The sequence below is a fragment of the Streptomyces sp. NPDC002793 genome (genome assembly GCF_040295485.1).
In the GTDB taxonomy this organism is placed as follows: domain Bacteria; phylum Actinomycetota; class Actinomycetes; order Streptomycetales; family Streptomycetaceae; genus Streptomyces.
Map to the genome: position 1 here is coordinate 57,672 of NZ_JBEOVL010000013.1, position 57,671 is coordinate 115,342.

At 69.9% G+C, this 57,671-nt stretch carries 47 protein-coding genes, 2 tRNA genes and 1 pseudogene (2 of these 50 cut by a window edge); 37 read left to right on the forward strand and 13 right to left on the reverse strand.

Features of this window, described 5'->3' with window-relative positions:
• Both ABT001_RS15160 and ABT001_RS15165 read left to right on the forward strand, forming a co-directional pair.
• On the forward strand, positions 1 to 712 hold the 3' end of the coding sequence (locus ABT001_RS15160; RefSeq protein WP_351276904.1) for a glycosyltransferase family 2 protein. It extends 920 nt beyond the left edge of the window; the window shows 712 of its 1,632 coding nt (coding positions 921–1,632); its start codon lies beyond the left edge, outside the window; it ends in the stop codon at positions 710 to 712.
• A complete protein-coding gene (locus ABT001_RS15165) occupies positions 709 to 1,992 on the forward strand; it encodes a nucleotide sugar dehydrogenase (protein WP_351276906.1) in 1,284 nt (427 codons plus the stop codon). The genes ABT001_RS15160 and ABT001_RS15165 overlap by 4 nt, the downstream gene beginning before the upstream one ends.
• 81 nt (positions 1,993 to 2,073) lie before the next feature.
• Here ABT001_RS15165 and ABT001_RS15170 read toward each other — a convergent pair whose 3' ends face one another.
• The 4 genes from ABT001_RS15170 to ABT001_RS15185 all read right to left on the reverse strand — a co-directional run bounded on the left by ABT001_RS15170 (position 2,074) and on the right by ABT001_RS15185 (position 6,589).
• Positions 2,074 to 3,156, reverse strand: a complete 1,083-nt coding sequence (locus ABT001_RS15170; protein WP_351276909.1) for an acyltransferase family protein — start codon at positions 3,154 to 3,156, stop codon at positions 2,074 to 2,076.
• Between the two features lie 211 nt (positions 3,157 to 3,367).
• Positions 3,368 to 4,573, reverse strand: a complete 1,206-nt coding sequence (locus tag ABT001_RS15175) for an acyltransferase family protein (RefSeq protein ID WP_351276911.1) — start codon at positions 4,571 to 4,573, stop codon at positions 3,368 to 3,370.
• 81 nt (positions 4,574 to 4,654) lie between these two features.
• Positions 4,655 to 5,257 (reverse strand): acyltransferase, encoded by a 603-nt coding sequence (locus ABT001_RS15180; protein ID WP_351276914.1) that lies wholly within the window; start codon positions 5,255 to 5,257, stop codon positions 4,655 to 4,657.
• Positions 5,258 to 5,698: 441 nt separating this feature from the next.
• Complete coding sequence (locus ABT001_RS15185) at positions 5,699 to 6,589, reverse strand: hypothetical protein (protein ID WP_351276915.1); 891 nt, start codon at positions 6,587 to 6,589, stop codon at positions 5,699 to 5,701.
• Between the two features lie 383 nt (positions 6,590 to 6,972).
• On the opposite strand from ABT001_RS15185, the pseudogene ABT001_RS36075 reads away from it, so the two are divergent.
• Positions 6,973 to 7,168: pseudogene (locus tag ABT001_RS36075) on the forward strand (IS1380 family transposase); the annotation flags it as partial.
• 856 nt (positions 7,169 to 8,024) lie between these two features.
• On the opposite strand, the gene ABT001_RS15190 reads toward ABT001_RS36075, so the two are convergent.
• A complete protein-coding gene (locus tag ABT001_RS15190) occupies positions 8,025 to 8,411 on the reverse strand; it encodes a peptidase inhibitor family I36 protein (protein ID WP_351276917.1) in 387 nt (128 codons plus the stop codon).
• Positions 8,412 to 9,032: 621 nt separating this feature from the next.
• Here ABT001_RS15190 and rplU point away from each other — a divergent pair.
• From rplU to ABT001_RS15220, 6 genes are all read left to right on the forward strand, one after another.
• Positions 9,033 to 9,353: a 50S ribosomal protein L21 gene (gene rplU, locus ABT001_RS15195; protein ID WP_018551604.1), complete on the forward strand. Its 321-nt coding sequence runs from the start codon at positions 9,033 to 9,035 to the stop codon at positions 9,351 to 9,353.
• Between the two features lie 14 nt (positions 9,354 to 9,367).
• Positions 9,368 to 9,625, forward strand: a complete 258-nt coding sequence (gene rpmA / locus ABT001_RS15200; RefSeq protein ID WP_014045902.1) for a 50S ribosomal protein L27 — start codon at positions 9,368 to 9,370, stop codon at positions 9,623 to 9,625.
• Between the two features lie 152 nt (positions 9,626 to 9,777).
• On the forward strand, positions 9,778 to 11,214 hold the full coding sequence (obgE, locus tag ABT001_RS15205; protein WP_351276922.1) for a GTPase ObgE: 1,437 nt from the start codon (positions 9,778 to 9,780) through the stop codon (positions 11,212 to 11,214).
• Between the two features lie 298 nt (positions 11,215 to 11,512).
• Positions 11,513 to 13,012 carry an SDR family NAD(P)-dependent oxidoreductase gene (locus ABT001_RS15210; protein ID WP_351276925.1) on the forward strand — a complete coding sequence of 500 codons (1,500 nt, stop codon included), beginning with the start codon at positions 11,513 to 11,515 and terminating at the stop codon, positions 13,010 to 13,012.
• Between the two features lie 137 nt (positions 13,013 to 13,149).
• The gene (locus ABT001_RS15215; protein WP_351276927.1) at positions 13,150 to 15,339 is read left to right on the forward strand and encodes a hypothetical protein; all 2,190 of its coding nucleotides are present in this window, start codon (positions 13,150 to 13,152) and stop codon (positions 15,337 to 15,339) included.
• 265 nt (positions 15,340 to 15,604) lie between these two features.
• A complete protein-coding gene (locus tag ABT001_RS15220; protein ID WP_351276930.1) occupies positions 15,605 to 16,834 on the forward strand; it encodes a glycosyltransferase family 2 protein in 1,230 nt (409 codons plus the stop codon).
• A 35-nt stretch (positions 16,835 to 16,869) separates the two neighbouring features.
• Here ABT001_RS15220 and ABT001_RS15225 read toward each other — a convergent pair whose 3' ends face one another.
• Complete coding sequence (locus ABT001_RS15225) at positions 16,870 to 18,294, reverse strand: polysaccharide pyruvyl transferase family protein (protein WP_351276933.1); 1,425 nt, start codon at positions 18,292 to 18,294, stop codon at positions 16,870 to 16,872.
• Between the two features lie 307 nt (positions 18,295 to 18,601).
• Here ABT001_RS15225 and proB point away from each other — a divergent pair, with 307 nt between their 5' ends.
• The 5 genes from proB (at position 18,602) to ABT001_RS15250 (ending at position 23,910) form a co-directional block, all read left to right on the forward strand.
• A complete protein-coding gene (proB, locus tag ABT001_RS15230; protein ID WP_351277211.1) occupies positions 18,602 to 19,720 on the forward strand; it encodes a glutamate 5-kinase in 1,119 nt (372 codons plus the stop codon).
• Between the two features lie 129 nt (positions 19,721 to 19,849).
• A complete protein-coding gene (locus ABT001_RS15235; protein ID WP_351276936.1) occupies positions 19,850 to 20,335 on the forward strand; it encodes a DUF8830 family protein in 486 nt (161 codons plus the stop codon).
• A gap of 149 nt (positions 20,336 to 20,484) precedes the next feature.
• Positions 20,485 to 21,768, forward strand: coding sequence for a glutamate-5-semialdehyde dehydrogenase (locus ABT001_RS15240; RefSeq protein WP_351276938.1), 1,284 nt, complete (start codon positions 20,485 to 20,487; stop codon positions 21,766 to 21,768).
• Between the two features lie 130 nt (positions 21,769 to 21,898).
• Positions 21,899 to 22,510 carry an SCO2584 family spore wall biosynthesis protein gene (locus ABT001_RS15245; RefSeq protein ID WP_351276940.1) on the forward strand — a complete coding sequence of 204 codons (612 nt, stop codon included), beginning with the start codon at positions 21,899 to 21,901 and terminating at the stop codon, positions 22,508 to 22,510.
• A 275-nt stretch (positions 22,511 to 22,785) separates the two neighbouring features.
• Positions 22,786 to 23,910 carry an SCO2583 family membrane protein gene (locus ABT001_RS15250; RefSeq protein WP_351276943.1) on the forward strand — a complete coding sequence of 375 codons (1,125 nt, stop codon included), beginning with the start codon at positions 22,786 to 22,788 and terminating at the stop codon, positions 23,908 to 23,910.
• Here ABT001_RS15250 and ABT001_RS15255 read toward each other — a convergent pair.
• On the reverse strand, positions 23,840 to 25,006 hold the full coding sequence (locus ABT001_RS15255; RefSeq protein WP_351276945.1) for a M48 family metallopeptidase: 1,167 nt from the start codon (positions 25,004 to 25,006) through the stop codon (positions 23,840 to 23,842). The genes ABT001_RS15250 and ABT001_RS15255 overlap by 71 nt on opposite strands.
• Before the next feature lie 111 nt (positions 25,007 to 25,117).
• Here ABT001_RS15255 and ABT001_RS15260 point away from each other — a divergent pair, with 111 nt between their 5' ends.
• The 14 genes from ABT001_RS15260 to ABT001_RS15325 all read left to right on the forward strand — a co-directional run bounded on the left by ABT001_RS15260 (position 25,118) and on the right by ABT001_RS15325 (position 39,248).
• Positions 25,118 to 25,270, forward strand: a complete 153-nt coding sequence (locus ABT001_RS15260; RefSeq protein WP_351276948.1) for a hypothetical protein — start codon at positions 25,118 to 25,120, stop codon at positions 25,268 to 25,270.
• An 84-nt stretch (positions 25,271 to 25,354) separates the two neighbouring features.
• The gene (locus ABT001_RS15265; RefSeq protein ID WP_351276951.1) at positions 25,355 to 25,516 is read left to right on the forward strand and encodes a hypothetical protein; all 162 of its coding nucleotides are present in this window, start codon (positions 25,355 to 25,357) and stop codon (positions 25,514 to 25,516) included.
• Positions 25,517 to 25,554: 38 nt separating this feature from the next.
• Positions 25,555 to 26,172 (forward strand): nicotinate-nucleotide adenylyltransferase, encoded by a 618-nt coding sequence (nadD, locus tag ABT001_RS15270; protein WP_351276953.1) that lies wholly within the window; start codon positions 25,555 to 25,557, stop codon positions 26,170 to 26,172.
• Positions 26,173 to 26,191: 19 nt separating this feature from the next.
• Entirely contained in the window at positions 26,192 to 27,946 is a 1,755-nt protein-coding gene (locus ABT001_RS15275) for an LCP family protein (RefSeq protein ID WP_351276956.1), read from the forward strand.
• Between the two features lie 71 nt (positions 27,947 to 28,017).
• Entirely contained in the window at positions 28,018 to 28,449 is a 432-nt protein-coding gene (gene rsfS / locus ABT001_RS15280; protein ID WP_351276959.1) for a ribosome silencing factor, read from the forward strand.
• Positions 28,446 to 29,099 carry a histidine phosphatase family protein gene (locus tag ABT001_RS15285; RefSeq protein ID WP_351277214.1) on the forward strand — a complete coding sequence of 218 codons (654 nt, stop codon included), beginning with the start codon at positions 28,446 to 28,448 and terminating at the stop codon, positions 29,097 to 29,099. Before rsfS ends, ABT001_RS15285 begins: the two co-directional genes overlap by 4 nt.
• A 116-nt stretch (positions 29,100 to 29,215) precedes the next feature.
• Positions 29,216 to 29,288 (forward strand) — tRNA-Ala (locus ABT001_RS15290).
• A 403-nt stretch (positions 29,289 to 29,691) separates the two neighbouring features.
• Complete coding sequence (locus ABT001_RS15295; protein ID WP_033305681.1) at positions 29,692 to 29,925, forward strand: hypothetical protein; 234 nt, start codon at positions 29,692 to 29,694, stop codon at positions 29,923 to 29,925.
• Positions 29,926 to 30,081: 156 nt separating this feature from the next.
• Positions 30,082 to 30,154, forward strand: a tRNA-Ala gene (locus ABT001_RS15300).
• Between the two features lie 405 nt (positions 30,155 to 30,559).
• Positions 30,560 to 33,433: a leucine--tRNA ligase gene (gene leuS / locus ABT001_RS15305; RefSeq protein ID WP_351276963.1), complete on the forward strand. Its 2,874-nt coding sequence runs from the start codon at positions 30,560 to 30,562 to the stop codon at positions 33,431 to 33,433.
• Positions 33,434 to 33,580: 147 nt separating this feature from the next.
• Entirely contained in the window at positions 33,581 to 34,297 is a 717-nt protein-coding gene (locus tag ABT001_RS15310) for a hypothetical protein (RefSeq protein ID WP_351276965.1), read from the forward strand.
• A gap of 88 nt (positions 34,298 to 34,385) precedes the next feature.
• Positions 34,386 to 35,231 carry a DegV family protein gene (locus tag ABT001_RS15315; protein ID WP_351276968.1) on the forward strand — a complete coding sequence of 282 codons (846 nt, stop codon included), beginning with the start codon at positions 34,386 to 34,388 and terminating at the stop codon, positions 35,229 to 35,231.
• Between the two features lie 793 nt (positions 35,232 to 36,024).
• Positions 36,025 to 36,708 (forward strand): ComEA family DNA-binding protein, encoded by a 684-nt coding sequence (locus tag ABT001_RS15320; RefSeq protein ID WP_351276970.1) that lies wholly within the window; start codon positions 36,025 to 36,027, stop codon positions 36,706 to 36,708.
• Entirely contained in the window at positions 36,705 to 39,248 is a 2,544-nt protein-coding gene (locus ABT001_RS15325) for a ComEC/Rec2 family competence protein (protein WP_351276973.1), read from the forward strand. Before ABT001_RS15320 ends, ABT001_RS15325 begins: the two co-directional genes overlap by 4 nt.
• 62 nt (positions 39,249 to 39,310) lie before the next feature.
• Here the strand turns inward: ABT001_RS15325 and ABT001_RS15330 are convergent, their stop codons facing one another.
• Positions 39,311 to 39,769 (reverse strand): pyridoxamine 5'-phosphate oxidase family protein, encoded by a 459-nt coding sequence (locus ABT001_RS15330; protein ID WP_351276976.1) that lies wholly within the window; start codon positions 39,767 to 39,769, stop codon positions 39,311 to 39,313.
• A 100-nt stretch (positions 39,770 to 39,869) separates the two neighbouring features.
• Between ABT001_RS15330 and ABT001_RS15335 the strand changes: the two genes are divergently transcribed.
• Positions 39,870 to 40,694: an arylamine N-acetyltransferase family protein gene (locus tag ABT001_RS15335; RefSeq protein ID WP_351276978.1), complete on the forward strand. Its 825-nt coding sequence runs from the start codon at positions 39,870 to 39,872 to the stop codon at positions 40,692 to 40,694.
• Positions 40,695 to 40,930: 236 nt separating this feature from the next.
• Positions 40,931 to 41,815: a YceI family protein gene (locus ABT001_RS15340; RefSeq protein WP_351276981.1), complete on the forward strand. Its 885-nt coding sequence runs from the start codon at positions 40,931 to 40,933 to the stop codon at positions 41,813 to 41,815.
• 115 nt (positions 41,816 to 41,930) lie between these two features.
• Here ABT001_RS15340 and ABT001_RS15345 read toward each other — a convergent pair whose 3' ends face one another.
• Positions 41,931 to 42,176: a hypothetical protein gene (locus ABT001_RS15345; protein ID WP_351276983.1), complete on the reverse strand. Its 246-nt coding sequence runs from the start codon at positions 42,174 to 42,176 to the stop codon at positions 41,931 to 41,933.
• Positions 42,177 to 42,265: 89 nt separating this feature from the next.
• Between ABT001_RS15345 and holA the strand changes: the two genes are divergently transcribed.
• Positions 42,266 to 43,255 (forward strand): DNA polymerase III subunit delta, encoded by a 990-nt coding sequence (gene holA / locus ABT001_RS15350; protein ID WP_351276986.1) that lies wholly within the window; start codon positions 42,266 to 42,268, stop codon positions 43,253 to 43,255.
• 324 nt (positions 43,256 to 43,579) lie between these two features.
• On the opposite strand, the gene rpsT is transcribed toward holA, so the two are convergent.
• Entirely contained in the window at positions 43,580 to 43,846 is a 267-nt protein-coding gene (gene rpsT / locus ABT001_RS15355) for a 30S ribosomal protein S20 (RefSeq protein WP_351276988.1), read from the reverse strand.
• A 215-nt stretch (positions 43,847 to 44,061) separates the two neighbouring features.
• Between rpsT and lepA the strand changes: the two genes are divergently transcribed.
• The 4 genes from lepA (at position 44,062) to hemW (ending at position 51,490) form a co-directional block, all read left to right on the forward strand.
• Positions 44,062 to 45,936: a translation elongation factor 4 gene (lepA, locus tag ABT001_RS15360; protein WP_351276991.1), complete on the forward strand. Its 1,875-nt coding sequence runs from the start codon at positions 44,062 to 44,064 to the stop codon at positions 45,934 to 45,936.
• A 285-nt stretch (positions 45,937 to 46,221) separates the two neighbouring features.
• Positions 46,222 to 48,111, forward strand: a complete 1,890-nt coding sequence (locus ABT001_RS15365) for an AMP-dependent synthetase/ligase (RefSeq protein WP_351276993.1) — start codon at positions 46,222 to 46,224, stop codon at positions 48,109 to 48,111.
• 174 nt (positions 48,112 to 48,285) lie between these two features.
• Complete coding sequence (locus ABT001_RS15370) at positions 48,286 to 50,205, forward strand: SpoIIE family protein phosphatase (protein ID WP_351276995.1); 1,920 nt, start codon at positions 48,286 to 48,288, stop codon at positions 50,203 to 50,205.
• Between the two features lie 52 nt (positions 50,206 to 50,257).
• Positions 50,258 to 51,490, forward strand: a complete 1,233-nt coding sequence (hemW, locus tag ABT001_RS15375) for a radical SAM family heme chaperone HemW (protein WP_351276997.1) — start codon at positions 50,258 to 50,260, stop codon at positions 51,488 to 51,490.
• 17 nt (positions 51,491 to 51,507) lie between these two features.
• Here the strand turns inward: hemW and ABT001_RS15380 are convergent, their stop codons facing one another.
• From ABT001_RS15380 to ABT001_RS15390, 3 genes are all read right to left on the reverse strand, one after another.
• A complete protein-coding gene (locus tag ABT001_RS15380) occupies positions 51,508 to 54,393 on the reverse strand; it encodes an ABC transporter substrate-binding protein (protein WP_351276999.1) in 2,886 nt (961 codons plus the stop codon).
• Between the two features lie 118 nt (positions 54,394 to 54,511).
• Positions 54,512 to 55,330 carry a DUF3097 domain-containing protein gene (locus tag ABT001_RS15385; protein WP_351277001.1) on the reverse strand — a complete coding sequence of 273 codons (819 nt, stop codon included), beginning with the start codon at positions 55,328 to 55,330 and terminating at the stop codon, positions 54,512 to 54,514.
• A gap of 25 nt (positions 55,331 to 55,355) precedes the next feature.
• Positions 55,356 to 56,078 (reverse strand): MBL fold metallo-hydrolase, encoded by a 723-nt coding sequence (locus ABT001_RS15390; protein ID WP_351277003.1) that lies wholly within the window; start codon positions 56,076 to 56,078, stop codon positions 55,356 to 55,358.
• Positions 56,079 to 56,241: 163 nt separating this feature from the next.
• On the opposite strand from ABT001_RS15390, the gene hrcA reads away from it, so the two are divergent.
• Together hrcA and dnaJ are read left to right on the forward strand one after the other, a co-directional pair.
• Positions 56,242 to 57,258: a heat-inducible transcriptional repressor HrcA gene (hrcA, locus tag ABT001_RS15395; protein WP_351277006.1), complete on the forward strand. Its 1,017-nt coding sequence runs from the start codon at positions 56,242 to 56,244 to the stop codon at positions 57,256 to 57,258.
• A protein-coding gene (dnaJ, locus tag ABT001_RS15400) for a molecular chaperone DnaJ (RefSeq protein ID WP_351277008.1) crosses the window boundary here: on the forward strand, positions 57,259 to 57,671 show its start. Its footprint extends 727 nt past the window's final position; the window shows 413 of its 1,140 coding nt (coding positions 1–413); the start codon lies at positions 57,259 to 57,261; the stop codon falls past the right edge of the window.

Genomic DNA, 57,671 nt, shown 5'->3' on the forward strand with positions numbered 1-57,671 from the left:
CCTCGCGCAGGCGGGTGCGGTGGACGAGCTGGTCCGCGCACTCACCGAAGAGGCGGAGCACGGGGCGCCGCCCTTCCACCTCGAGGACGGCCGGGCCTTCGCGATGTACCCCGGCTTCCGTGACGGTGCCGTCGGGCTTCCCGACCGGGTGTACGAACTGGTCGGCGAAGCGGTCCCCGGGCGACTGGCCCAAGGAACGGAGCTCGTCGCCGCCGAATGGGACCAGGCCGGCGACGAACTGTTTCTCGTGCTGACGGCCCGGACCGGCGTCCTCGGCGACACCGGCTCCCTGACCGTGCGCCTGGCCAAGGGGGCCATGCCCAAGAGCGCGGACAAGCCCGGCGCGCGCCGGCTTCCGGCCGACCAGGAAATGGGCTCCCCTGAAGGAGAGTTCAGTCGCGAGGTCACCGATGACGGCCGGGCGACGACCGTACGCGCCCGGATTCCCGTACGCGCGGTGAAGTCGAAGCTGGGTCTGCGTGTGTACGTGGACGTGGCCGGCTCGACGTACGAGATCCCGGTGAGGACCGACGGCAAGCCGCTGCCCCTGGCGCGCCGCTGGCGACAGGCCGTCCCGTACAGGGTGTCGGCGAACCAGAACCCCAAGGGCCGTCTCGTGATCACGACGGCGCCCCTGTGGGAGATCAAACCCGGTGCGGGCAAGCGGCTGCGCCACATGCTGTCCAGGCTGAAGAGGAAAGTAACCCGATGAACATCTGTGTAGTCGCGCTCGGCAAGATCGGCCTTCCGCTCGCCGTGCAGTTCGCCGCCAAGGGCCACACGGTCGTGGGCGCGGACGTCAACGAGAAGGTCGTCGAACTGGTCAACGCGGCCACCGAGCCGTTCCCCGGCGAGCACGACCTGGACGTCAAGCTCAAGGAGACCGTGGGCGCGGGGCTGCTCTCCGCGACGACGGACACCACGGCCGCAGTCGCCGCGTCCGACGCCGTCGTGGTCGTCGTCCCGCTGTTCGTGGACGCCGAGGGCACCCCGGACTTCGGCTGGATGGACTCCGCGACGAAGGCGATCGCCGCGGGCCTCAAGCCGGGCACCCTCGTCAGCTACGAGACCACACTGCCCGTCGGCACCACCCGCACCCGCTGGGCGCCCATGCTCGCCGAGGGCTCCGGCCTGACCCCCGGTGTGGACTTCCACCTCGTCTTCTCCCCGGAGCGCGTGCTGACCGGCCGTGTCTTCGCCGACCTGCGCCGCTACCCCAAGCTCGTGGGCGGCATCGACGAGGCGTCCTCGCAGCGCGGTGTGGAGTTCTACGAGGCCGTGCTCGACTTCGACGACCGTGAGGACCTGCCGCGCCCGAACGGCGTCTGGGACCTCGGCACGGCGGAGGCCTCCGAGCTCGCCAAGCTCGCCGAGACCACCTACCGCGACGTCAACATCGGTCTGGCCAACCAGTTCGCCCGGTTCGCCGACAAGAACGACATCGACGTCAAGAAGGTCATCGAGGCCTGCAACAGCCAGCCCTACAGCCACATCCACCAGCCGGGCATCGCCGTGGGCGGCCACTGCATCCCGATCTACCCGCGGATGTACCTGTGGAACGACCCGGAGGCCACCGTCGTGCGCTCGGCCCGCGAGGCCAACGCCGCGATGCCCGAGTACGCCGTCGACCTGCTGGCCGCCGCCTACGGCGACTTGGACGGCGTCGGGGTCCTCGTGCTGGGCGCCGCCTACCGCGGTGGCGTCAAGGAGACCGCGTTCTCCGGTGTCTTCGGCGTCGTCGAGGCGCTGAAGGCGCGCGGCGCGGTGCCGTTCGTCTCGGACCCCATGTACACCCCCGAAGAGCTGACCGCGCACGGCCTCGTGCCGCACGAGGCCCAGACGGTCACCGCCGCGATCCTCCAGGCCGACCACGCGGAGTACCGCGAGCTGGCCGCCGCCGACCTGCCGGACGTCCGCGTCCTGGTCGACGGCCGTCGTACGACGGACCCGGCCAACTGGGCCGGTGTCCGCCGTGTCGTCATCGGCGGCTGAGCAGTCCGTACCAAGGAGTGAGGCCCCGACCCGGCGTGCTGGGTCGGGGCCTCACCCGTGTGCTGGGTCGGGTCGGGGCCGTCAGGCTGTTGAACGCTCCACGCGGTCCCTGTCCCCTGCCTGGCGGGCTTCCTGTTGCAGCCGGGTGCGGAGCCAGCGCTGCGACGGGCGCTCCACCAACCTGTGCAACAGCCAGGCCGCAAGCAGAATGGCCGCTGTGGCCACGAGGAGAGTGGGCCAGACGCCGAGAGGGCCGTGCAAGTTCCTGATCAATGCCCAGCCGAGCTCTTCGTGCAGCAGATAGAGGGGGTAGACGAGCGCTCCCAGCGTGGCGAATCCGGTCCAGCGGATCCGGTCCAGCTTGCGCAGCGCGACGGCCAGAACGAGTAGGTAGAAGGCGGTCACCAGCGCCAGAGCGACGTAGGGGTGCCGGTCCATTCCCCGGTCGTGGCGCAGACCGTCGGCATGCTGGACCAGGTCGCTCTGCATGACCAGCCAGCTCGCCGCCAGCAGGCCCCAGAGCTTGAGATCCGCGCCGAATCGGTACATCAGGTACATCGCGATGCCACCGACGAACAGTGCCGTGTTGAGCGGCTGAGCGAAGATGCCGAGGATCGGGACCTGATTGTCCTTCTGCTGGATCAGAACGCTTGCCAGCAGCCACAGCCAACAGAACACGCTGACCCGGCGGTAGTCGAGGCCCTTCCAGATCACCAGGAGAAAGATCAGGTAGAAGGTGAGTTCTGCCCACAGCGTCCAGTACGCACCGACCAGGTGCTGAGCGGAGAGGGGTACCTGAAGCATGGTGAGGTTCGTGAGCGATTCACTGATGCTGGGACCGGTACGCGAACCGTCCGGCAGCACACGCCACACCACGAACGCGACGCCCGCCGAAAACCAGTAGGCGGGGAACAGCCGCAGGAACCGGGCCCGGACGAACTGCCCCGGAGTGCGGTCCCAGGCGGACAGACAGATCACGAAGCCGCTGATCAGGAAGAAGAGCTGGACGCCGTAGGATCCGTAGGAGGTCACCGGAAAGAGCCACGGGAACAACTCCTTCGGGTTCACGCCCCAGTTGGCGTCGGTCGCCGCATCCACGCCGGTGAAGTGGAAGGCGAGAACGGCGAACGCGGCGACGACCCGCAGCGCGTCCAAGGCGTGCAACCGCGAAGAGATGGTCCTGGCCGAGCTCGACTCCGGCGCAGGTGTGGCGTCGGCAGAGGGGCTGGCTACTCGGGCCTCGGGCTGGGACATTTTCGCCTCGTCGGGCTCGGCCAGGCTCTGGTAGTGGTGCTGTGCCCGGTCATACTAAGGGCTTGAGAGGCGTTTATGACCAGGTCGGGCAGCTGACACCGATCGGCGGGGTCGACTGCCACTACTGGGTGTTCTTCCTCTCGGGCCCAGGGCGAGCATGGCTCGGCATGTTCGGTACGGCAGCCGCGACCGGGCCCGTCTCCGGAGGAAGAGTCCGCGAGGCGCGGCGGGCGCCGCCAGGCCCCGCGCGGCGCAGCAGGCGTTCCAGCGGGTGTTCCACCCAGTGGTAGGCGGCAGCTGCCAGGACAAGGCTGATGGCCAGGGTCAACAGCCAGATCCTCACGGTCTCGACCTGTGTGGTGGGCCGGCCCAGCCAGGCGACCAGCGCTCTGATCACGATCTCGTGGAAGAGATACCACGCGAAGGACCAGTGCCCGAGGCGGATCGACCAGGCGCCCGAGAACCCGGTCCGGCGCCCTTCCAGGTCGGCCGTGGCGGCTGCCGCGACCAGCAGCACGAAGAGTGGGGCCGAGAGAAGCTGCGAGGCGCTGTACGGGCTGTACCAGAGGTTGTCGGGGACTGCCCGTGACCAGGGCACCAGCGCGAGATGTCCGGCCACGACCAGACCGATCGCGACGGGAAGACCGACAGGAGGCCGCCACCCGCGCTTCACCGCCAGGCCGGCCACGACGCCCAGGACGAACTGCAGGGTGCGGGACGGCGGGAAGTAGTCGAGGGCCCAGTAACGCACGGCCGGTTCCGTGAACAGCGATCCCGAGACCCAGATGCCCACGGGGACGGCGCACAGGGCGATCGCGCACCATGTCCGCCCTCGGGACGAGCGCAGCAGGGGCAGCGTCAGCAGGAGCGGGAAGAGCAGGTAGAACCAGGCTTCGTCGCTGAGTGACCAGGCGGCGGGATTCCCGCCCGCGCGGTACTCACGCCCCGGGATCCACGAGTTGACGAGCCCCAGGGTCGCGACCACTCCCTTGAGGGAGATGTCCGTGCCCAGCACACGCCACACCGCCACGGAGGCGATGACGGAAGCGGCCATCAGCGGCCAGATCCGTGCGAAGCGCCGCCAGAGGAAGACCGTCGCGGGCACGGTCTTCCCGTCGTACGTCCAGGCCAGCACGAAGCCGGAGAGCACGAAGAAGAAGGTCACCCCGGTGCGCCCGTACCAGGTGGCGTCGCTGATCCAGGGGAGTTGCCCCGTCTGCCGTGACAGGTGGTACAGGACGACGACAAGAGCAGCCCAGAAGCGCAGACCTGTGAGTGAGGCAAGCCGGTCGCGCGTGTCCGGACCGGCTATCCGGGTGGCCGGCATGAAGGTCACCAATCTCTGGACGGGAGGAGCGGCCCTTCCCGGGCGCTGTTCCTCGGGGGAAGGACCGGACGTCGTACGGCCTCAGACCACGCGCTCGGTGAGGGCGCCGTCCTTCTCGTCGTGCAGTACACCCGTCTGCGGGCACTCCCAGACACCCGGCTCGTCCGTCCGCTCCACGAGCTTGACGCCGCTGCGGCCCACCCAGCCGACCCGGCGGGCCGGTACGCCCACGACCAGCCCGAAGTCGGGGACGTCCTTGGTCACGACCGCGCCTGCGGCGACCATGGCCCAGCGCCCGATGCGCACGGGAGCGACACATACGGACCGCGCGCCGAGGGAGGCGCCCTCGGCGACCTTCACGCCCACGGCCTCCCAGTCCCCACCCCGCTTCTGCTTGCCCTCGGGGTCGACGGACCGCGGGTTGTGGTCGTTGGTGAGGACCACGGCGGGGCCCACGAACACACCGTCGCCGAGCTCGGCCGGCTCGTAGACCAGCGCGTAGTTCTGGATCTTGACGTTGTCGCCGATCTGTACTCCGGTGCCCACGTAGGCACCGCGGCCCACCACGCAGCCCTCGCCGAGCTTGGCGCCCTCACGGATCTGGGCGAGCTCCCAGACGCTGCTGCCGTCACCGATCTGGGCACTTTCGTCGACCTGGGCGGTGGGCTGGACTCTGTAGTTCACGGGGCTGCGCCTTTCGGGGTGTGGATGTGTGGGAGAGCTCAGAGCTTACGATCTCAGCGGAGGAGACCTTGCTGGCGGCCCATCACCCCAGCGACGGCAGCCCGATACGGCTGTTCCGCTCGTGTACGCGGAGGGACGACGTGAGAAGCGTGCAGGACCAGGCAGAGGCGCAGTCATGTCCCCGGAGCGTCCGTGCGGGCACCGAGTGCGTGCGTGCCTCCGGTGGCAACACGGCAGCGGGTTCGTTCGCACACCCGTCCCCGCCAAGTGGCGAGCGCGCGGGTCGCCAAGCTCCAGGAGAGTACCGGCAGTGCCGCAGAAAGTGTCCCCCGTCGCGAGGACCAGTACACACTCTCGCATCATCGGCCGAAAACCCGAGCTCGCCAGGTGCGAGGGCTTCCGGCCGGCACACCGAGCTGACACCGCGATGGTGGGACGCCCTCAGCGGAAGGTGTTGAAGGCTATGCCGTTGGTCAGGGAAGTGATGCCGCTCTGGACTCCGTCGATCTTGACGGTCTGGCCGGATACGTGTTTCACGTATATGCGCAGGATGAACGTGCGCGTACCGCAGGCGGAGTCGATCGGGAGACCGGCCAGGGAGGAGTAGCCGACGGCGTGGTGGGCGTCGTCGGTGATCGTCCGGCGGGCGGTGGTGCTGTGGGTGCGGCAGGTATGGCCGGTCGCGTCGAGTTGGATGAACTCGAAGCGGGTGTCCACGACCGCGTTCTTCCCGCGCGGGTAGAGCTGCATGGCTTCGGCGCAGGAAGCCGTCGCCTGGTAGCACGTGGTGAGTTCCAAGTTGGCCTGGGCCGAGACACCGACCGCGTCCGGGTGCGCCTGCCACTTGTGGACCGGGGTCCCGCCGTCGTAGAACACCCATGCGTCACGGCGAGCGGCGCCGTCACCGACGTAGGTGCAGGCACCAGCACTGTCGGCGCTTTCGCAGGCGGGGTTCTGCCACCAGCGTGCACCGGTCTGGTCGGTGTTGTCCGTCTCCAGCCACGTTCTGTCGGCGACCGCCGTCAGGTGGTAACTGCCCGGCAAGGACGAGTAGGCCGTTCCCTGGAGCACGCAGGTGTAGGTGCCAGCGGTGGGAGCGGTGAACAGCAGGTCCGCATAGAGCGGAAGGTGGCCCGGAGTCGCGTAGGTGGTGGTGTCGCTGCCTTCATGGTTACGGGCCGAAGCTGCGACCACGGACACGGTGGACCCTGACGCGCTCAGGCAGCGGATGCGCTGGGTGAGACCGACGATGCCGGTCGTGGTGCTCGTGGCCTCCAGCCGCCCACGCACATGCCTCTTCTCCCCGGCGCCCAGGGTCATTGTCCGTCGCACCAGATCAACCGTCACTCCCCGGGGAATCGTGGTGTCCACTGCCAACACCTGGCGGGTGACACCTCCAGCACCGGCCGCAACCATGTCAGCCGCTTGGGCTGGAGCGGACCATAGTGCTGCCAGCGCCATCCCCAGCCCTGCTACGAACGACCTGCGGAAAGCCCTGACTGTCATGGTGCGCATGAAGTGGTCCCCAATCCATTCTGTTCACTGACCTGCGGCAGGTGGCCACCCGTTTGACCTCGCGCTTGCGTGAGGCTGGCCCGACAGGTGGTCAGGTAAGCAACAAGCGCCTCTGGCCAGCAAGAATGAGGATTGTCGAGGTCCTTGTTCCTGCCGTCGGCGGAGGCACTTCCCAGGTGAAGAAGCGTGTCGGGCCATAGCCGGTCGGCATGACGATCACCGAGCAGATCCACCAGGCCGTCATCGAGGCTCCGCCCGCCGCTCGGACGGCGGCCCTCGATCGAACCGAAGGGTGAGATCCGGGACCGCGCCTGGGTCGCCGAACTCGACGGCGACGTTCTCAGAGGCTGGCCGAAGGGAATGCGGCTGATCGTCCGCAAGGAACGGCCGCACCCGAACCCGAAGCACCCCACCGGAGCCGTGGAACCCGGCGACCACCCGACGCGACAGCCGGTCCATCAACATCCCCACCATCAGTACGAATAACCGAAACGACCTGCCGAAAAAGCTGCTGGACCGCCACGGAAGATCGAGGTCAACGCTGTTCGTCTGTAACTGCTCCGTGCGTGCGCGCTGGCCGTGTTCAGGATGAAGTGGGAGCACGCTCATCGGAAAGTTCGAATGTTCCGACCTGGGTCGTACGTCGGTCATGAGTGTCCTGAGTTGTGGAGTGAATTACTCCTTGCGCCTCGGATAGTCATGGGTTGCACCCGGATCAGAAATAAGGGAATTGGCGTACTGTGTTCCTGTGGAGGCATGGGAAAGGAATCATTAACTGGATGGCAGCGAGTCGGACTGCTCGGGCTGCCCTTCTGTATACCTCTGGGATTTGGGGTGCCGCTACATCGCGTACCGATATGGTCGGCGGCTGGGCGGCTCCCGGTCCGTCACGGCCGGGAGCAAGGGAATTCGGACTGCTTGGCTGATGCTTGGGGGTCGGCCGAGTGGTGCACTCGATGCGGTTGGTCACCCGGCCATTTCCGGCCGTGGGGCTTGTTGTCTCAAGCAGGTCCTGAGGTACGGACATTCTCGGCGGTCGCTGTGAGCGTGCGCCTGAGGAGCTCGATTGCGGTGCCTCGCGGTGTTCGGGCGCCGTGTTTCAGGCGGACCCTGGTCACGCCGCCGCGCGGACCTCGGGTTCTCCTCGGGTGTAGCGAAGGCGTGGGCCCCGAGCGCCTTGTGGTGCGGCGCTCGGGACCTGGCCGGGCTCAACGGTTCAAGTGCCCCAGGCCCTTCCGGTGAGCCGTCCTGGTCAGGGAGTCGCGTTGCCCAGGCAGACCTTGTCGTACTGGCCGCCTCCGACAGGAGTGCCGATATCGCTGCTGAAGCCGCCCGCGGGCAGTGTGCGAACCGCGGTGTAGCCGCTGCCGCTGTTCTTCTTCCAGACCTTGGCGGTGACGGATGAATTGCTTACGTAGGACTCGATGGAACCGAATACCACGGTGTTCCAAGGGGTGAAACAGGCGTTGGTGCTGGCGCTGGTGATCCTGTCCCCACTGAAATTGGTTCCGTCGTAGATGCACAATCTAGCCGCCGGGCAGTCTCCGACCGCCGCAGCGGGCGTCGCCGTGATGAGCATTCCGCCGCCGGCGATGCCGAGCGCCGCAAGGATGGCTGCGGACTTCTTCTTCCACTCCATGGAATTCCCTCTCCAATTAACGGCTTGCCGACTCCGATGGGGCTCGGGTCTCCATCGAACGTCAACAACTCCTGGCGCTATCGCCAGGACTTCTGCCGCCGATGACTCTCTCCCAGAGGTGATCGGTTGCGCCAGCCGCACATGGGGACATGGCTTAAAGGTGACCTATGCATGACCGGAAGGAAGGGCTTTCTATGGCGCGGTGGAGCCCGAAAGCCTTAAACGCATTTACCGTTCAAGCTTCGTGACGAAACTCGGCCAATTCCTCGGTGGCACAGGCCTGCTGCTCTCGGTGAACCCAGAGGTCCGTTCAGGCCGCGTGGCGAGATCGATCCGGTGTGGCGTTGCGAGCCCGCGTGTGCGTGGCGGGCGCGTTCCCGCACCTCGCCCGGTGAGGGGGTGGTGGCGCTACTGAGGCGTGGCGTGGCCCCGGTTTGACCCCCCGCACCCCGCCCCGTAATCTTGACCCTCGGCGTGTTTCTGTGCGCCTACCCCCTGAGCACATCCCTCCCGGTGATCCGTCCCCGGGGGAGGCCGCTCATCCTTCCGGACCGTCGTGGGCCTCGGCCCGCGCGGGCGGCTGGCATCAGGGGATCCGTTCCGAGTGAGAGAGAGATCCGCGTGTACGCCATCGTGCGCAGCGGTGGTCGCCAGCACAAGGTTGCTGTCGGCGACATCGTTGAGGTTGACAAGATTCCCACCGCCAAGGTTGGCGACACGGTCGAGCTCTCGACCCTGCTCGTTGTCGACGGCGACGCCGTGACCAGCGACCCCTGGGTCCTGGACGGCATCAAGGTCCAGGCCGAGATCGTGGACCACCACAAGGGCGCGAAGATCGACATCCTTCGCTACAAGAACAAGACGGGTTACCGCCGTCGCCAGGGTCACCGCCAGCAGTACACGGCGATCAAGGTCACCGGTATCCCCGCGGCTGCGAAGTAAGGGACTGAGGAGACATGGCACATAAGAAGGGCGCATCGTCCACTCGGAACGGGCGCGATTCCAATGCTCAGCGGCTCGGCGTGAAGCGCTTCGGTGGTCAGGCCGTCAACGCCGGTGAGATCCTGGTCCGCCAGCGCGGTACCCACTTCCACCCGGGCACGGGCGTCGGCCGTGGCGGCGACGACACGCTGTTCGCGCTGACCGCCGGTGCGGTGGAGTTCGGTACGCACCGTGGCCGCAAGGTCGTGAACATCGTTCCCGTCGCTGCCTGAGTCAGGCAACGCACGGCTGGACGACACAGCACCTTCCGAGGGCGGATCTCAGCTTTCCTGGTAATCGGGGAAGCGGGTCCGCCCTCGGCGCGTTACGTCAAGAGACGTCAGAGACATTCCCGTATTTTTCCGTAGTACCTGGAGGCACCACCATGACCACCTTCGTGGACCGCGTCGAGCTGCATGCCGCCGCGGGTAACGGAGGCCACGGCGTGGCCTCCGTGCACCGTGAGAAGTTCAAGCCGCTGGGTGGCCCCGACGGGGGCAACGGCGGACGCGGCGGCGATGTGATCCTCGTCGTCGAGCAGGCCGTCACCACACTGCTGGACTACCACCACCACCCCCACCGCAAGGCCACGAACGGCCAGCCCGGCGCCGGTGACAACCGTTCCGGCAAGGACGGCCAGGACCTCGTGCTGCCCGTCCCGGACGGCACCGTCGTCCTCGACAAGGCCGGGAACGTCCTCGCCGACCTGGTGGGGCAGGGCACCACCTTCGTCGCCGGCCAGGGCGGCCGCGGCGGCCTCGGCAACGCCGCGCTGGCCTCCGCACGCCGCAAGGCGCCCGGCTTCGCGCTGCTCGGCGAGCCGGGGGAGAGCCGGGACATCGTCCTGGAGCTCAAGACCGTCGCCGACGTCGCGCTCGTGGGTTACCCGAGCGCGGGGAAGTCCTCGCTGATCTCGGTGCTCTCCGCGGCCAAGCCGAAGATCGCGGACTACCCGTTCACGACCCTCGTGCCCAACCTGGGCGTCGTCACCGCCGGTTCGACCGTCTACACCATCGCCGACGTCCCCGGTCTCATCCCCGGCGCCAGCCAGGGCAAGGGCCTCGGCCTGGAGTTCCTGCGGCACGTCGAGCGCTGCTCCGTCCTCGTGCACGTCCTGGACACCGCGACACTGGAGTCGGACCGCGACCCCGTCTCCGACCTCGACATGATCGAGGAGGAGCTGCGGCTGTACGGCGGCCTCGAGAACCGCCCGCGCATCGTCGCCCTCAACAAGGTCGACATCCCGGACGGCCAGGACCTCGCCGACATGATCCGCCCCGACCTGGAGGCACGCGGCTACCGCGTCTTCGAGGTCTCGGCCATCGCGCACAAGGGCCTCAACGAGCTCTCGTACGCCCTCGGCGGGATCATCGCCGAGGCGCGCGCCAGCAAGCCGAAGGAGGAGTCGACCCGGGTCGTCATCCGCCCCAAGGCTGTCGACGACGCCGGCTTCACGGTGACCGTGGAGGACGACGGCATCTACCGCGTGCGCGGCGAGAAGCCCGAGCGCTGGATCCGCCAGACCGACTTCAACAACGACGAGGCCGTCGGCTACCTCGCCGACCGGCTCAACCGGCTCGGTGTCGAGGACGCGCTCCGCAAGGCGGGTGCCCGGGCCGGCGACGGCGTGGCCATCGGCGCCGAGGACAACGCGGTCGTCTTCGACTGGGAGCCGAGCATGGCCGCCGGTGCGGAGATGCTGGGCCGCCGTGGCGAGGACCACCGCCTGGAGGCACCGCGCCCCGCCGCGACGCGCCGCCGCGAGCGCGAGTCCGAGAAGGATGTCGCCCAGCGCGAGTACGACGAGTTCGACCCCTTCTAACCGTCCGCGCCGGGTGCCCCGCGATGTGGGGGCACCCGGGCACGGTCCGGCTTCGAACGGGATTCACAGAGAACTGCCAGGTAGGGGGCGGTTTCGCGACCGGGGATGTGTGGATTAGGTAACACGTCTGTGGATTCCGTCACTCCGCTGCGGGTGTCCCAGAGGCTGATCTGCCTGGCCAGGCGGTGAACTGCGGGTTTCCCAGAGGCGAGCACCGGTAAACGTCCACCTTGCGAGACGGTCACGGAGAGTGCGACCATCACACTGTTCCCCCCTGTCATCGCAAGGTAGGTCGTCTGTGTCTGTGCCGCATGAAGCCAAGCCCCGGACCACAGCGGTCGTGCTCGCCGGTGGGACCGGTCAGCGTGTGGGACTGTCGATCCCCAAGCAGCTGCTGAAGATCGCCGGTAAGGCAGTCATCGAGCACACGCTGACCATCTTCGAGAACGCCGAGGACATCGACGATGTCATCGTGCTGATGGCGCCGGGCTTCGTGCCCGACGTCGAGAAGATCGTCGCCAAGGCCGGACTGACCAAGGTCATCAAGATCATCGAGGGTGGAAACACCCGGAACGAGACCACCGAGCGGGCCATCGCGGCCCTCGGTGAAGGGCTTGCCGAGGGCGAGGACCGTAACGTCCTCTTCCACGACGCGGTCCGTCCGCTTCTGTCACAGCGGGTGATCAAGGACTGCGTCGACGCCCTCGGCCGGTACCAGGCAGTGGACGTGGCCATCCCCTCCGCCGACACGATCATCGTGACCCGTACCCACGGCGAGGACGGCGAATTCATCACCGAGGTCCCTGACCGGTCCCGGCTCCGCCGCGGCCAGACCCCGCAGGCCTTCAAGCTGTCCACGATCCGCAAGGCGTACGAGGTCGCGGCCGGCGACCCGAACTTCCAGGCCACCGACGACTGCTCGGTCGTCCTGCGGTACCTCCCCGACGTGCCGATCTACGTGGTCGCGGGCGACGAGTACAACATGAAGGTGACCCAGCCGGTCGACGTCTTCATCACCGACAAGCTCTTCCAGCTGGCCTCCACGGCGGCCCCGCGCCAGGCCGACGAGGCCGCCTACCGCGACCTGCTGTCGGGCAAGACCCTGGTCGTCTTCGGCGGTTCGTACGGCATCGGTGCCGACATCGCCACGCTGGCCGAGCAGTACGGCGCCAGCGTGTACGCGCTGGGCCGCTCCACCACCGGCACGCACGTCGAGAACCCGGAGCACATCGACGAGGCGCTGTCCAAGGCGTACGCCGAGACCGGCCGCATCGACTACGTGATCAACACCGCGGGCGTGCTGCGCATCGGCAAGCTGGCGGAGACGGACACCGCGACCATCCAGGAAGCGCTGAACGTCAACTACCTGGCTCCCGTGCAGATCGCCCGCGCCTCGTACAAGTACCTCGCGGAGACCCAGGGACAGCTGCTGCTGTACACCTCCAGCAGCTACACCCGGGGCCGCGCCGAGTACAGCCTCTACTCCTCCACCAAGGCCGCGATGGTGAACCTCACGCAGGCGCTGGCCGACGAGTGGGCGGGCGAGGGTGTCAGGGTGAACTGTGTGAACCCTGAGCGCACCGCGACGCCCATGCGGACCAAGGCGTTCGGCCAGGAACCGGAGGGCTCGCTGCTCTCCTCCGAGGCCGTGGCGCGCACCTCGCTGGACGTCCTCCTGTCCGCGATGACGGGCCACGTCATCGACGTACGGCAGCAGGACCCGACCCGTGATGTCACCGAGGCCTCCGGATTCGAGCAGGCGCTGGCCTCGGTTCTGGACCGTCAAGAAGATGTGTAATAATTCTTGACAAATGTACTTATTCGGGCCTCTGGATTCGCCTTTACGGCAAATCCAGAGGCCCGAGTGCGTGAAGCCGCATCTTCACATTTCCCTCTATACGTGAAACAACCGGCACCCCCTGGAGCAGGTTCTTCGTGATTTCGACAGCCATTCGCCTGGCCCGTGTGGGCAGTCGGGCAGAACTGTTGGCAGCGATACTGATGATGCTGGGCTACCCCTGCGTCATGGTCGCCGCTCTTCTTCCCGACATCTGGTTCTTCGCGGCGGCCACGGCTGTCACGTACCTCGCGGACTGGTATCTGCACCAGCGCGGTAGTTATCTGATCAACCGGCTCGGCAAGGTGCGGGCCGGGCTGCCCATCCGCTTCCTCCTCCGCCAGCTGATGATCATCCTGCTGCTGGCCCGGCTGGACCTCGCCGAGGAGCCGCTCTTCTACGCGGCCGTCGCCTGCTTCCTCCTCTTCTACGGCCTGCAGGCCCCGCACGGCGCGCTGACCACGCTGATCCGGCTGCGCCGCAGCCTGCCGATCGTCACCCGCAACGTCGACCTGCACGCCGTCCGCATCCCCGACGCCCCGCCGCGCGCGCTGCTGCACCGCGCCAGCGAGAAGATGCTGCACCTCGACCTGCCCGCGGTCGCAGGCGTCCTGATCGCCGCCGGTACGGGCGAGGACTTCATCGGGTACATCGGTGCCGCCGTGACGCTGGCGCTGGCCGTCGGCTACAACGCGCTGCTCGTCCCGTATCTGCGCCGGAGCCGGCGGGCGCCGTCGGCCCCTGCGGTGCTGAAGGCCCTGGACACCTGGCTGGGCGAGTACCAGCCGACCGTCGTGCTCTACTTCTCCGGCTCCAGCGAGTCCGCCTACCAGGGCAACATGTGGCTCGACACCATGGCCGCCGTCGAGGGACGCCCGCTGATCGTGATGCGCGAGCGCAACCTGGTCCCGCAGCTCGCGGACACCTCCGTGCCCGTGGTCTGCGTGCCCGGCGGCACCCACCTGATGAACCTGGACCTGTCGACCGTCCGTGTCTGCCTGTATCCGGCCAACGTCGGCAAGAACATCCACATGCTGCGTGTGCCGACGATGAAGCACGTGTTCATCGGTCACGGGGACAGCGACAAGCTGGCCAGCGTCAACCCGTACTCCAAGGTGTACGACGAGGTGTGGACCGCCGGCCGCGCCGGCCGTGACCGGTACGCCCTGGCCGACGTCGGCATCCGCGACGAGGACATCGTGGAGGTCGGGCGGCCGCAGCTGGCGCCGATCGAGAGCTGGACCGGCACCACGAAGAACCCGATCCCGACCGTGCTGTACGCCCCCACCTGGGAGGGCTGGGACGACAACCCCGGTAACACCTCACTGCTGCTGGCCGGCGAGAACATCGTCCGCCGACTGCTGAACGCGGACAGCCCGGTCCGGGTCATCTACAAGCCGCACCCCTTCACCGGCATCCGCAGCGCCAAGGCCAAGGCCGTCAACGCGCGGATCAAGGCCATGGTCGCCCGGTCCACGCAGGACCGGGCCGCCGACCCGCGCTGGGCGAAGGAGGCCTCGGCCGCTGCCGAGGGGCAGCGTGCGGCCAAGGCCGAACTGGCGCGCGTCGAAGCCCGTCTGGCCGAGCTGGCGAAGCCGGGCCGGGCCGGGGGCGACGAGTCGGAGGAGTCGCGGGTCGCCCTCGCCGACCCGGCCCGTCAGGCGGAGATCGCCACCCTGAGGGCCGAGTGGAACGACGCCTACTGGCGCTCCTTCGGCTGGTGGGAGCACAAGACGGTGACCGGCTCGCAGCCGAAGCTGTACGACTGCTTCAACCAGTCCGACGCCATGGTCTCGGACATCTCCAGCGTGGTGTCCGACTTCATCGCGAGCGGCAAGCCCTACGCGGTCACGGACTCGGCGGAGCTCGGCGCGGAGGAGTTCAAGCGCCAGAACACCGCTGTGCGGGCGGCCGTCATCCTCTCCAACGACGCGGAGAAGATCGACGAGCTGCTGCGTGCCGTCGCGGATCCGGCGGCGGACCCGCTGGCCGAAGCCCGCCACGAGCTGAAGACCTATCTGCTGGGGCCGGACGAGCCGACCTCCATGGAGCAGTTCAACGCCGCCGTACAGGCGCTCTCGGCCAAGGCGGAGGCCCGTAACGCGGGCGTCGCGCAGCGGATCGGCGGGCAGCAGCCCGCCCCGCTGCCCGACCCCGAGGCCACGTCCAGCGGTGCCGGGGACGGGGCGGCGGAGCTCGTCGCCGAGGCGGAGGCGGCGGTCGACCCGGACGTGCCGTCCCCGGACGCCGACGCGGAAATCGGCGCGGGTCCTTCGGCGATCCGCTGACACGCGGGCGCGCTGACGCGGTGCTGCGCTGACGGTGGTCCCGTCGGCCACCACGCCCGGAGATGACGGTCCGGTGTAATCCGACCGACATCCAGTTGTTCGAAAAGCGTCCGATTCTCGACGCAACCTACCCAACGGCCCGTCCGTCTTCTCCTCAGGGAGGGGAACGTACGGGCCGTTCGGCGTGTCTGTACTGAGAACGAGGTATATGCCTCTGTTCCAGTGTTTCTCCTGCTTTGTGCGTTTACATGTGAACCGGGGAGAGATGAGCACCACCACACCAGACGTGACCGTCGTCATAGGCGCCTACGAAGCGATGCCCTACCTGATCCGCTGCCTGGAGTCCGTCGAAGCGCAGACGCTTCCGGCCGGGCGCATGGAGATCGTGGCTGTCGACGACGGGTCCACCGACGGCACGGGGGAGTACCTGGAGGAGTTCGCCGCACGGACCGCCATCGATATGCGCGTCGTGCGGCAGGAGAACTCGGGAGGTCCCAGCGGCCCGCGCAACACCGGGCTCGGTCTCGCTCGTGGCAGGTACGTCTTCTTCCTCGACGCGGACGACTACTTCGGCGAGGAGGCCCTGGAGCGGATGGTCGCGATGGGCGACCGGGCCGGCACGGACGTGGTGCTCGGGAAGGTCGTGGGTGTCAACCGCGGTGCGGCCAAGTCGATGTGGAAGCAGACGGTCGAGCGGGCCGACCTCTACTCCTCCAACATCAAGTTCACCTTGAGCGCCCAGAAGCTGTTCCGGCGGGACCTTCTGGTGCGGCTGGGTATGAGGTTCGACGAGGAGCTCAAGACGGGTGAGGACGCGCTCTTCACCATGGAGGCGTATCTGCGGGGCAACGGCGTCTCCGTCGTCGCCGACTACACCTGCTACTACCTGGTCGGTCGTGACGACGGCAAGCACGTGACCAAGAGCGGCAGCTACCTGCTCCGCTTCGATTCGGCCCGGGCGTTGATGGGTCTCATCGCCGCTCATGTCCCGCCGGGGCCGAAGCGGGACATCCTGATGGTCAGGCCTTTCGTCATCACGCTGCTCCCGCAGTTCGGGCCCGCTCTGCTGCGGCAGTCCGACGAAGTGCGGAGGAAGAAGATGGAGCTGGCCGCGCCGCTGCTGGAGAAATACTGGTCACCGGGGGTGGCCAACCGCCTCAAGGTCCACGAGCGGCTCCGGCTGATCTGCCTCTCGCAGGGCAGGCTCGACCTGCTTCTGGACATCCTGGAGTTCATGAAGGACAAGAAGGAGCCCCGTGCGGTCCGCAAGGGGCTCAGAGGCCGGCTGTACCTGGCCTACCCGCACTTCGGCGAGGGTGCGGGGCTGCCCCTGTCGGCGTACGAGATGACCGTGACCGAGTGGATCGGGGGGAAGCGGCTCGAGGTGCCGGGGCGTCAGTCCACCACCGCCTTCCTGCGCAGGCTGGCCGGCAAGGCACGCAGGACGGCCCGGTCCGCGGGACTGCACAGGCCGCACCGCGCCCACAAGGTCTGAGGTGGGCCGCGGCGCGGCAGTGCGATGCGAGGTCCCTACTGTTCGGGGCGCAGGAGCCTCCGGACAGGGCGCCCCACCACACGCCGGGCGCGCCGGTAGGCGGACGGCCACGCCGCCGTACCCTGGCCCGCCTGCACCTTGACGCTGACCGGGCCGGTCTTCTTCCTGAGCTGGTTGCGCAGCTGGGTGTTCTGCGCGGTCAGGTCCTCCAGCCGGCTCTGCATGAAGCTGAAACGGCTGCTCAGTGCGTCGGGGTCGGTCTCCGTCCACGGGCGGACGGCGGGCGGGAGGTCGAGCTCGGACACCCGGGCGTCGAACGCCTCGCCGCTGTCACCGTGGTGGAAGGTGTTCTCCAGACCGTTCCGCTCCATGAAGCCGGTGAAGCGGAGGAAACGTTCCTTGTGGCCGTTCACCAGCTCACCGAAGTCCGCCGCCTCGTACAGCTCGGCGGGGTCGATGTTCTTGGGCGTCTCCGAGATCTTGCGGTGCGGGATGCCGAAGTACCGGCAGAGCTCCAGGGTCCGGGAGTCGCTGCAGAGCACGGTGCTCGGGACACCGGCCAGCAGGGCCGCGATGTTGCCGTGGATGCGTGAGCCGAAGGAGAAGTCGAAGGCCCGCAGCTCGTCGATCCAGGTGGCCGGGTCGACGTAGAGCCGGACCTTGCCCTCGCGGTACATCGGGTGGGACGGGTGGGTCGGCATGGAGGTCTGGGCGCCGATCGGGTTCGGCGTCTCCCGCCAGTGGAGAAGCTGGGCCTCCAGCAGGTTCTGGCCGACGAACCGCAGATGCGGATACCGCTCGTGGGCCTGCCGGATGATGGCGTCGAGGCCGTGCGACCGTACGGCGCTGTGCGAGCCGTTCACCGAGATGCGGGATTCCGCGGTGAGTGACTCGGACTTCTTCTCCAGCGTGAACGTCTCGCCGTTCATGAACAGGGAGGGGCACCCGATGACCTCGACGTCCCGGAAGCCCATGCCCTTGAGGTACTGCTCGGTGAACTCGCCCCGCACGCCGATGGACGCGCTGCGGTCGAGTACCTCGGTGACGAATTCCCTGACGGTCGGCTCCATCGGCTTCAGCCGGGCCGCGTCGTACGCGAGGTCGGCCTGCGCGCCGACGCCCAGGACGACGACCGGGATGCGCAGCTTCTTGATCAGCTGTGTCATCCGCTTCAGGGACCGCTCGAAGGTCGGGCGGAACGCGTTGGCCAGGGGCACGACGAAGACGTCGAACTCCTCGTTGATGCGGTCGGCCGCCGCCGGATCCGTGCGGATGCCGTTGGAGAAGACCTCTGCCCGCGGAGTCGTCAGGATCTTGTGCGCCGCGTCGCTGAAGATCAGGTTGCCCGCGTTGGTCGCGAAGACATCTCTGTCGAGGGACTGTTCGACCGAAGCCACATCGAAGGGGCTTTTGCCCGATCTGAGGAGAATGCGCTTCTGGCGGGTAGGTTCATCTGTCACACAAGAGAGGGTAGCTCCATGAATGGCGGGTGGAGATTACGTAAATGACTCCATTCGGGGGCATGTCGGTACGTGACCTGACCTCTGTTTCTCATGTAGGGGAACCTGGTGCTACCTGTGCGGGTGACAGCGACTGAGACGGCGCGGTCCCGGACCCGCCCCCTCGCGTAGATTGAGCGAACCGAGCAGGACGACGTGATGGGGACGGGCGTACGTGTCAGGGGCAAGGGAATCCGAAGGCGCGGCAAGGGAACCCGAAGGTGCGCTCCGCACCCCGCCCGAGGGCGGCGCGGGGCGCAGACAGGGTGTGACCGACGCCCGCAGGATCGTCGTCAAAGTGGGGTCCTCCTCGCTCACCACCGCGGCGGGAGGGCTTGACGCCGATCGGGTGGACGCGCTCGTCGACACGCTCGCAAAGGTGAGGAGCGGCGGTGAGCGTGAGCTCGTCCTCGTCTCCAGCGGGGCCATCGCGGCGGGACTCGCTCCGCTGGGACTCGTCCGCAGGCCCAAGGACCTGGCCCGGCAGCAGGCCGCGGCCAGTGTCGGCCAGGGGCTGCTCGTCGCCCGCTACACCGCGTCCTTCGCCCGCTACGGAGTACGGGTCGGGCAGGTGCTCCTGACCTCCGACGACACCAGCCGGCGCGCCCACTACCGCAACGCCTACAGCACGCTCGACCAGCTCCTCGAGATGGGCGCGTTCCCCGTCGTCAACGAGAACGACACGGTGGCGACCGACGAGATCCGGTTCGGTGACAACGACCGGCTGGCCGCGCTCGTCGCCCATCTGGTCCACGCGGACCTCCTCGTACTCCTGTCCGACGTCGACGGTCTCTACGACGGGGACCCGAGCACGCCGGGCACCTCCCGCATCGCCGAGGTGAGCGGACCGGCCGATCTGGAGGGCGTCACCATCGGCAGCGCGGGCAAGGCGGGCGTCGGCACCGGGGGCATGGTCACCAAGGTCGAGGCGGCACGGATCGCCACCGCCGCCGGGATCCCGGTCGTCCTGACCTCGGCGAGCCGCGTCGCCGACGCCCTCGCGGGACGCGACACGGGCACGTACTTCCACCGCACGGGACGCCGCTCCGCGGACCGGCTGCTCTGGCTGGCCCACGCCTCGACCCCGCAGGGCGCCCTCACGCTCGACGACGGGGCCGTACGCGCAGTCGTCGAGCGCCGCACGTCCTTGCTGCCCGCCGGAATCTCGTCGGTCGAGGGCGAGTTCTCCGCGGGGGACCCAGTCGAGCTGAGGGACCCCGCCGGCCGGGCGGTCGCCCGCGGGCTCGTCAACTTCGACGCCAAGGAGATCCCCCAGCTGCTCGGCCGGTCCACCCGCGACCTCGCGCGTGAACTGGGCCCCGCCTACGAGCGGGAAGTCGTACACAGGGACGATCTCGTCGTCCTCACACCCCGCCCGGCCCCCTGAATCGGCTGAAAGTCCAGCCTTCGGGCGGAGACCTTCACGAAAACCGCCCCGCGCCCGGGCTCGGGCTGCTCAACTTTGTCACGGGGACACGAGGGGTCAGCACAGCTACGGATTCACAGGAGGCCGCCGGTGAGACGAGCGCGCCCGGGGGCGCTGCCCCGCGGAACGGGCGGCCGCGCCCTGACCAGCGTCGGAGCGGGAGCCGACTTCGTCGGCGCACCCACCGATCGGACCATCGAGCAGGAACCGGTGGTGACGGACGAGGAACTGACCCGCTCCAAGCTGTGGCACATCACGCTCAGCGTCTCCGGCGCGGAGACGCCGCTGAAGGAGATCAGGCGCGGACTGGAGCAGCTGGCGCACGATCACCCGTTCCTGCTGACCAGCCGGTATGCCAACGACCACGCGGAGATCCGCTACTGGGAAGAGGCCCGCGACCTCCACGACGCCGCCGCGGTCGCACTGCGGCTGTGGGGGGAGCACCGCTCCAGCGCGAAGCTCCCGCCCTGGGAGATCGTCGGCCTGGAGGTCATCGATCGGGAGACCTACCACCTGCGGATCGCCGAGGGCTACGGCCCGCCGCCGGCGGCCCCCGTCGGGGTCCACCCGTACTGACCGGCGTACCGCCCTGCCCGCCTGCCCGCCAGGGGCGTTCCCGACATGCTGCCGGAGCACACAGGGGCCGGTGGAAGGGGCCGGTACGCCCGTCTCGCATGACGGGATACGTGACGGATGCCCGCAGTGTGCGCACTACCCTGCGGGGCATGACCACGCTTTCGCCGTACGACAACATGTCCCCGGTCGCCCAGGCCGCCTACCGGGCACGCGCCGCCGCCGACGACATCGCGCCACTCCCGCGCGCGGCGAAGGACGACGCCCTGCTGGCGATCGCGGACGCCCTCGAGGTGCGGACCAGCGAGATCGTCGAGGCCAACGCCGAGGACGTCGCGAAGGCCAGGGAGGCCGGGACGAGCGAGTCCGTCGTCGACCGGCTCACGCTCACCCCGGAGCGGATCCGCGCGATCGCGGCGGACACGCGGGACGTGGCGGCACTTCCCGACCCGGTCGGCGAAGTGGTCCGGGGCTCCACCCTCCCCAACGGCATCGACCTGCGCCAGGTGCGGGTGCCGCTCGGCGTGGTCGGCATCATCTACGAGGCCCGCCCCAACGTGACGGTCGACGCGGCCGCGCTCTGTCTGAAGTCGGGCAACGCGGTGCTGCTGCGCGGGTCGTCGTCGGCGTACGCCTCGAACACCGCACTCGTACGGGTGCTCCGTGACGCGGTGGGCGGGTCCGGCCTTCCGGCGGACGCCGTGCAGCTCGTCCCGGGTGAGAACCGTGATTCGGTGCGCGAACTGATGCGCGCCCGCGGCCTCGTCGACGTACTGATCCCGCGCGGCGGCGCCTCCCTGATCCGTACGGTCGTGGAGGAGTCGACGGTCCCCGTCATCGAGACCGGCACCGGCAACTGCCACGTGTACGTCGACGCGCAGACCGACCTCGGCATGGCCGTCGAGATCCTGGTCAACTCCAAGGCCCAGCGCCCGAGCGTGTGCAACGCCGCCGAGACCCTCCTGGTCCACAAGGACGTCGCGGCGGACTTCCTGCCCCTGGCCCTGGACGCGCTGGCCGCCGCCGGGGTGACGGTGCACGGCGACGAGCGGGTGCTCGGGTACGCCGAGGGGTCCAAGGCCACCGTGGTGGCGGCGACGCCGGAGGACTGGGAGACCGAATACCTCTCGTACGACATCGCGGCCGCGGTCGTGGAATCGCTGGAATCCGCCGTGGCGCACATCCGGCTCTGGTCCTCCGGCCACACCGAGGCCATCGTCACGACCTCGCAGGCGGCGGCCCGCCGGTTCACCCAGTTGGTGGATTCGACGACGGTCGCCGTGAACGCCTCCACGCGCTTCACGGACGGCGGCCAGTTCGGATTCGGCGCGGAGATCGGCATCTCGACGCAGAAGCTGCACGCCCGGGGGCCCATGGGGCTGCCGGAGCTCACCTCGACGAAGTACATCGTCACGGGCGACGGCCACATCCGTTAGCGGGGCACCCCGGCGGGGCGGCCGGGGCGGTCAGGCGCCGGGGCGGGCGACTTCGCGGGCTCCCGCGCCGGGGGCGGGCGACTTCGCGGGCTCCCTGCCCAAAACGTCCCGCCGGGGCTACGCTGGGGCTGTGCCGGACGACGTGGGGGGCAGGCCGTTCCCGGACGGCTGGGAGCCCGACGACGACCGCGGGGGCGCGGACGAGGACTTCGCCTCCGTGGTGTTCGACGAGGACTTCGTCCGGTCCGCCGAGATCCACGAACCCACCGCCGTCGAGCGTCTGCTGGCCGCCGCGCAGGCCCGCGCCGAAGCCGAGGCGAGCCGGGCGCGTTCGGGCGGCGGCGCTCTTGACGACGACCTCTACGAGGACCGTCACGACGACGGCCACGGTGCGGACGGCCTGTACGGCCGGGAGAGGGCCTTCGGCGACCGGCTCGACCCGGATTACCTCGACGGCCTCCACGGGGACGACAACGGCCCCTACGGGCGCCATGGTGGCTCCCTGCGTCCCTACCGGGGGGCGGCGCGCTGGCACCGGCCGGTCGCCTGGCTCCTTGCCCTGCTGATGGGCGTCGGAATGGTGGCTCTGGCGCTCAGCGCCGTGTACCGAGGCGGTGCCGGTAACCGGCCGGACCAGGTGCCGCCACCGTCGACCAGCGGAGTCGACAAGCCGGGCGTGGCCCCCTCCGCCTCAGCCGACTACTCCCGCCCCGCGGTGTCCGCCGTTCCCCGGACGCCGTGAACCCGCCGGTGAACCCGCCGGTGAACCCGCCGGTGAACCCGCCGGTGGGTCGATGCGGGACCGCACTCCCGCATGTTTCCCGCCCGGCCGCGCTCCACCTGCGGTCCCACCCGCGGCGCGTTTACCTTGATGACGATCGACCCAATCTGAAGGCATGACCCTGTGCCCGTGCCGAGTACGTCCGACCCGTGACGGACCGGTCCGCCCGACGGCACGCGGCTGAGGCGGATCCCGGCGCCGGCCCACGCCGGTGGCGCGGAGGATCGGGAGAAGTCATGACAGGCCGCGGTAAACCGCCAGAAGGTCCGCCCGACAACTCCTCGGGCGGGGAGGACGAGTACCGCTCACTCGTCTTCGACGAGTCGTTCGTCCGCGCTGCCCGGCTGCAGGAATTCTCCGCCCAGGAGCGCATGGGCGAGCACGCCCGCGCCGTTCGCTCCCTCCCGGGCCGCGGTACCCGCCGGCACCGCTCCAGGGCCGGCATCGCTCTCGTCCTGCTGATCACGCTGGCGTTCGCCACCGCCGTGTTCATCGGCTTCCGCAACCCCTACCCGACCCCCGTAGGCAGGCGTGCCGAACCGCTCCGGACCACGGTGGTTCCGCTCGCACCCCAAGGCCCTGTCCCCGGGGGGACCGCCGATGCGCTCCTCGCCGACGGCCCGGCCGCGGGCCACCGCACCGGTGCCTCGGGCATCAATCTGCCATCGGTCCGGCGGACGGAGAACTTCTCGGACAGCCAGGTGACCATCGCCCTGACCACGGTCAAGGACTACCTGGTGGGCTCCTCCCTCGATCCCGACGTGCTCACCGGAGGGGTCGTCCGGCCGGTGGGGCGGCTGCTCGACCCGGACCAGAGGGCGCAGTTCGACCGGAGCATGGACTCACCTGCCGACGACGGTGAGCACGGTGCGACCGGCTGGCTGGTGCGCTTCGACCCGGCAGAGGTGGAACTGGCCGACCCCGACATCCGGGTACACGGCACCCTCTCCTACACGGAGGCGGGGTCGGACACCCTGGAGGTGGTGTCCGACCACACCTTCACCTACGCACTGAGGCCCGCGGCGTCAGGCCCCCACCGGACCGACGGAGCCTCCCTGTTCACGGTGCGCCGCGTCCTGCACTTCCTGCTCGACCGGGAAGACGTCCGGCTGCACCGCCTGGAGGTCCGCAGCGCCTACGTCCAGGCCGGTCCGCAGGCGTGCGCGGCCGGGACGACAGCGACCCTGCGGCCGCTGCTCGCGGGTGAGCAGGCGGACGACCGGGGTCCCGCAGGCACCGACCCGTACGCCACGGGCGTGCCCTCGGCCGCCCTCTGCGGCACGTTGGGCGTCAGCTCCCCGACTCCGGGTCCTCCTCCGGGTCGGCACGCCGCCACGTCCCCTCGGAACCGCCACCCTTAGCACCCGTGGCGCCCGGGGCCGGTGTGTCGCCCTTGCCCGCGGCGGCACCGCCGCCGCTTCCGCCGCTCCCGCCGCTCCCGCCTGTGAACTTGTCCCGGAGCTTGCCTCCGAGGTCGCCCGCACCACCCGCGATGTCACCGACGAGCTTCATCAGCGGGTCCTTGCTGGTGCGCACTGTGTCGGCGTAGTGCGCCGCGGACTCACGGAGGGAGTCCGTCACCGACGTGTCCTTGTCCTCGTCCCGCTTGGGGTAGTGGCCGTCCAGGATGCGCTGGAAGTCCCGGGTCTCCGACCACTTCTTCAGCTCGGCCGCCCGGACCGTGGTGAACGGGTGCGTCCGGGGCAGTACGTTCAGGATCTTGAGCACGGAGTCGCGGAGGTCGCCGCCCTTCTCGTACTCGTCGGCCTGGGCGAGGAACGCGTCGACATTCATCTCGTGCAGATGATTGCCGCCGGCGATCTTCATGAGCCCACGCATCGAGGCACGGAGATCCTGACCCACCAGCAGCCCGGCCCGGTCGGCGGACAGCTCCGACTTGCGGAACCACTCGCGCAGCGCGGTGACGATGGCCATGATCGCCACATTGCCGAGCGGGATCCACGCCACCTTGAGGGCGAGATTGGTGAGGAAGAGCAATATCGTGCGGTACACCGCGTGACCGGAGAGGGCGTGGCCCACCTCGTGGCCGACGACGGCCCGCATCTCCTCCTCGTCGAGCAGCTCCACCAGCCCGGTCGTCACCACGATGATCGGCTCGTCGAGGCCGATGCACATCGCGCCGGGCTGAGGGTCCTGGTTCACATACATCGGCGGGACCTTCTTGAGGTCCAGGATGTAACAGGCGTCCCGAAGCATGTCGTTGAGATGGGCGAACTGGGCGTCGCTCACCCGGACGGAGTCCGACAGGAAGAGCAGTCGCAGGCTGCGCTCGGGCAGCAGCCCGCTCAGTGCCTTGAACACGGTGTCGAAGCCGCTCAGCTTGCGCAGGGCCACCAGGGCCGAGCGGTCCGCCGGGTGCTCGTAGGCCCGCGAGGAGATGTCCGGGAATCGCTTGCGCTGCCTGCTCGGCACGCTTTCGTGACTGGTGTCGGTCATGGGTGGCCCCCTGTTCGTACGAGACGTTGCTCGTCCCCCTGGCAAAAGCCAGCGTATGTGCTGGAGCTACGGTGTGCGGGGGGCTGTGGATAACTTTGAGGAGCGCCCGGAATGCCGCACACCGCCGTCATGCTCGCCGCCGTGTCCGAGGACCAGGGGCCGGGCGACACACTCCGCATCGTGCTGCTCGTCGCACTCGTCGGAGCGGCTCTGCTCGCCTGGTTCCTGCTGCGCGGATACCGCAACGACGACAACAACGACTGAGTCGGCGTGAGCGTGCCCGTGGCGCCCGCATACGATGTGCGCGACGTCTCCCTCCTGATTCCCGATGGATAGGTCCTGCAGAAGATGAGCCTCTCGAGCACCGCGCACCAGCTGGTCACCCTCGCCTCCGAAGGCGAGCAGGGTGGTAACCACGAAAGCCTCAGTCCGTACCTCACCGGCATCGGCGCGTTCGTCGGCCTGATGCTCCTGCTGTGGATCACCATCAGCTTCAACCGCGACCGCTGAGGCAGAAGCGAACAGCTGTACCAGTAGGGTCTGCACGCATGGGAGAGCAGGAAGTGCCTACCGGCCGCGGCAAGCGCCGACTCGGCGTGATGGGCGGGACATTCGACCCGATCCATCACGGACACCTGGTGGCGGCCAGTGAAGTGGCCGCCCACTTCCACCTCGACGAGGTCATCTTCGTCCCGACCGGGCAGCCCTGGCAGAAGAGCCACAAGCAGGTCTCGCCCGCCGAGGACCGATACCTGATGACGGTCATCGCGACCGCGTCCAACCCGCAGTTCTCGGTCAGCCGCAGCGACATCGACCGCGGTGGACCGACGTACACGATCGATACCCTGCGGGATCTGCGCACGGTCCATGGCGACGCCGACCTCTTCTTCATCACCGGCGCCGACGCCCTGTCCCAGATCCTGACCTGGCGGGACGCCGAGGAACTGTTCTCGCTCTCCCACTTCATCGGTGTGACCCGGCCGGGTCACGTGCTGACGGACGACGGGCTGCCCGAGGGCGGAGTCTCGCTGGTGGAGGTGCCCGCACTGGCGATCTCGTCCACGGACTGCCGCGCGAGGGTCGCGCAGGGGGAGCCGGTCTGGTACCTGGTGCCGGACGGTGTCGTCCGCTACATCGACAAGCGCCAGCTGTACCGCGGCGAATGAGCCACGGAGAGGGGCACCTGTGAACGACCGACAGAACCCGTACGACCCGTACCAGCAGCCGCAGATCATCGGCTACGACGAGTACGGGCAGCCGGTCTATCAGCAGCAGGGGCAGCAGCAGTACGACCCGTACGCCCAGCAGCAACCGCAGCCGCAGGACGGGCAGCCGCAGCAGGGCTACGGATACGACCCGTACGCCCAGCCGCAGCAGCAGTACGACCCGTACGCCGGCCGGCACACCCAGCAGCAGGCGCAGCCGACGCAGCAGGGCTACGGGTACGGCGAGACCGGGTACGCCGACGGCGGTCACGGCGCGTACGGCTACGACACGGGCCGGCAGCCCGCAGTGGACGACTCCACCCACCAGTGGCAGGCGCCCCAGGCCCCTGCCGCCCCGGCTGCCGCACCGCCGGTTCCTGAGCAGCGGCGCGAACCCGAACCCGAGCCGGTCTCCGGGCCCGAACCGGAGACCGGCGCCGGTGTTCCCGGGCCACGCCGTTCCGACGGCGACTACGGAACCGAGCAGTTCTCCTTCATAGAGGAGCCCGACGAGGACTCCGAAGACGTCATCGACTGGCTGAAATTCACCGAGAGCCGGAGCGAGCGGCGCGAGGAAGCGCGCCGGCGCGGGCACAACCGGATGGTCGCACTCATAGTCGTCGTGGTTCTCGTGGTCGTCGGCGGCGCGGGCTACCTCTGGTTCGCGGGAAAGATCCCGGGAGTCTCCGGCGCGGACGAGCGGAACGCCACGGCGACGGGTCCGCAGAAGCGTGACGTCATCGTCGTCCATCTGCACAACACCAAGAAGGGCGGCACCTCCACGGCGCTGCTCGTCGACAACGTCACCACCGAGCAGGGGACCACCGTCCTGCTCCCCAACTCGCTGGCGGTGGCCGCGGACGACGGGTCCACCACCACCCTCGGCGAGTCCGTCGACGACGACGGGTCCACCGGCACCCGCGAGTCGATCGACACCCTGCTCGGCACCAGCATCAGCGGCACCTGGCGGCTCGACACCCCGTACCTCGAGAACCTCGTGGAGCTCGTCGGCAACATCGAGGTCGACACGGACACGGATGTGCCCGATGCCAAGAAGGGCGCCTCGCCGCTCGTGAACAGGGGAGAAGCGCAGACGCTGAGCGGCCCGATGGCTGTGGCGTACGCCACCTACCAGGGCGAGGGCGAGCAGGAGGCCAAGCAGCTGATGCGCTTCGGGCAGGTGATGCGCAGCGTGCTGCGCAAGCTGTCGGAGGACCCCAAGGCGGCGACCGTCACCGTCGAGACCCTCGCGCAGATCCTGGACCCGTCCCTGCCGGAGCAGGACCTGGGCGCCTCACTGGCGAAGCTCGCCGGGCACGCCAAGGTGGGCGACTACAAGACCGAGCTCCTCCCGGTCCAGAGCGACGGAACCCTCACCGAGAAGGCCACCGAGAGCGTGGTCAAGGACGTCCTGGGCGGCAAGGTGAAGGCCCCGGAGCAGGGTGCGGCGGTGCGTGTCGGCATCAAAAACGCCACAGGGGACGCGAGCGGTACGGAGTCCGCCAGGATCCAGCTCGTCAACGGCGGCTACGCCTTCGTCGACGGTGGCAAGGCGGACGCGGCCGCGTCGTCCCAGGTGGTCTACGGGGCCGCGGAGGACAAGGCGAAGGCGGTCGAGGTCGCCAAGACCCTGGGCCTGCCGGAGTCCTCTGTGGAGAAGGGCAAGCCCGCGGCGAACGCCGATGTGTCCGTGGTCATCGGGCAGGACTACGAGCTCCCTGAGCAGCAGGGCTGACGAGGTCGTAAGGGCTGTCGGCGGTCCGTGAGACCCTAGAGGTCGATCTGACCGCCGACGAAAGCCTGCATGTGACCGCCACGGACCGCTCCATCGAGCTCATCAACGCCGCCGCCCAGGCCGCGGCCGACCGGCTCGCGCACGACATCATCGCCTACGACGTCAGCGACGTGCTGTCGATCACCGACGCCTTCCTGCTGGCCTCGGCTCCCAACGACCGCCAGGTCAAGTCGATCGTCGACGAGATCGAGGAGCGGCTGCAGAAGGAGCTCGGCGCCAAGCCGGTACGCCGTGAGGGCGACCGCGACGCCCGCTGGATCCTCCTCGACTACGTCGACATCGTGATCCACGTCCAGCACAGCGAGGAGCGCGTGTTCTACGCCCTCGAACGCCTGTGGAAGGACTGCCCCGAGATCGCCCTCCCCGAGGACGCGATCAAGACCCGGGGCAAGGCCGAGGAGCACGCCCAGCTCACCGGCGGCACGGAAGGTGACCAGAGCTGAACGGCAGCGGGAGCGGCAGGGGCCGCAAGATCGTCCTCTGGCGGCACGGCCAGACGGCATGGAATCTGGAGCGCCGTTTCCAGGGCACCACGGACATCGAGCTGACCGAGACCGGTGTCGGCCAGGCACGCCGTGCCGCCAGGCTGCTCGCCTCCCTGCGCCCGGACGCGATCGTGGCGTCCGACCTGCGGCGGGCGGCGGCCACGGCAGCCGAGCTGGTATCGGTCACCGGCCTCGGCGTCACACACGATCCCGCGCTCCGCGAGACGTACGCGGGTGCCTGGCAGGGCCTCACGCACGAGGAGATCGTCGGGCAGTACGGCGAGCAGTACGCCGCGTGGAAGCGCGGTGAGCCCGTCCGCAGGGGTGGTGGCGAGCTGGAGACCGAGGTGGCCGACCGGGCCGCTCCCGTCGTGCTGGAGCATGCCGACAAGCTGCCCGACGCGGGCACGCTCGTCGTCGTGAGCCACGGCGGCACGATCCGGACGACCATCGGCCGTCTGCTCGGGCTGGAAGCCCACCACTGGGAGGGGCTCGGCGGGCTCTCCAACTGCTGCTGGTCCGTGCTCGGAGAGGGCGCGCGGGGGTGGCGCCTGCTCGAGCACAACGCCGGGACGCTCCCTGAAGCGGTGCTCGGGGACGACGACTAGCGGGCAACCGGACGGCTCCTCCGTGCGGCTGGGGCCGGATTTCACTTTCCGGCTTGTCGCAGGCTAAAGTTCTTCTTGTTCGCAGCGCGGAAACGCAGGGAAACACAGCGGACAGCGGGGCTATAGCTCAGTTGGTAGAGCGCCTGCATGGCATGCAGGAGGTCAGGAGTTCAATTCTCCTTAGCTCCACAATCAAGATCCCGTCCCCGGCAGGGGGCGGGATTTTTTTGACGGTTGTCCGGACCCGGTCGATGGCTCGCGCCGACAGTGCCTCAACTGCCCCGGCCCGCCTGGGACAAGGGCCGACGGCGTGCTTCGGGGGCATCCTCGCAGGTAGGCCGACCGGGCCGACGCCCTTCCCTGACGACAAAGGCGGGCAGCGGGGCGGTCGTCGGGCTGACCTCCGTGCGACGCCATGGCAGAATCGGACCGCCGGAGGGGGCGATGGACCGATCGGGAGGGAGCGCGATGCCTGCGAGCCGCGTACGGGCCCCCGGCCCGCTCCCTACCCCCACCGCGACCCGCTCCCCCTGTTCCTCGCAAGAGGGTTCCTCCACGCGCACGGCCTACGGCCGGCCCCGGAGCTGAGCGGATGGGTGCGCACAGGCGGAAGTGTGACTGGTGTGGCAGCGGTACGCCCATCGTCCGGGACATGGACCCCGTGAACGCGGAGTTCCAGTACTGGTGTGAGGAGTGCGCGCGGGCGCTGATCATAAAGGGCGACCCGATCGAGACGTACCGGGAGCTCGAGGGGGAGCCCATCTACGGCCGGCTCCTGGAGGAGCACTGCACCCTCAAGCGGTTCTATTCGTTCGCCACCGCCTGACACAGCGCCTGTGACCGGCTGTTCACGAGGGAGCAGTCGCTGGTCAGGGCGTTGCGCGCCGGTCATACCGGGGCGGAACGGAAACGATTTTTGATGGGCCGGGGGGACCGTGTAATGTTCTCGATGTCGCCAGGGAAACCGGGCGGCAGAGAGCACGGGGCTATAGCTCAGTTGGTAGAGCGCCTGCATGGCATGCAGGAGGTCAGGAGTTCAATTCTCCTTAGCTCCACAGTGAAGAAGCGGGTCATCCGGATCGGGTGGCCCGCTTCTTGTTGTTTCCGCGAGGCCGACCGTGTCGGTCGAACGTGGGTGGAGTGCGGCTGAACAGCGGACGGGCTCCAGGGGTGGGGAAGATCTGCGCGGATCACCTTCTGTCGGTTCCCTCGGCGGGGCCCGTGCCGCTGTTCGGCCGGACATCGCCCGGGCGGGGTGTCGGGCCCGTGCGGTACCCTGACGCCATGCGTGCCGTACGCCTTCTGCTTAGCGAGCCGCGCTGATCATTCCCGACCGGTGAGAATGCCTGGTCGGACTCGGCGCGGCGTCCCCTCCTGTGCGAGGGGATTTTTCGTTTCCGTAGACGTGTGTCCGTAGACGTGGGCGCCGGCAGATGACGATCGATGGAGCTTTGAGGATCATGAGCGAGACGAATACCGCGGCCGAGGTGGCCGCGCCGCACCGCTACACGGCAGCGATGGCCGCCGACATCGAGGCACGCTGGCAGGACTTCTGGGACGCCGAGGGGACGTACGAGGCACCGAACCCGACCGGTGATCTGGCGGGCGACCCGGAGCGGGCCGCCAAGCCGAAGAAGTTCATCATGGACATGTTCCCCTACCCCTCGGGGTCCGGGCTGCATGTCGGTCACCCCCTCGGCTACATCGCCACCGACGTGTACGCCCGTCACCAGCGGATGACCGGGCACAACGTCCTGCACACCCTGGGCTTCGACGCCTTCGGCCTGCCCGCGGAGCAGTACGCCGTGCAGACGGGCACGCACCCGCGGGTGTCCACCGAGGCCAACATGGAGAACATGAAGGTCCAGCTGCGCCGACTGGGCCTGGGCCACGACAAGCGCCGTTCCTTCGCGACGATCGACGCGGACTACTACAAGTGGACCCAGTGGATCTTCCTGCAGATCTTCAACTCCTGGTACGACACCGAGGCCGACCGGGCCAGGCCGATCGCCGAACTGATCGCCCAGTTCGAGAGCGGTGAGCGTCCGGTCCCCGACGGCCGTGCGTGGGGCGCGCTGAGCGCCGCGGACCGCGCCGATCTCCTGGGGCAGTACCGCCTGGCGTACGCATCGGACGCGCCCGTCAACTGGGCGCCCGGACTGGGCACCGTACTGGCCAACGAAGAGGTGACGGCCGACGGCCGCTCCGAACGCGGTAACTTCCCGGTCTTCAAGGCCAAGCTGCGCCAGTGGAACATGCGCATCACCGCGTACGCGGACCGGCTGCTGAACGACCTGGACGGGCTGGACTGGCCCGAGGCCATCAAGCTGCAGCAGCGCAACTGGATCGGCCGTTCCGAGGGCGCGCGCGTCGACTTCGCGGTCGACGGAGCCGGTGACATCACCGTCTTCACCACCCGTCAGGACACCCTGTTCGGTGCCACCTACATGGTGCTGGCACCGGAACACGAGCTGGTCGAGCGGATCATCCCCGCCGCCTGGCCCGAGGGCACCCACCCGGTGTGGACCGGCGGTCACGCGAACCCGGCCGAGGCTGTCACCGCGTACCGCAAGCAGGCCGCCGCCAAGTCCGATGTGGAACGGCAGGCGGAGGCCAAGGACAAGACCGGTGTCTTCACGGGCGCCTACGCGACCAACCCGGTCAGCGGCGAGAAGGTCCCTGTCTTCATCGCCGACTACGTCCTGATGGGCTACGGCACCGGCGCGATCATGGCCGTACCGGCGCACGACTCGCGCGACTTCGCATTCGCGCGCGCCTTCGAGCTGCCGATGCGCTGTGTCGTCGAGCCGTCGGACGACCGCGGCCTGGACCCCTCGACGTGGGCGGACGCGTTCGCCTCGTACGAGGCGAAGCTGGTCAACTCCGCCAACGAGGAGATCTCGCTGGACGGCCTGGGCGTCGTCGAGGCCAAGGCGAAGATCACCGAGTGGATGCGGGCGCGCGGCGTCGGCGAGGGAACCGTCAACTTCCGGCTGCGGGACTGGCTGTTCAGCCGCCAGCGCTACTGGGGTGAGCCCTTCCCGATCGTGTACGACGAGGAGGGCATCGCCCACCCGCTGCCCGAGTCGATGCTGCCGCTGGAACTGCCCGAGGTCGAGGACTACTCGCCCCGCACCTTCGACCCGGACGACGCCGACACCGAGCCCGAGACCCCGCTGTCCCGGAACGCCGACTGGGTGGACGTCACCCTGGACCTGGGCGACGGCGCCGGTCCGCGGAAGTACCGTCGCGAGACCAACACCATGCCGAACTGGGCGGGTTCCTGCTGGTACGAGCTGCGTTACCTGGACCCGCACAACGACCGGCGGCTGGTCGACCCGGCGATCGAGCAGTACTGGATGGGGCCGCGTGAGGGGCAGCCGACCGGCGGTGTCGACCTGTACGTCGGTGGCGCCGAGCACGCGGTGCTGCACCTGCTGTACGCCCGCTTCTGGTCGAAGGTGCTGCACGACCTGGGGCACATCTCGTCCGCCGAGCCGTTCCACAAGCTGTACAACCAGGGCATGATCCAGGCCTTCGTCTACCGGGACAGCCGCGGCATCGCGGTCCCCGCCGCCGAGGTCGAGGAGCGTGACGGGGCGTTCTACCACGCCGGCGAGAAGGTCAGCCGCGTCCTGGGCAAGATGGGCAAGTCCCTGAAGAACGCCGTCACACCCGACGAGATCTGCGGTGAGTACGGGGCGGACACCCTGCGGCTGTACGAGATGGCCATGGGGCCGCTGGACGTCTCGCGTCCCTGGGACACCCGGGCCGTGGTGGGCCAGTACCGGCTGCTGCAGCGGCTGTGGCGCAACGTCGTCGACGAGGAGACCGGAGAGGTCACCGTCGTGGACACGGAGCCCGGCGAGGAGACGCTGCGGGCGCTGCACAAGGCCATCGACGGGGTGGGCCAGGACATGGCCGCCATGCGGTTCAACACCGCCATCGCCAAGGTCACCGAGCTGAACAACCACCTGACGAAGGCGGGCGGCCCGCTGTCACGGTCGGTCGCCGAGCGACTGGTGCTGCTGATCGCACCGCTGGCGCCGCACGTGGCGGAGGAGCTGTGGCGCAGGCTGGGCCACACCGAGTCGGTCGTGCACCAGGACTTCCCGGTCGCCGACCCGGCGTACGTCGTGGACGAGACCGTCACCTGTGTGGTGCAGGTCAAGGGCAAGGTCAAGGCCCGCCTGGAGATCTCCCCTTCGATCTCGGACGAGGAGCTGGAGGCGCTGGCCCTGGCCGACGAGAACGTCGTCGCCGCGCTGGGTGGGGCGGGGATCCGCAAGGTGATCGTGCGGGCACCGAAGCTGGTCAACATCGTCCCTGCGTGACGGTGAGCCCTGGCGGTCGTGCGTGCGCCAGGGCTTTCCCCTAGGGGCAGGTCGGGGGTTCCTGCGGAACCCTCGGCCTGCCCGTTCCGTTTACGGTGGAAGGGGCGACCGCACGCGGGCTGCCGATTCGACGACCGAGGGGCGTTCATGGAAGACGTGATCCTGATCCTGACGCTGCTGTTCGTGGCCTTCATGGTGCTCGGGGTGTACGCCGGGGTGAAGGCGGTGCGTGCGGCCAAGCGCGGTGTCGACCGGACGATCACGCAGGCGCGCCGCTCCGTGGAGGACACCACCCTGCGGGCCAAGAGCTACGGTCAGCCCGGTGTGCCGGGGGAGCTGGCACACCTGAGGCTCACACTGCGTACGTCGATGCGGGCCACGCAGGAGGCGCTGAACGACGGGGTCACGGAAGACGCCTCACTCTCGGAGTCGCTGGCGCTCTTCGAGCGTCTGAGCGCACACGGCGTCGAGCTCGACAACGACCTCAAGCGGCTGGAGCGCGAGCCGGACCGGGCGACGGTGGCCACGCTGCTGCCCGGTCTGAAGGAGCGCACCGAGCGCATCACGCACTCGGCGGAGTCGCTGCGCTGGGCGGCGCGCGACCGGGCCAGGCAGTTCGCCGACGACGATCTCGCCACGCTGAACGCGCAGATCGACCTGGAGGCAGGTGCCCTCCGTCACTGGACGACCGAGGAGTCGTCGGCACAAGGGGAGTCGCCGGCACGGAGGGATGCTGCCGGGCACACCTGGAGCGGGCCGGCCGACGAGGCGACTCCGGCACCCCCGTCGCTCACCCCGCCGGACCCGGGGCCGCGCACGGGCTATCCGTGGCAGAAGTCCGCCAGGCCGGAGACCACCAACTGACACGCATCGGCTCGCGGACCGACCCGAAACGATCAGCAGACCGGTCCCGGGCTGCCGTGTCCACGTCCCGGGAGGTAATCTCCGGCTCATGTCCCGCCATGTCGCGATCGTCACCGATTCAACGGCCTACCTGCCGCCCCAGACGATGGAACGGCATGGCATCACCGCGGTGCCGCTGACCGTCGTCCTGGGGGATCAGGCCCTGGAGGAAGGCACGGAGATCTCGGCCCGGTCGCTGGCGTCAGCCCTGCAGAAGCGCCGCTCCGTGACCACGTCGCGTCCCGGCCCTGAAGTCTTTGCCGCCGCTTACCGAGCCGTGGCCGAGGGCGGTGCCACCGGCATCGTCTCCCTCCATCTGTCGGCCGAGTTCTCCGGTACGTACGACGCCGCCGTGCTCGCGGCGAAGGACGCCCCCGTGCCGGTGCGCGTGGTCGACACCGGCATGGTCGCCATGGCTCTCGGCTTCTGCGCGCTCGCCGCGGCCGAGGCCGCCGAAGCGGGGGGCGATCTGGACGAGGCCGTCGCAGCGGCCGAGAAACGGGCGGCCGGCACATCGGCCTTCTTCTACGTCGACACGCTGGACTACCTGCGACGAGGCGGGCGCATCGGCGCCGCCCAGGCGCTGCTGGGGTCGGCTCTGGCGGTCAAGCCGCTGCTCCAGCTCGACGGCGGCCGGATCGAGATGCTGGAGAAGGTGCGGACGGCGTCCAAGGCGATCGCGCGGCTCGAGGAGATCGTCGCCGCGCGGGCCGGCACGGGTGCGGTGGACATCGCCGTCCACCACCTGGCGGCTCCGGACGGGGCCGAGCGGCTGGCGGAGCGGCTACGGGGACGGGTGCCGGGGCTCGTCGATCTGCATGTGAGTGAGGTCGGCGCGGTGATCGGGGCGCACACCGGGCCGGGGTTGCTGGGAGCAGTGGTCGCACCACGCTGAAACTCGCTCCTCCGAGTGACGTGGTTGTCCACAACTGGTGAGTTGTCCACCGTAATTGGGGCGGCTCGGCAGATTTCATCGGAAGTGTCTAGCGTCGTGAGGCATGACCTCCCGAACACTTTCCACAGTCGGCCGTGCTTTCGGACGGCAGAGCCCGAACGGCGGTCCCACGGATCCGCTCGCACGCCGGCTCGCGGATCTGCCCGCGCATGTGCCCGTGCATGCCGCCATGGACCCGCCCAGGCGTCCTCCCACCCATAGGGCGCCCCGTCGCGCCGCACACGGACCCGCCCCGACGGGGCGCGCCAGGACCGGCCCCGGTGTCCGACCGGGTGGAGCGGCCGGTACCTCGCCGGGCACCGTATCGCTCGCCCGGCACGGGCGCCGGAGGCGTACGGGGCGCGGATCCGATGCCGGGATCGCTGAAGCCTCACGGCTCCGGGCGGATGCCCTGCTGGCCGCCGACCGGGCGCCCACGCGGATCCCTGCGGCTTCCGACTCGGGCGGCGCGGGCGGCGCGGGCGGCGCGGGCACGGCAGCGGTGCTGCCGGGCATGCCAGGAGCGCCAGGAGCGTACGGAGTGCCTGGAGCGGCCGGAGCGCCAGGGCGGGCTCGTGGCGCACCCTCCTGGGCAGTGACCCAGCCGTTGCCCACGTCTGATCCGGACTCCACGGCGGTGCCTGCGGCCGGGCCGTCCCTCCCGACGCGTGGCGCGGCGCCGGACGGGTCCCCGCCGCGGTCGGGGTGGTGGCGTGAGGCGGGGCCCGCCCTGAGGGACCGGTTACCCCTGTGGGTGCAGCTGCGATGCGGTCTGGAGCCACGCGCGCTCGGCGCGCTCGCCGTCGTCCTGGTCGGGGCCGCAGTACTGGCGACGGCCCACTTCTGGTCGGCCCGTCCCGAGCCGGTCCGGGCTCCCGACCGGGTCACGGAGGCCGCCGCGGTCCAGGCGGGCGGGCCGGCGACCCCGCAAGCCGGGCCGCCCGGCCTCACACCCGGTCCGGGCGCGGTATCGAGCAGCGGCGCCACACCCGGCGGGCGGATCGTCGTCGATGTCAGCGGCAAGGTGCACCGGCCGGGAATCCAGTACCTGCCGGCCGGCTCCCGCGTCGCGGACGCGCTGCGCGCCGCGGGAGGCGTCCGTGCGGGCGCTGACGTCACCGCGCTCAACCGCGCGCGTGTCCTGACGGACGGCGAGCAGGTCGCGGTAGGCTTTGTCGGCGCCGCGCCACCACCCGCGGGCGGACCGGGTGCGGGCGGAGCGGCGGTGGGGCAGGCCGGACCGGCGGCGCCGGTGAGCCTCGGCACGGCGACCGTCGAGCAGCTCGAAACCCTGCCCGGTGTCGGTCCGGTGCTCGCCCAGCACATCATCGACTACCGCACCGAGCACGGGGGTTACCGATCCGTCGACGAGCTCCGTGAGGTGAACGGCATCGGGGACCGCAGGTTCGCCGACATCCGACCGCTGGTCAGGCCATGAACGAGGCGGTGGAGGGAGCGGACATCCGCACGGACGGCCACACGGATTCGGGACGGCGGCGGGGTGCCGCCGACCCGTGCCAGGAGGCGCCGGCGGACCTGAGGCTGGTCCCTCCCGCCCTGGCGGCCTGGGCGGCAGCCGTCGTGGCCCTGGCGGCGCCCGGCCGGTGGGTGGCGGCCGGGGCGATCCTCTGCGCAGGCGCCGGGCTGGGCCTCGCCGCCGTAGCGCGACGCGTGGCGCGTGCGGTGCCCGGAGGGGCGGGACCGGCGAGGCCACCCCGGCGTACGGGGACATTCGGCATGGTCACGGCCGGGGTGCTGCTCTGCACGGCAGCGGGTGCGGCGGCTGCCGGGCTCCACGCCGCGGATGTCCGCAGGGGTCCCGTCCCCGGGCTGGCGGAGTCCTACACGCGGATCGAGGCGGACGTGACCGTGACGTCCGATCCCCGGCAGACCCGGCCACGCGTGAGGGGGGACCGCAGCACACCCGTATCCCTGCTTCTCGACGTGGAGGTCGACCGGCTGGCCGCCCCGGACGGAGCGGTCACCAGGCTCCGCACCCCGGTCCTCGTCATGGTCACCCCGGGCGACGCGCGGGTGGCTTGGCAGCGGCTGCTGCCCTCGACGGTCATCCGGATCAGCGGACGGCTCGCGCCGCCACGTCACGAGGGAGAACGCTTCGCGGCCGTACTCCGCACCGAGGCGGACGGCCCGCCGCGGGTCCTCGGAGGGCCCACCCTCCTCCAGCGTGCCGCAGGGGATCTGCGCTCCGGTCTGCGCGAGGCCACCGACGGGCTCGACGCCGACGCCCGGGCACTCCTGCCGGGGCTGGTCGTCGGTGACACCTCACGGGTGCCGCCCGACCTGCAGGACGCTTTCAAAGCCACCGACCTCACCCACCTGCTGGCCGTGTCGGGCGCCAATCTGTCGATCCTCCTCTTCCTCCTCATCGGCCCACCGGGGAGTGCGTCGCGCAGTGAGCGCCGCGGCCTGGCGCCCCGGCTGGGCCTCTCGTTGCGCCTGACCGCCCTGACGGGTGGCGGGATCGCGCTCGCCTTCGTGATCGTCTGCCGACCCGAGCCGAGCGTCCTGCGCGCGGCTGCCTGCGGCCTGATCACCCTGCTCGCCATCGGGACCGGCCGGCGCAGATCGCTGATTCCCGCACTGTCCGCCGCCGTTCTGCTGCTGGTGCTGTACGACCCGTGGCTGGCCCGTAGTTACGGGTTCCTGCTGTCCGTGCTCGCCACCGGGGCGCTGCTCACCCTCGCACCGAAGTGGAGCGACGCCCTTCAGCGGCGCGGGGTCCCGGGACGGCTCGCCGAGGTGCTGGCCGCCGCGGGAGCCGCTCAGGCGGTCTGCGCTCCCGTGGTCGTGGTCCTCGCGTCGCGCGTCAGCCTGGTGGCCATCCCCTGCAACCTGCTGGCCGAATTCGCTGTGGCGCCCGCGACCGTCCTGGGTTTCGCCGCGCTGGCCGTGGCCCCCGTGTCCATGCCGGTGGCGGCCGTACTGGCAGAGATCGCAGGTCTGCCCGTCGGATGGATCGCGTCCGTGGCCCGGACCGGGGCCGCGCTTCCCGGGGCTGAGGTCGACTGGCCGGGCGGCTGGCGCGGTGCGGCCCTCCTGGCCGTGCTCACGGCCCTGCTGGTGCTGTCGGCCCGACGCCTGGCCCGTCACCCCTGGGTCTGTTCGGCCGCCGCGCTCCTGCTGGTGCTCGCGGTGCTGAGACCGGTACCCGTCACCCGGTTCGTGACGGGATGGCCACCGCCGGGCTGGGCCTTCGCGCTCTGCGACGTGGGGCAGGGGGACGCCATGGTCCTCGCCGCCGGCGACGGCACGGCGGTGGTCGTGGACACCGGCCCTAAACCCCGCCTCGTGGACAGGTGTCTGCGTGACCTGGGCGTCACCCGTGTGCCCCTGTTGCTGCTCACCCACTTCCACGCCGACCACGTGCGTGGCCTGCCCGGTGTTCTGAGCGGCCGTGAGGTCGGCGCGATCCAGACGACGCACCTCGACGAACCGCCGGAGCAGGCGGCCTTCGTGAGGCGAACGGCCGCGGCGGCACGAGTCCCGATGGTCCGCGCCGTTCCGGGGGAGCGGCGCCGGACGGGGCCCCTCGACTGGCGAGTGCTCTGGCCCGCGGCCGCCGCGCAAGGGGAGGCTTCGGCACATCTGACCGAGGAACCGAACGATTCCAGCGTCACGCTCCTCGTCAGGTCGGGCGGACTGACCCTCCTGCTCCTCGGTGATCTCGAACCCCCCGCCCAACAGGGGGTGCTGCGCGGCCATCCGGCCCTGCCCCGGGTGGACGTGCTCAAGGTCGCGCACCACGGCTCGGCCCACCAGGACGCGGCGCTCCTGCGCAGCGCACGCCCGAGACTCGCGCTGATCAGCTGCGGCAGAGACAATCCGTACGGTCATCCTGCGGCCCGTACGGTCGAAACACTCGAAGCGACGGGAGCGAAGGTCCTGCGCACCGACCTCCACGGTGCGATCGCGGTGACAGGCGCCGGCAAGGGACTCCGCGCGGCAGGTCGGTCATGAACATGACGTTTGCCCGGCCCCGATTCCTGCGGAGCCGGTCACCGGGGTCGGGCGGGCCTCCGCTACCGGACAAGCCAGGTGCCGTCGAGCATCAGATCGCGTCCTGCCTGCTCGTTCGACTCCCGCCACGCCTTGACGGTGTGCGGCGTGATGCGCAGATACACCCACGCGGAGCGTCCGCGCACGTCCCAGTGGAGCTTCTCCGCGAAGGCGTCACCCGACTCGGGGGGAAGGTCCGCCCCCTCCACGATCTCGGCCGTCCCCTCGATCAGCACCACATCGCGGGTGTGCCCGAGTGTGGCCCTGACCGGTCCGGAGGGACTCAGATTGACCGCCGTCGGATTGCTGCGCCGGGTGGCCAGCAGCAGCGTGCCCCTGTCCCACACGAACGACAGAGGCACCAGGCACGGCACACCGTCGGCAGAGGCCGTAGCCACCCAGACGTCCTCGTCCTTCTCCAGACGGTCGAGTACGTGCTGCTTGCGCTGTTCCGGGCTGCGTGCCGGTTCTCGTGTCGCCATGGCCCACAGGCTAGACACGGCCCGGAGCCACCACATCGGTCGGCGGTCCTAGGCCCACCGGATCATGGCGCCGCCCGGCACATCGCGACAGACTGCCGGGATGAGCGAGGAAGCGACGCGACCGGTCCATGCGCCCGGCTCCGCCTGGGCGGACGCCTATCTGGAACGCATCGGTGCGGCGCGGCCTGCCCGTGCCGACGCCTCGGCTCTGCGCGAGCTGCAGCTCCGTCACCTGATGACCGTGCCCTTCGAGAACCTGTCGATCCATCTCGGCCAGGACATCGTCCTGGAGGAGGACAAGCTCGTCGACAAGATCGTGAAGGACCGTCGGGGCGGCTTCTGTTACGAGCTCAACGGCGCTTTCGCGGCACTGCTGCGCGAGCTGGGCTTCCGCGTCACGCTGCTCCAGGCACGGGTCTTCGGCGACGCAGGGCGCCTCGGCATTCCGTACGACCACGTCGCACTGCGCGTGGAGACCGACGACGGAACGGGCCCGTGGCTCGCCGATGTCGGCTTCGGCGACCACGCCCTGCGCCCCCTCGGCCTGGACGCCCGCGTCGAACAGGAGGACCCCTGCGGCAGTTTCCGCTTCCGGGAGGCGCCACAGGGAGACCTCGATCTGCTGCGCGACGGTTCGGAGCAGTTCCGTCTGGACTTGCGGCCGCGCGTGCTGGCGGACTTCCGGGCCGGCTCCTGGTACCACCGGACCTCGCCGGATTCCCACTTCTCACGGTCGCTCATCTGCTCCCGCCGCACCACGGACGGCAGAGTGACGCTCCGCGGCCGCACCCTGATCACCACCGTGCGGGGCGAGCGGCAGGAGACGGAGCTGGGCGACGACGCCGAAGTGCTCGCCGCCTACCGCGACCACTTCGGTCTGGCGCTCACCCGCCTGCCCGCGGTGCGCGCGACCCCGGCCGGGTGACGGGCACGGGCACGGGCACGGGCACGGCTCCGTCATGGGTCCCTCGGTCAATGCGGACCATCGGTACCACCTGCGTACAGCAGCACACAGCTCGGCATAACCCGCTCTGAGCTGCCGCGTTTGCCTCGAACGTCACGATGGTGATCGAATGACCATTCGTCGGCGGGCCGCTGCTCCGACAACGACGTCCGGCTGTCAGGCCCGAGGTGAGAACCGCCCCTGGGGAGTACGTGCACATGTTCGGCTGTTGGCTAGGCAGCAGACCGAAGTCCAGTGCTGCGCAGAACAGCGCCCTTGCCGGGTTCCCGGTACCGCACGACGCCGGAATGCTGAGCTGCCGAGTGCTGGACCCCGTGTCCGAGCCCGTCCGACAGGCCGAATTCGTCGTCACCGACAGCGGAGGCCGCAAGGTCGTCAGCGGTGAGACGGACCCCTTCGGGAACGTGGTCGCCACCGTGCCCGGGGGTGACTACCGCCTGGGCGTCACCGCCGACGGGTTCACCCCCTTCCACGGGCCGGTCACCGTCTCTCAGGGCGACCACGCGAGCCTCGGCGACATCTCGCTCCAGGTGGCGCAGCCCCCGCAGCTCCCCGATCCGGGCGACTGGGAGATCGAGCCGTCGCACACCCAGATCGGCTTCACCGCACGTCATATCGGCATGGCCCGCATCCACGGCCGGTTCAACACCTTCGCCGGAGCCGTGCGGATCGGCGACCGCATGGAGGACTCCGCCATGCACGTCGTCATCGACGCCTCGTCGATCGACACCAACGTCCAGATGCGCGACGACCACCTGCGGTCCGGTGACTTCCTCGACGTCGAGCGCTACCCGACCCTCGAGTTCTACAGCGAGCGTTTCGTCCACCGCGGCGGTACCCGCTGGGGTGTCACCGGTGCGCTCACCCTGCACGGTGTGAGCCGCACCGTGACGCTGGACACCCAGTACCTCGGTCTGGGCAACGGCCTGGAGGGCGAGACCCGGGCGGCCTGCCGGGCGACCACCGAGCTGCACCGCGAGGACTTCACGCTCACCTGGCAGACGATGCTGGCGCGTGGCATCGCCGTGGTCGGCCCGAGCATCAAGATCGAGATGGACATCCAGATCATCCCCAAGGGCTGACCACGGCCGGTCACGCCCGACCGTGCCCGGATGCCTGACCGTGCCCGGCCGCGCCTGACCAGGGCCGGTACCCAGCCGGTGGGCCAGGGACCCCGTGGCTCCGCGCACCCTGCCTCTACGGTGCCTCCAGCCACCCCTCGTACTCCGTGGCGAAGGCGTCGAGTGCCGCGGAGTCCAGGCGGCCGGCCGGGTCCTCCACCACCACGAGCCACTGCGCGTCCTCGGCGTCGTCCTCACCGGCCAGGGCGTCCCGGACGAGCTGCGGCTCCTCGGAGACGCCGAACCGCTCCGACAGCTCTCCGGCGACCTCCTCGGCCGTGTCGCGGTCGGGCAGGACCAGCACATGTCTCACATCGCTCACCCGGACATTCTCCGGTATGCCCGGGCCGGAGTTACCCGGGGGCGGCTGCCCCACGGCGTTGTCACAGGGGCGTGGGATGCTGGACCGCGATGGCCACCAGACGTAACCCCACCGACGACCCGCTCGCCCCCGTCACGCTCGCCGTGGGCCAGGAGGACCTGCTCCTGGACCGTGCCGTGCAGCATGTGGTGGCCGCGGCCCGCGCCTCCGACGCCGACACGGACGTCCGCGACCTCACTCCGGACCAGTTGCAGCCCGGCACGCTCGCGGAGCTCACCAGCCCCTCGCTCTTCGCCGAGCGGAAGGTGGTGATCGTGCGCAACGCTCACGATCTCTCCGCCGACACCGTCAAGGACGTCAAGGCGTACCTGGGGGCACCCGCCGAGGAGATCACCCTGGTGCTCCTGCACGCGGGCGGGGCCAAGGGCAAGGGACTGCTGGACGCCGTGCGGAAGGCGGGGGCGCGCGAGGTGGCGTGCCCCAAGACCACCAAGCCGGCCGAGCGGCTGTCCTTCGTCCGGTCGGAATTCCGGGCGCTCGGGCGCTCCGCCACCCCGGAGGCGTGCCAGGCCCTGGTTGACTCCATCGGCAGCGACCTGCGCGAACTGGCCAGCGCTGTTTCGCAGCTGACAGCGGATGTCGAGGGCACCGTCGACGAAGCGGTCGTAGGCCGTTACTACACGGGGCGGGCCGAGGCATCCTCCTTCACCGTCGCCGACCGTGCCGTCGAGGGCCGGGCGGCGGAAGCGCTGGAGGCGCTGCGCTGGTCGCTGTCCACCGGCGTCGCTCCCGTCCTGATCACCAGCGCCCTCGCGCAGGGCGTCCGGGCGATCGGCAAGCTCTCCTCGGCCCGGGGCGGACGCCCCGCGGACCTGGCCCGCGAGCTCGGCATGCCGCCCTGGAAGATCGACCGGGTCCGCCAGCAGATGCGCGGCTGGACACCGGACGGGGTGGCGGCGGCGCTGATCGCGGTCGCGGCGGCGGACGCCGGTGTCAAGGGCGGCGGGGACGACCCCGAGTACGCCCTGGAGAAGGCCGTGGTCGCCGTCGCCCGCGCCGCACGCTCCGGCGGACGCTGACCCCCGCGCAGCGACCTGTGGCGCGCCCCGCGCCCGGCCTGGGCGCCGAACGCCCGGCCCCGTGCCCGCCCGGGACCAGGAGGGGCCGTGTCCGCGATCCCGATCCACCCACGCCGCTGCCCGTGCACCGCACGCCCACGCCACCGCACACCCACGCACGAAGGCCCCGACCGTAGTCCTGGGGAGGACTTGGCCGGGGCCTTCGGTTCACGCTCGGTGCGCCGCACCCGCGTGGCGAACGCAGGTTCGGTGTGCGGCGCGGGGTGCCGGTCAGGAGCGGGAGAGAGGGCCCGCTGAGTCCGTTCCGGCGATCACATCAGTGGTTCAGCCCTGGAGGGCGGCAACCTTGAGAGCCAGCGCCGACTTCTTGTTGGCGGCGGCGTTCTTGTGGATGACGCCCTTCGAGACAGCCTTGTCGAGCTGGCGGGAAGCGTCGCGGACGGCCACAGTGGCCTTCTCGACGTCACCGGCAGCGGCAGCCTCACGGGCCTTGCGGATCGAGGTCTTGAGCGAGGACCTGACGGCCTTGTTGCGCAGGCGCGCCTTCTCGTTCGTCTTGTTCCGCTTGATCTGGGACTTGATGTTCGCCACGAAAGAGCCTTTTCAGGTTCGTTGGATCTTCTATGTGCGCCACGCCGCTTCTGAGGGCCACGAGGCACAGCTGCCCACGGTAGCAGTCACCCTCGCACCGGCCCAAACCGGCCCCGGCCCCGCAGGCGTGGGACCATGGAGGCTACGTATCGATCCGTCCGACCCGACTTCGACCCGAGACACGGCGTCCGGCGTCTCAAGAATCAGGACCCTGCGTGCCCGCGACTCCTACCAACGTGCCCGAGCCGAGCCGTACCGACCCGGCGCTGATCCGCAACTTCTGCATCATCGCGCACATCGACCACGGCAAGTCGACCCTTGCCGACCGGATGCTCCAGCTGACGGGAGTGGTCGACCAGCGGCAGATGCGCGCCCAGTATCTCGACCGGATGGACATCGAGCGCGAGCGCGGCATCACCATCAAGTCCCAGGCGGTACGTCTGCCGTGGGCGCCCAACGAGGGTGAGGACAAGGGCACGACCCACATCCTCAACATGATCGACACCCCGGGCCACGTGGACTTCACCTACGAGGTCTCCCGCTCCCTGGCCGCCTGTGAGGGCACCGTCCTCCTGGTCGACGCCGCTCAGGGCATCGAGGCGCAGACGCTGGCCAACCTCTACCTGGCGATGGAGAACGACCTCACCATCGTCCCCGTGCTCAACAAGATCGACCTCCCGGCCGCGCAGCCCGAGAAGTTCTCCGAGGAGCTGGCCAACCTCATCGGCTGCCAGCCCGAGGACGTGCTGAAGGTCTCCGCCAAGACCGGTATCGGCGTGGACGCGCTGCTCGACCGGGTCGTCCGGGACGTCCCGGCCCCGATCGGCCAGGCGGACGCCCCGGCCCGCGCGATGATCTTCGACTCGGTCTACGACGCCTACCGCGGTGTCGTCACCTACGTCAGGGTCGTCGACGGCCAGCTCAACAAGCGCGAGCGCATCCGGATGATGTCGACGGGGGCCACCCACGAGCTGCTGGAGATCGGTGTCTCCTCCCCGGAGATGACCCCGGCCGACGGCATCGGCGTGGGTGAGGTCGGCTACATCATCACCGGTGTGAAGGACGTCCGGCAGTCCAAGGTCGGTGACACCATCACCTCCCTGAACAAGGGCGCGACCGAGGCGCTGGGCGGTTACAAGGACCCCAAGCCGATGGTGTTCTCGGGGCTCTACCCCCTCGACGGCTCCGACTACCCGGACCTGCGTGAGGCCCTGGACAAGCTCCAGCTCAACGACGCCGCGCTGGTGTACGAGCCGGAGACCTCGGCCGCGCTCGGCTTCGGCTTCCGCGTGGGCTTCCTCGGTCTGCTGCACCTCGACGTGATCCGTGAGCGCCTGGAGCGGGAGTTCGGTCTCGAGCTCATCGCCACCGCGCCCAACGTGGTCTACCGCGTCGAGATGGAGGACGGCACGGAGCACATCGTCACCAACCCGAGCGAGTTTCCCGAGGGCAAGATCGACAAGGTGCACGAGCCGGTCGTCAGGGCCACGGTCCTGGCGCCCAGCGAGTTCATCGGCGCGATCATGGAGCTCTGCCAGAACCGGCGCGGCACCCTGCTCGGCATGGACTACCTCTCCGAGGACCGGGTGGAGATCCGCTACACCCTGCCGCTCGCCGAGATCGTCTTCGACTTCTTCGACCAGCTGAAGTCCAAGACCCGCGGCTACGCCTCCCTCGACTACGAGCCCACGGGCGAGCAGTCCGCCCAGCTCGTCAAGGTCGACATCCTGCTGCACGGCGACAAGGTGGACGCCTTCTCGGCGGTCACGCACAAGGACAAGGCCTACGCGTACGGCGTCCGGCTCGTCGCCAAGCTGCAGAAGCTCATCCCCCGGCAGAACTTCGAGGTGCCGATCCAGGCCGCCATCGGCTCCCGGGTCATCGCACGCGAGACCGTCCGCGCCATCCGCAAGGACGTCCTCGCCAAGTGCTACGGCGGTGACATCTCCCGTAAGCGGAAGCTGCTGGAGAAGCAGAAGGAAGGCAAGAAGCGGATGAAGATGGTCGGCAACGTCGAGGTGCCGCAGGACGCGTTCATCTCGGTCCTGTCGACCGACGAGTCCGCCGGCGAGAGCAAGGCCAAGAAGTAGCACCGGCCTGCCCCGCACGGGTCCACCCGGGAGTACGTACTCGGGCGTACCCGGGAGTAGCCCAACGGGCCCCTGTGCCGCGGACGCCCGCGGTGCGGGGGCCCGCTTCGTTATCAAGCGGCGGCCCGTTGCCCCTTACGCGACGGTCCCACGCGCTCTAGTCTGATCACCACCCGTTAGTTACTCGCCAGTTAAACAAGCAGGCCGAGCGGGAACGAGAAGCAGGAATCACCAGCAACAGCACCCATAGCCGGTCGTAGCAATGCCGCAGGCCCGGAGGACGTCGTGAGCGACACACAGACCTTGATCGATAGCCGACCGCCCTCCGTGGCGACTCTCTTCATCGACCGCGTGGCGGCCACACCGGATGGGGAGGCCTACCGCTACCCGGTGCCGGCAGCCTCGGGTCAGGGCCCGGACGATTGGAAGTCGCTCACCTGGGCACAGGCCGCCGAGCGGGTCCACGCCATCGCGGCCGGACTGATCGCTCTGGGTGTCCGGCCGGAGGAGCGTGTCGCGCTCGCCTCCTCCACCCGCGTCGAATGGATCCTCGCCGACCTCGGTGTGATGTGCGCGGGCGCGGCGACCACGACGATCTACCCCTCCACGAACACCGAGGAGTCCGCCTTCATCCTGGCCGACTCCGACAGCCGCGTCCTGATCGCCGAGGACGCGGCCCAGTTGGCGAAGGCCCGTGAGAACAGGGCCGGGCTGTCCGACCTGGCGCATGTGGTCGTCATCGATCCGGCCGGCGCCGAGCCCGTGGAGGGTGACCCCGAGGGCTGGGTCCTCACGTTGGCCGACCTGGAGGCCCGGGGCGCCGAGCACCTGGTGAAGAACCCCGACGCGGTCACCGACCGGGTCGACGCCATCACGCCGGATCAGCTGGCGACCCTGATCTACACCTCGGGCACCACCGGCCGCCCCAAGGGCGTACGGCTGCCGCACGACAACTGGTCGTACATGGCCAAGGCGACGGTCGCGACCGGCCTGATCACCGCGGACGACGTCCAGTACCTCTGGCTCCCGCTCGCGCACGTCTTCGGCAAGGTGCTCACGTCCGGCCAGATCGAGGTCGGTCACGTCACGGCCGTCGACGGACGCGTGGACAAGATCATCGAGAACCTCCCGGTGGTCCAGCCGACCTACATGGCGGCCGTTCCCCGCATCTTCGAGAAGGTCTACAACGGTGTCGCGGCCAAGGCGCGGGCCGGCGGCGGCGCCAAGTACAAGATCTTCCAGTGGGCGGCCGGCGTCGCCCGTGAGTACGCCACGGTGTCGCAGGACAACTTCCGGCGCACCGGCAAGGCCTCCGTGCCGTTCGCCCTCGGCGCCAAGCACAAGGTCGCCGACACCCTCGTCTTCGCGAAGATCCGTGAGGCCTTCGGCGGACGCCTCCGCGCCTGCGTCTCCGGTTCGGCCGCCCTCGCCCCCGACATCGGCCTCTTCTTCTCCGGTGCCGGCATCCACATCCTGGAGGGCTACGGGCTCACCGAGTCCAGCGCCGCGTCCTTCGTCAACCCGGGCGACGCCTACCGCACCGGGACCGTCGGCAAGCCGCTCCCCGGCACCGAGGTCCGGATCGCCGACGACGGCGAGATCCTGCTGCGCGGCCCCGGCCTGATGGAGGGCTACCACCGGCTGCCCGAGAAGACCGCCGAGGTGCTGGAGTCCGACGGCTGGTTCCACACCGGGGACATCGGCGAGCTCTCCGAGGACGGCTACCTGCGGATCACCGACCGCAAGAAGGACCTGATCAAGACGTCCGGCGGCAAGTACATCGCCCCGGCGGAGGTCGAGGGCCAGTTCAAGGCGGTCTGCCCGTTCGTCTCCAACATCCTGGTGCACGGCGCGGACCGAAACTTCTGCACCGCCCTCATCGCGCTCGACGAGCCGACCATCCTCGGCTGGGCGCAGGAGAACGGACTGGGCGGCAAGCCCTACGCCGACGTGGTGGCGTCCCCGCAGGCCGTGGAGCTCATCGAGGGCTATGTGCGGACGCTCAACGAAGGCCTGCAGCGCTGGCAGACCATCAAGAAGTTCCGGCTCCTGCCCCGTGACCTCGACATCGAACACGGCGAGCTGACCCCGAGCCTCAAGCTGAAGCGGCCGGTCGTCGAGCGCGAGTACCGGGACCTCATCGACGACATGTACGCGGGCTCCCGCGAGGCGTAACAGCCGAGGGGCAGGTCGAGGCGGGGCCGGGGGTGCGGAAGCACCCGCCGGCCCCGCCCCGTTCTGCGCCCGGCTCCGGGCGACTTCCGTCACTCGGCGCTTATGGGTGCGCTCCGTCTGTCACTCTGTCGGGATACGTCAGCGGCGTTTCGCGAGACTGTCAGGAGCCGCACCGTGGGGCCCATTCCCTTGCAGCGGGACGTCGTCCGGCGTCCCGGCACCGTCGTCGCCGAACAGGGCGGCGAGCCGTTCCCGGCCGCCCGGACCAGCCTGCCCGGAATCCCGCAGGCCTCGGCCGCGGCCCGCAGATTCGTCCGGGCCGCGCTCGCCGACTGGACCGGGCTCGGCCTGCCCTCCCTCGGGGAGTTCGGTGAACGGCTCACCGACGACGCGCTGACCGTCACCAGCGAGCTGGTCACCAACGCGGTCGTGCACGCCGGTACGGCCGTCGAACTGCTGCTCCGGCTGGAGGACTCGGCAGGGCCCGAGCCCGCTGCCCTGGTGCTGGAGATCACCGACCACCATCCCGCCCGCTCGGTGCGCGACGACCGCGACGAGCGGCCCGACCCCGCCGAATACGGACGGGGACTGCAACTCGTCGCCACCCTCGCCGAGTCCTGGGGCATCACCTACCGCACCGGCCTCAAGACCGTATGGGCCCGCCTCCCGGGCGACGACCGGTACGGACTGCCCGACGTCCCGGCCGCCGAAGGTGCCACCCACAGCCGGGGTCCGCGCGCCGCCGGGGCCCTCGCACCCTCGGCCGGGCGCACCGCACGGGACGACGGCGGCTGGTCCGGGCACGGCGGGCTCTCCTTCCTCGCCGAGGCCTCCGGCCTCCTCGCCGGCCAGCTCGACGAGGACCAGGTGGCATCGACGGCGGGCCGGCTCCTGGTGCCCCGCCTCGCCGACTGGTGTGCGATATGGCTGGAGTGCGAGGGCGGCGGCCCGGCGGCGGCTCCCCGGCTCGCGGGGGTCTGGCACAGCGACGAGGAACGGGCCGAGCTGCTGCGGCCCGCACTGGAGAAGGAGCCGCTCCGCCTGCCCGGAAGCGTCGGTACGGGCCCCGTACCCATGCCGTGGCCGGGAGGCGTCACGACGGAGCGCGGGGACGGCACCGGCGCCGTGCTCGCCCACCGCATCATCTCGGGCGGACGTACGCTCGGAGCCGTCCTCGTGGGCCGCGAGGGCGCCGACCACGTCCCCGACGACGTCGCCGCCCTCCTCGCGGACTTCGTACGCCGGGTCGGTCTCGCCGTGGGCGCCGCCCGCGCCTACACCCGTCAGGCCACCATCAGCCGCATCCTCCAGCGGGGCCTGCTGCCCAGCAAGGTCGCCGAGATCCCCGGCGTCACCAGCGCCCTGGTGTACGAGCCGGGGGACGACGGCGTGGTGGGCGGCGACTTCTACGACCTCTTCCCGTGCCCCGGCGACCGCTGGTGCTTCGTGCTCGGGGACGTCCAGGGCAGCGGTCCCGAAGCCGCCGTCGTCACCGGACTCGCCCGGCCCTGGCTGCGCCTGCTGTCCAGGGAGGGGTTCAGCGTCGGCGAGGTCCTCGACCGGCTCAACCGGCTCCTCCTGGACGACGCCATGGAGGCCGCCGAGGCCGCCGCGCTCATGGTCGCGGCGGCCGGCGGCCAGCAGATCCAGGGCGGTGAGCAGACGCAGGACGGCTCCCAGTCCCGATTCCTCTCCCTGTTGTACGGCGACCTCGTGCCGCTCCCGGAGGGCGGTGTGCGCTGCACCGTGGCGAGCGCCGGCCACCCGCTCCCGTTGCTGCTGCGCCCCGACGGCTCCGTACGCCCGGCCGTAGGGCCGCAGGTGTTGCTCGGGGTCGTCGACGACGTGGCGTACGAGAGCCGGAGCTTCGACCTGGCGCCCGGCGACAGCCTTCTCTGCGTCACCGACGGGGTGACCGAGCGCCGCTCGGGGCGGCTGATGTTCGACGACGACGACGGTCTCGCCCGGGTCCTGGCCGGCTGTGCCGGGCTTCCGGCCGCCGGGATGGCCGACCGGATCAGGCGGGCCGTCCACGCCTTCGCCGAGGGCCCGCCGGACGACGACCTGGCCCTGCTGGTGATCCAGGTCGACTGATCCGGACCGCCGTGGTGCGGGGCAGCTCCGCCGGCGAGTGACAATGGACGGTATGCCTTCCGTACTGCCCGATGGTGAGCCCGTGCCCGACGACGGGGCACTGCCCCGCCACGCCCTGGAAGGCGCCGCGGAACGGCCGCTCGGCTTCTACCTGCACGTGCCCTACTGCGCCACGCGCTGCGGCTACTGCGACTTCAACACCTACACCGCGACCGAGCTGCGCGGTTCAGGTGGTGCCCTGGCGTCCCGGGACAACTACGCGGCCCATCTGATCGAGGAGGTCCGCCAGGCCCGCAAGGTGCTCGGCGACGACCCCCGTCCGGTCCGCACGGTCTTCGTCGGCGGGGGTACGCCGACGCTGCTGCCCGCCGCCGACCTGGTCCGGATGCTCGCGGCGATCCGCACGGAGTTCGGGCTGGCGGAGGACGCCGAGATCACCACGGAGGCCAATCCGGAATCCGTCGATCCGGCGTATCTGGCGGAGCTGCGGGAAGGCGGCTTCAACCGGATCTCCTTCGGCATGCAGAGTGCCCGGCAGCACGTCCTGAAGATCCTGGACCGCACCCACACGCCCGGCAGGCCCGAAGCCTGCGTCGCCGAGGCCCGTGCGGCCGGCTTCGAACACGTGAACCTCGACCTGATCTACGGGACCCCCGGCGAGTCCGACGACGACTGGCGGGCCTCGCTCGACGCGGCGATCGGCGCCGGACCCGACCATGTGTCGGCGTACGCCCTGATCGTCGAGGAGGGGACCCAGCTCGCCCGGCGTATCCGGCGCGGCGAGGTCCCGATGACGGACGACGACGTCCACGCCGACCGCTACCTGATCGCGGACGAGGCGATGGCGGCGGCCGGCTTCTCCTGGTACGAGGTGTCGAACTGGTCCCGTACGCCCGAGGGCCGCTGCCTGCACAACGAGCTCTACTGGCGCGGCGCCGACTGGTGGGGCGCCGGGCCCGGGGCGCACAGCCACGTCGGCGGGGTGCGCTGGTGGAACGTCAAGCACCCCGGGGCCTACGCGCAGGCCCTGTCCGAGGGCCGCTCGCCCGGCGCGGGCCGGGAGGTGCTCGGTGACGAGGACCGCCGGGTCGAGCGCATCCTGCTGGAGCTGCGGCTCGTCGAGGGCTGCCCGCTGTCGCTGCTCGCCCCCGCCGGCCTCGCGGCGGCCGGCCGCGCGGTGACGGACGGGCTGCTGGAGCCCGGACCGTACGCCGAGGGCCGCGCGGTCCTCACCCTGCGGGGCCGGCTGCTGGCCGACGCCGTGGTGCGGGACCTGGTGGACTGAGGCGGAGGAAGGATCCCCTATGTCACCCGACAGTCCGCGCGGGTGAGGGGTGTCCGGTCACCCGCGGCCCGGCCGCACACCACACGGCTCTGCGCGTCCGGCCCCGGGCGGGTGACCTCGACGATGTTCAGGCCGTGCACCTTCTGGTCGGCGTACGGAATCGTCCCCCGGAAGGTGATGGTCCCGGTCGGCATGTCGTGCAGGGCAACCGAGTAGAGCGTCGCCCAGGTCTCCGCAGCGCTCTGCGGGACGTCGCTGCGGGTCGCCGCCGCATAGAGGGCTGCCGTCGCCTGGTAGGACATGACGGTCTGCCCGCTGGCGAACAGCTTGTCCTCGTACGGGCGCTCCTTCGGCAGCGCGGGCAGCCGCCGGCCTTCGGGGAGCAGGGCTTCCAGGGTCTTGCGGGAGTCCTCGTAGAACGCCCGCCCACCGCCCTGGCTCAAGGGGGCGAGCGCGCCGTAGTAGAGCGTCACCTTGTCCGCGAGCTTCGTCGAGTCGTCGAAGCGCGCTTTGGTCAGGTCGTCGCCGGTGAAGACCGTGATCTGCTTCTCCGAGCAGCCCGCCGTCTGGCCGAGGCCGGACATCAGCGTGTTGACGTCCTCGACCCGGCCCGCGAAGTACAGGGCGTCGGGCACGCGCTCGGCACCGCAGATCGCGTGCAGGGGCGCGTCGAGGTTCGCGGAACTGCCGTTCTCGGACAGGGAGTACTGGGTGTCGGCAGCCACGGTGAAGCCGGATTCCGCCAGCATCTCCAAACCCACCCGGCGCTGCTCGGTGGTGTAACGGTCCTTGTCCTCGTTGCCCACCTTCCGGGACAGGACGGCGGCCTGCGGATCGTCCAGCGCTTCCGCCAGCCGGCCCGCGACCAGCCCGAGGGCGTCCGCCTGCTCCTCGTCGGTCGCGGCCATGCCGAAGTAGTTCGGATACGCGCGGGCCAGATCACTGCCCGAGTTCGTGGTGTCCACCACGGGAAGCCCCGCGCGCTGGAGGAGCCCGGTGGTCTCGGCGCTCTCCGTGGTGTTGCGGCCGAGGCCCACGACACCGACGACGGAGGGGTCCCGCCGGGCCACGTCGATGATCCTCCTGACCGCCGTGGTCTGCCGCAGCATGTCCTGGCCGCCGTTGGCCGTCAGGACCCGGAGCTTGACGGAACGGTTTGCCGTGTCGTTGACGAACCGCTGGTGGAGATAGACGCCGGTCAGCTCCTCCAGACCCTTGCGGGTGTCCTCCCGGTTCGCGTCGGTGCCGGTGAGCGGGCCCGCGTAGACGACGGTGACATGCGGTTCACCCGGCACGATGGCGGAGTTCTGCTCCCTGATCGCCTGTTCGATCCGCTCGAAGGTGACACCCTGGCCCACCCCGTGCAGCTGGAGGGTGTTGCCCTCGGCGAAGCGCACCTCGGGCACCGTGGCCACCCCGATGCACTCCTTGGCGCCGCCGGGGCCGGTCAGTCTGACCGCGTCGGTGCTGACGCCGACGAGCGGGCCGTAGCAGTACTTCTCCTTCAGGTGCTCGCCCCACAGGTAGGTTCCCAGCAGCGCGCCGACCAGCGCGAGGGCGACGGTCGTCCGTGACATCACCCACCAGGCCCAGGTCCGGCGGACCCGATGGGTGACGAGCTGCGCATGGGCGTGCTCGTGGGTCAGCTGACCGGTGGAGAGCGGCAGCCGCAGCACCCAGGCCAGCGTCACGGCCGCCGCCGGGGCCTGGCCGACGCTCAGGTCGGCGACCCAGCTCTCGTACCGGGCACGGGCCCCGGACCTGCCGCCGGCGTTCGCCGCCGGCTCGGGAGGCAGCGGCGGGGTGTGCCGCATGATCCGGTCGGCCGGCAGCGAGGCCAGGAGCAGCAGCGGATCCACCTCGCTGCGCCGCGAGCGCACGTTGTTGACGGCGTTGATGAGCAGGATGCCGCCGTTGTCCTGGGTGGCCGTCGGCAGGAAGACCACCGGCGGGACGGTGCGCTTGCCGCGCCGCCAGTCCAGGGCGTGCGGACGGTAGTTGTGCAGCAGGTCCTCCAGCAGCGCCTGGACACGGAGCTCCAGGTGGAACTGGCGCGCGTGCTCGTCGCCGGCCCCCGCATCCGCGACCCGCCCCGCGACGGCGGCAGCCCGCGCCCGGATCACCCGCCACGAACCGCTGGGGGAGAACCACGACCAGCCGTCGGACGGGTACGCGGTGCTCGACGCGGCCAGCGACGACGTGGTCGCGAGCCAGCGGCTGGCCCGGCGCAGCCACAGCAGCGGTGGCGCCGCCGTGGTCACCAGCCTCACGACCGCGAGGCCGAGCAGGGCTGCGGCGGCGACCAGGGCGGTCAGCACCCAGCCGATCTCCCCCAGCAGCACGCTGAGCACGGCGATGAAGACGGCCCCGACGAAGGTCTCCGGACGTATCGAGGCGCGCAGCGAGTCCCACCAGTTGGAGCCTCCCGACCGGCTCGCCCGCCACCGCAGGCTGCCCAGCTGTTCCAGGATCCGTTCGTCGCGTTCCCGGGGCGATCCGGCGCCAGGCTGTGCGACGACCGTCTCCGTGGCCTGCTCGATGGCGGCGAGCAGCCGGGAGCGGGGAAACGTGAAGGGCTTGTACTGCGAGGTGTCCCGGGTCTCCCAGGGCCGTTCGGTGAGGGTGCGGACCATGGAGAGCGCCGCCTCGTACGGGGTGGTGCCGTTGCCGTCGAGCAGCTTCACCGGCACCCGCCGCCGCTGGTTCGCCCGGTGGACCTGATGGACGATGCGCTCGACCCTGTCGTCGATCTCCGGACCCGCGGCGGCGTCCTTCGCCTGCGCCACGACCAGGGGCATCACGGGCCGGTTGACCCGGTACTGGTCGATCAGTTCCTGCATGAGGTGGAAGACGGCGGAGGCCGCCTCGTTGTCCGCACTGTCCCGCCACACTTCACGCGTCATCCGCCCCGTCCCATCCCCTGCGCCGGCACTGCCGTCACCTCTCAATAACGGATGGTGCGTGTGCGGCGCAGGTGTTCGCGGGTATCGGTACCGGATCCTCGTCAAAGGGCTCCGGGCATCAGCCGGGCAGAGTGACGAAGTCGATCAATTCTTCTACGCGGCCCAGCAGTTGAGGTTCCAAGTCCTTGTACGAGCCGACTTCGGACAGGATGCGCTGCCAGGCCGCACCGGTGTTCTCCGGCCAGCCCAGGGCTCGGCACACGCCCGTCTTCCAGTCCTGGCCACGCGGAACCACCGGCCACGCGGGGATGCCCAGGGACGACGGTTTCACGGCCTCCCAGACGTCGATGTACGGATGCCCGACCACCAGCACGTGCGCGTCGGTGACCTGAGCGGCGATCCGGGACTCCTTGGACCCGGGCACCAGATGGTCGACCAGGACACCGAGCCGGGCGTCCGGGCCGGGCGCGAACTCCCGGACGATCGCCGGCAGGTCGTCGACGCCCTCCAGGTACTCCACCACCACGCCCTCGATGCGCAGGTCGTCGCCCCAGACCCGCTCGACGAGCTCGGCGTCGTGCCGCCCCTCCACGTAGATCCGGCCCGCCCGCGCCACCCGGGCCCGCGCCCCCGGGACCGCCACCGAACCGGACGCCGTACGCATGGGGCGGACGGGGCCGCCGGCCGAGGGGCGTATGAGGGTGACCACCTTGCCGTCCAGCAGGAAGCCGCGCGGCTCCATCGGGAAGACCCGGTGCTTACCGAAGCGGTCCTCCAGCGTGACCGTCGGCCCCTGGGCCGTCTTCTCGCACCGGATCACCGCCCCGCAGAAGCCGGTGACGGCGTCCTCGACGACCAGATCGGGCTCGGCGGGGACCTCGGGGGCGGGGGCGGACTTCTTCCACGGCGGAGTCAGATCCGGCTGGTAGCTGCGCATGGCACGACGATAATCCGCCGGCCTTTCACGACACGCCGAAGCGGTCGGCCAGCCGATCACGCTGGGCACGTACGAACGCCGCGTCCACCACCGCCCCGTGTCCCGGCACGTACAGCGCGTCCTCGCCGCCGAGCTCCAGCAGCCGGTCCAGCGCGGCAGGCCAGTGCGAGGGGACCGCGTCCGGGCCCGCCTGCGGTTCGCCGGACTCCTCGACCAGATCTCCGCAGAGCACCACGACGGGGGAGCCCGGCACCAGCACCGCGAGATCGTGGCCGCTGTGACCGGGGCCCACATTGGCCAGCAGCACCTGGAACCCGCCGCCGAGGCCGAGCGTCCACTCGCCGCTCACCTGGTGCCGCGGGGCCACCAGGGTGTCCGTGGCCGTGGTGGCGTCCGCCTCACCCATCCCGTGCCGCAGGGCGTCCGCGCGCAGCTCCTCGGCGCCCCGCCCCAGCAGGTCCGCCGTGCCGACGGCTCCGTAGACCTCCGCCCCGGAGAAGGCGGCGGTGCCCAGCACATGGTCGAAGTGCGGATGGCTCAGTGCGATATGCGTCACCCTCCGGCCCAGCATCGCCTCCGCCTGGGTCCTCAGCTCGGCCCCCTCCCGGAGCGTCGACCCGGTGTCGTAGAGCAGCACCCCCTCCGTCCCCGCCACCAGCGCGGCGGTCGCGTCCCAGACGGGAAGGCGCCGCCGCCCCGTACCGTTGCCCAACCGCTCCCAGCCGAACTCTTCCCAAGAGACGTCCATACCGCGACGCTATCGGCAACGACCTGCGCAGTCCCGTGACGGCGTGGCCGGTCGCCCTTGCCCCGGGCCCACCCCGCCCCCGTACACTGACCGGGGGATTGCTGGCACTCGAACGCACAGAGTGCCAAGCAGACACCGAAGAACACAGCTGGAGGTGTGCGCGGTGCTCAGTGAACGCAGACTCGAAGTGCTGCGCGCCATCGTCCAGGACTACGTCGGCACCGAGGAGCCCGTCGGCTCCAAGGCACTCACGGAGCGGCACAGCCTCGGGGTCTCTCCGGCGACTGTCCGCAACGACATGGCGGTGCTGGAGGACGAGGGCTTCATCGCCCAGCCGCACACCAGTGCGGGACGTATTCCGACGGACAAGGGCTACCGTCTCTTCGTCGACAAGCTCGCGGGCGTCAAGCCCCTGTCGTCGCCGGAGCGCCGGGCCATTCAGAATTTCCTCGACGGCGCGGTCGACCTCGACGACGTCGTGGGCCGCACGGTCCGGCTGCTCGCGCAGCTGACCAGGCAGGTCGCCGTCGTGCAGTACCCCTCGCTGACCCGGTCGACGGTCCGGCACGTGGAGCTGCTCTCGCTGGCTCCGGCCCGTCTGATGCTCGTGCTGATCACGGACACGGGCCGGGTCGAACAGCGTATGATCGACTGCCCTGCACCGTTCGGTGACACGTCACTGGCCGATCTGCGGGCCCGGCTCAACAGCCGGGTCGTCGGACGACGCTTCGCGGACGTCCCCCGGCTGGTGCAGGACCTGCCGGAGTCCTTCGAGAACGAGGACCGGGGAACCGTATCCACGGTGCTCTCCGTCCTCCTCGAGACTCTGGTCGAGGAAACGGAGGAGCGGCTGATCATCGGCGGCACCTCCAACCTCACCCGCTTCGGGCACGACTTCCCTGTGATGATCCGGCCGGTGCTGGAGGCATTGGAGGAGCAGGTCGTGCTGCTGAAGCTGCTCGGTGAGGCGACGGACTCAGGCATGACCGTACGGATCGGGCACGAGAACGCCCACGAGGGCCTCAACTCCACGTCCGTCGTCGCGGTCGGCTACGGTTCGGGCGACGAGGCAGTCGCCAAACTCGGCGTGGTCGGACCGACCCGCATGGACTACCCCGGAACGATGGGAGCGGTACGCGCAGTGGCACGTTACGTCGGACAGATCCTGGCGGATTCGTAAGTGGCCACGGACTACTACGCCGTACTAGGCGTGCGCCGCGACGCATCTCAGGACGAGATCAAGAAGGCATTCCGTCGGCTCGCACGCGAGCTGCACCCGGATGTCAACCCGGACCCGAAGACCCAGGAGCGGTTCAAGGAGATCAACGCCGCTTACGAGGTGCTGTCGGACCCGCAGAAGAAGCAGGTCTACGACCTCGGCGGTGACCCGCTGTCCAACTCGGGCGGCGGCGGTGGCGCGGGAGGTTTCGGAGCCGGCGGCTTCGGCAACTTCAGCGACATCATGGACGCGTTCTTCGGCAACGCCGCGCAGCGCGGGCCCCGTTCACGGACCCGGCGCGGCCAGGACGCGATGATCCGGCTGGAGATCGACCTCAACGAGGCGGCCTTCGGCACGACCAAGGACATCCAGGT

Coding starts and splice junctions, on each gene's coding strand:
- ABT001_RS15165 (WP_351276906.1), top strand. CDS start 709: ATGAACATCTGTGTAGTCGCGCTCGGCAAGATCGGCCTTCCGCTCGCC.
- ABT001_RS15175 (WP_351276911.1), bottom strand. CDS start 4,573: ATGCCGGCCACCCGGATAGCCGGTCCGGACACGCGCGACCGGCTTGCC.
- ABT001_RS15190 (WP_351276917.1), bottom strand. CDS start 8,411: ATGGAGTGGAAGAAGAAGTCCGCAGCCATCCTTGCGGCGCTCGGCATC.
- rpmA (WP_014045902.1), top strand. CDS start 9,368: ATGGCACATAAGAAGGGCGCATCGTCCACTCGGAACGGGCGCGATTCC.
- obgE (WP_351276922.1), top strand. CDS start 9,778: ATGACCACCTTCGTGGACCGCGTCGAGCTGCATGCCGCCGCGGGTAAC.
- ABT001_RS15220 (WP_351276930.1), top strand. CDS start 15,605: ATGAGCACCACCACACCAGACGTGACCGTCGTCATAGGCGCCTACGAA.
- ABT001_RS15240 (WP_351276938.1), top strand. CDS start 20,485: ATGACCACGCTTTCGCCGTACGACAACATGTCCCCGGTCGCCCAGGCC.
- ABT001_RS15250 (WP_351276943.1), top strand. CDS start 22,786: ATGACAGGCCGCGGTAAACCGCCAGAAGGTCCGCCCGACAACTCCTCG.
- ABT001_RS15255 (WP_351276945.1), bottom strand. CDS start 25,006: ATGACCGACACCAGTCACGAAAGCGTGCCGAGCAGGCAGCGCAAGCGA.
- ABT001_RS15260 (WP_351276948.1), top strand. CDS start 25,118: ATGCCGCACACCGCCGTCATGCTCGCCGCCGTGTCCGAGGACCAGGGG.
- ABT001_RS15265 (WP_351276951.1), top strand. CDS start 25,355: ATGAGCCTCTCGAGCACCGCGCACCAGCTGGTCACCCTCGCCTCCGAA.
- nadD (WP_351276953.1), top strand. CDS start 25,555: ATGGGAGAGCAGGAAGTGCCTACCGGCCGCGGCAAGCGCCGACTCGGC.
- ABT001_RS15295 (WP_033305681.1), top strand. CDS start 29,692: ATGGGTGCGCACAGGCGGAAGTGTGACTGGTGTGGCAGCGGTACGCCC.
- leuS (WP_351276963.1), top strand. CDS start 30,560: ATGAGCGAGACGAATACCGCGGCCGAGGTGGCCGCGCCGCACCGCTAC.
- ABT001_RS15310 (WP_351276965.1), top strand. CDS start 33,581: ATGGAAGACGTGATCCTGATCCTGACGCTGCTGTTCGTGGCCTTCATG.
- ABT001_RS15315 (WP_351276968.1), top strand. CDS start 34,386: ATGTCCCGCCATGTCGCGATCGTCACCGATTCAACGGCCTACCTGCCG.
- ABT001_RS15325 (WP_351276973.1), top strand. CDS start 36,705: ATGAACGAGGCGGTGGAGGGAGCGGACATCCGCACGGACGGCCACACG.
- ABT001_RS15330 (WP_351276976.1), bottom strand. CDS start 39,769: ATGGCGACACGAGAACCGGCACGCAGCCCGGAACAGCGCAAGCAGCAC.
- ABT001_RS15335 (WP_351276978.1), top strand. CDS start 39,870: ATGAGCGAGGAAGCGACGCGACCGGTCCATGCGCCCGGCTCCGCCTGG.
- ABT001_RS15340 (WP_351276981.1), top strand. CDS start 40,931: ATGTTCGGCTGTTGGCTAGGCAGCAGACCGAAGTCCAGTGCTGCGCAG.
- holA (WP_351276986.1), top strand. CDS start 42,266: ATGGCCACCAGACGTAACCCCACCGACGACCCGCTCGCCCCCGTCACG.
- hemW (WP_351276997.1), top strand. CDS start 50,258: ATGCCTTCCGTACTGCCCGATGGTGAGCCCGTGCCCGACGACGGGGCA.
- ABT001_RS15380 (WP_351276999.1), bottom strand. CDS start 54,393: ATGACGCGTGAAGTGTGGCGGGACAGTGCGGACAACGAGGCGGCCTCC.
- ABT001_RS15385 (WP_351277001.1), bottom strand. CDS start 55,330: ATGCGCAGCTACCAGCCGGATCTGACTCCGCCGTGGAAGAAGTCCGCC.
- ABT001_RS15390 (WP_351277003.1), bottom strand. CDS start 56,078: ATGGACGTCTCTTGGGAAGAGTTCGGCTGGGAGCGGTTGGGCAACGGT.